The sequence below is a fragment of the Pseudomonas sp. Root562 genome (assembly GCF_001427125.1).
Classification (GTDB): Bacteria; Pseudomonadota; Gammaproteobacteria; order Pseudomonadales; family Pseudomonadaceae; genus Aquipseudomonas.
The window spans coordinates 114416-170631 of record NZ_LMGK01000023.1 but is presented as its reverse complement, the minus strand read 5'-3'; the positions used below and the strand labels follow the sequence as shown (position 1 = coordinate 170631).

Genomic DNA, 56216 nt, shown 5'->3' with positions numbered 1-56216 from the left:
ATTCCCTCACTCATTAGTTCTTGAATTCGATCTTCTAAATCATTTGTATCGATTAAGCAAAAGTCAGAGCTTCCATATCTCGATTTAAGTAACTCGGACAGGTCGTGGAAGTCTTCAGCCCCGCCTTGATGTATCATTTCGGCTACGTAGTGAGCTTTAGCGCCTTGAAGGACAACTCCGTCGGTAGACTCAGTAATATAATGCCAAACATGAGATGGATCATTATGTCCGAGCATCCATTGCAGAGTGTCTAAAGTTCCGAAGCTGCCGCAGTAGAAAAATAGCATAGCGAAAAAGCGTCTAAGTTGGTGTTGTCGAACGTAGTAGCGTTGGTTTAAGTCGTTAATCGGGGTTTCAAAATAGTCACAGAAAAAATTAAGGTTGCGGTTATACGTTGTTTTGTCTGACTCAACGAACTCTGGTAAACCTTTAAGGTGAGGTGATGCGAACAGAGTCATGGTTTTGTTTAAGTATCCTATCCGTACGAGTATTTTCTGCATTCGGATAAGATTCTTAATCATGTCGACGGTTATAGGTTCTATTGGCCTGGCAATTCTTCTACGAATTCCAAATAGGTTGCGTGTGCTTTTTGCATTAGAAAATATAAGCCATTGTTCAGTATCATCCAGGCAAGTATCCGCCATGATGTTGCAGAGTTCCGTAACTCTTCGTGCCATCATTATCCCTACAGCGAATTGGACAGAGCCGATATAAATTCGAAGTAGCTCTGTAAGTCCTCTATTGTTTCGTAGCCAGTTGTAATAGCGTGCTTTCTCACCTTTGTTTAGTCTCCGTTTTCCAGCGACGACATGAGCGGATAATCCGTATTCGCGAACTCCTAAGTTGTACAGCTTTTCCCCTATGATTTTTACAAGTTCTTCTTCTTGCAGGTTCGCTGCAGAAATGCTGTGTTTCCTGCAGTGCAAGACAAGCCGGCAGAATCCATTGACGATCTCTGTCCCAATGCTTAAATGAAATTCAATTGCTTGTCTGAGGCACTTGAAAATCATCGGTGAAGGAAGTGTTCGATGCTTGCCTTGAGACGCTAGTTCTACTTCGTATTTTTCAGCCGCTATAAGATCCTCAATAGCAGGTGCAGGTAATCCAATTTCATGTAATACACCTAAGTTGTAAAGGGTCGTCCGAAAGTCGGTATACATATGAGGCGGTAAACGGCCTCTTTGGCCAGTTGTTACTCGAACTCCGTCATACTCACGATCGAAGGGGCTATACTCATCTCGGTAGCATAATATGCTGAATGTAGGTTTTGCCTGTACGCCTCCCCACAAGCACTCCGAATACACTATTTTTGAAATGGCGATGGAGTCAGGCGCCCAGCCATGATTTTGATTTCTAATGTACAGTTTATTTGCATAAAGCGCCGCCCTAATCCTAGGCGCAATAATCGGCGATACACCAAGCCCTTTCCCGTTCTCGTCGTCTTCATCATCGCCATAAGAATTAGTTGCGATCGCTGGGTTTGATGCCAATATAGAATCAACTAGCTGCGGGTCGGTTCGATTAAGCAAGTCCAAGCAAAATGAGCGTAATTTTGTAGGCCAATTATATATCGACTCAGACACAACGGTATCAGAGGCTACTGTTTCCAATATTTCTTTAAGGTTGCCCAGCGTTAGTCCGCCAAGCCCATACTTTGCGAGTTGATATCGGTCGGAGTTTAAGAGCAGGAGGTCAATCAATTGTCCGGCGATAGCGAAACGCTTGCGTTGTTGGCCTTGCATTGCATTCGTCTCGCTACTGTAGTCAGCCTGATTTCGCGTCGATACGATCAAAAAATATTTCAAACCATCTAATAAGCTTTTGTTGGCTGCAGAAGTTAGTAGAATGCCGTCTGAAAGTTTTACAGCCCAATCGATTTTCTTGGGTTTTTTAAAGTCGAGGCTGTACAACCACACCGATTCATCGAAATCAGAAAGCAGCCATCTTGCCTTTCTAAAAGCGTCTTTAGGATGTACCAAATAGGCATTCAAAAAAGAAATGTCAGGAGGCAGATTCATGGATAAGTTCTTCCATTCGAGTTGCATCGGCATGGAGTTGCGCTGTTGATAAATAGCTTTTTAAATCAGCGTCCCATCCTCTGTCTATTTCTTTAACTAAAACGCGAGTGAATTCTGACCAGTACAATGAAAGCCCATTTAATTCATTTGGACGTTTAGAGTTTTGTACCGCAATGCTGAGCGATAGCAGAGCTGTTAGAGTACCAATGTCAACCGAGATGAGAACGCTATCCTTCGTCAACGTAAATGCCTCCTGCGGAGCTTTGTGGTCTGTTGTATTGTCAGAAGACCCTAGGTGCTTAGGGATGTCACCAAGCGCATGGTTGCTCAGGAAATCATGCAGTTCGTCCATGGATGTGAAGTTGGCAGCTTTAAGTAGCATTGGGCTATCTTTCATCGCCCTACAGATAATTCCACGTTGGAATATTCGAACCCACCGGCTTTGAAAAAAAGCTAAAATTGGTTCTGGTAAATACCTGCTGAGCAATCCGGGATTATATGCGGAATGCCCCAATGCTTTCGCCATTGCTCGCTCACTTTGAGTTTTCAAGTAAATTTGAACTCCGCAGGTTGCCCTGAATGATGTGAGTGACACTGCACTAATTAACTCGGTAATCTCCTCTCTAGTTCTTGAAGTGTGTTGCGAAAATTGGTCTATTAACTTTTCTATATTTGGTGGCGAAATTCTATCCCATCTTGCCACGTTGTTAACGGCAGGGTAGGACAACGCTCTTGCACTATGTAGGAATAGGAATCGCCATTTATCGTCATTAGCTGCCCTTAACTCATCTCGTAGGGGCGCAGTTATCGCAATGATTTGACGAATTAAAACTGCCTGCCTTGGTGATAGATCGATTTTTTGTTCACTAAGATCCCCGCCTCTACGATCTTTGTAACCGATGAGTTGGTAATGCCCGTTTTCACCCATCAGAAAGCCGGATAATTTATAGTGTTTGTTGTATAGCTGAAAGTCCTCAAGAAAAGAATCAGTTATACGTGGGTCGGAGTGGATAAGAAGTAATTTAAATGGAAGAAGGTCGTTACGCCCAGGAAGGGCCAAGTGTGGGGCGATATCACTTCTTTTAATTCTAAGGCAAGAACCGCGGTCGGTTAGTCTTTCTCTAATGTGTTTCAGCCCTAATTGGTGCAACGTCGCACAGATATCGTGCTCTCTTAACGTTCTGAGTTTTCTAGCCGCGGCGACGTCGGAAATTGCTGTCCCGCTTTTGGCTAGTTGATCCCTCTTTATTTGCGCTTTTCTTGTTGTGTAAGTTTGTTTCTTTGCAAATTTTATTACTAAATCAATATCACTTTTCAGTTGTTTGAAAATAAATTTTATTGCTTCTGAGTCTGTTATTTCTAATGGTATGTGAGTGATTAGCTTTGTTTTTATAAAAACCCCAGATTCACATTTTTGTATGTGTGTTTCAATGCCGATGCTGTCTGGCGACGAAGGTGCGGGAATACCTCCAAATGGTTTCGCCCAAATGCCACTTTGTATGAATGCTTGATCCATAGTAAATATAAATTTCGCATATAGGCGAGTCTGTGTAGCTACGCCCAGTCCTTTTTGGGATACGCTGAGAAAATAATCGATCATAAAATCAAGGAAACACTGCTTTATTTTGATCGGATTTTGAAAGGTAGAAGAAGGCCAGTCGGATTTTTTTTTGCTTAAAAATGTAAGAAATGAGTTAAATACTGTAACGTCAGGGCGCGCATATTTTTCAATATGGGGCTTGTATGTATTGAATATTGTTTCTGCGAATTCTTCACCATGTGAATGCCATATGAGAGGTATTGCTGTGTATAGCCTCTGTCCTTTGGTGGACTCTACATGCCAACCGTTCCAGTAATGAACGCTATTTTCTTTGATTCGTACTTTTAGACGTTCCCATATGGGATAACAGTCTTTTGCTCTTGTTTTTATTTTGTCAAAGCTAGGCAATAGTGGGATTTTTTCACTCACCGCGTTCATCATATCAACGAAGGCTCCGACCATTCGTACTCTACCCGCAGTGTTGTAGTACAGCAGGCAATCATGATGAAGGGCGCCAATAAAGCCCATTGCGACTTCTACAAATTCAGGGGTCGATAACGTGAAATAGCTGATCTTCACATCAATCAGATGGCAGTAGGCATTGAACGCCTTCAGCATCGGACGGTTGATGGACCTGGCGAGATCCAGGTTGAAGCATCCTTCCATCAGCTCTCGGACGTTAGCGTCGAGAGCCTCGAAAGGATAAAAACGCGAAAATGAGGAATTTTTGATGATTGTCAAATCAGTTTCTCCCGTTCGGGGTAGCTGAAATGCGCGCTACACCGTCATCCCGAGCTATCTGACAAGATAGTGTAGATGGGAAAATCGGTGAACGCAGTCTCGATGCCGACCTGGCGCTGGCCCTGAGCCTCAATGGCCGGGAATTGTTCCGTGACGATCAGCCGCTGAAAATCCTCTTGATGTCGGCAACCCTCGAGGGCGAGCGCCTTGCCGGGTTGCTCGAGGATGCACCGATCCTGCGCAGCGAAGGGCGCATGTACCCGGTGGCAATGCGCTGGGGGCGACCGTTCCAGGCCGGTGAATTCATCGAGCCGCGACTGGTGCAGACCATTCTCGAAGCCTTGAACGACGAAACCGGCAGCGTCCTGGTGTTCCTGCCGGGGCAGGCGGAGATTCGGCGTGTGCATCAGCAACTGGCCGACGCGCTGGGTGACAACCCACAGGTTTTGCTTTGCCCGTTGCATGGTGAACTGGATCTGGCCGCGCAACGTGCGGCGATCGATCCGGCGCCACCGGGCAAACGCAAGGTGGTGCTGGCCACCAACATCGCTGAAACCAGCCTGACCATCGACGGCGTGCGCGTGGTGATCGACGCCGGGCTGGCGCGGGTGCCGCGTTTCGATCCCGGCAGCGGCATGACTCGTCTCGACACCCAGCGCATCTCCAGGGCCAGCGCTACGCAGCGCGCCGGTCGGGCCGGGCGACTGGAACCGGGTGTGTGTTATCGCTTGTGGTCGCAGGATCAGCACGAACAACTGGCGGCCTATGGCAGTGCGGAAATTCTCTCGGCGGATCTGGCGGGGCTGGCCTTGCAACTCGGCAGCTGGGGCGTGACGCCTGGGCAATTGGTGTGGCTCGATGTACCGCCTGCCGCCGCGTATGCACAGGCGCAGGATTTGCTCGAACGTCTGGGGGCACTGGAAGGCGAAACGCTGACCCGTCACGGCCAGGCCATGGCCGAATTGCCGGCGCACCCGCGCATCGCCCATCTACTGTTGCGCGCTCAGGCGCTGGGATTGGCGGACATGGCTTGCGATGTCGCGGCGTTGCTTGGCGAACGCGATATCTTGCGCGGTGCCGGGGCGGATCTGCACAGTCGACTGGTGTTGTTGTCGGGTGAAGAACGAGCTGCCCGCGGCGCTCAGGGTGGCGTGCAGCGAGCCCGGCAACTGGCGCGGCAGTATCGCGGTTATCTGCGTGGCAAGGCGTCGGAACCGGTCGCCGACCCCGATCATCCGCGCTGGCTCGGCGCGTTGCTGGCGCTGGCCTATCCCGATCGCGTCGCCCAACAACGCCGTGCGGGCGGCGCCGAATATCGTTTGGCCAACGGTCGCGCTGCGTTGTTCGCCGAAGCGGACAGCCTGATGAAACAACCGTGGCTGGTGATCGCCGATCTGGGCAGTCGTCAGGGCCAGCGCGAGGAGCGGATTTATCTGGCGGCGGATTTCGACCCGGCGTTGTTCGATTCGGTGCTGGCCGAACAGGTGCGCTGCGTTGATCAACTGGACTGGGATGAGCGCGAAGGTGTGCTGCGCGCCGAGCGCCAGCGCAAAGTCGGTGAGCTGATCCTCAGCCGCGAACCGTTGACCGGTCTCGATGAAACGGCTCGCAGTCAGGCACTGGTCAATCTGGTGCGACGCAAAGGGCTGGAGCTGTTGCCGTGGACCCCGGAACTACGTCAGTGGCAAGCGCGGGTGGCGTTATTGCGCCAACTGGATCTGGCCGGCAAGGGCGACAGCGAATGGCCGGATGTCAGCGACGCGGCGTTACTCAAAAGCCTCGAACACTGGTTGATGCCCTATCTGGGCAAGGTCTCGCGGCTCAGTCACTTCGCCAATCTCGACCTGTCGAGCATTGTCCACAACCTGTTGCCATGGCCGCTGCCGCAACGACTTGATGAATTGGCACCGCATCACTTGAGCGTGCCGTCGGGCTCATCGATTCGTCTGGATTACAGCGAACAGCCGCCGATTCTCGCGGTGCGTTTGCAGGAGCTGTTCGGCCTGGCCGAAACCCCGCGCATTGCCGGTGGTCGGCAAGTGGTCAAGCTGCACTTGCTGTCGCCGGCGCGGCGGCCGGTGCAGGTGACCCAGGATCTGGCGAACTTCTGGCGCAGTACCTATGCCGAAGTGAAGAAGGATTTGAAGGGCCGCTACCCGAAACACTATTGGCCGGACGATCCCTTGGTGGCCGAGGCCACGGCACGGATCAAACCGCGCAAGAGCTGAGCTGATCGTGGGCCAGACCAGTTTTTTCCTAGCCCAAAGCCACAAAAAACCTGCTTTCTCCCTTTCCAGTGCATGAACAGAATGCAATGGCGCGTGCATTGGAATTTTAAGGAGTGAGTCATGACGTTTTCGATTATCGGACGCTGCCCGGAAACCGGGCAGCTCGGTATTGCCATCAGCTCTTCAAGCATTGCGGTCGGTGCACGTTGCCCCTGGGCGCGGGCGGGGGTCGGTGCGGTCTCGACGCAGAACATTACGTTGCCGGCTCTTGGGCCGCAGATCCTCGACCTGCTGGAGCATCAGCATCTGCAACCTGACGCGGCGCTGGACAAGGCGCTGACGTCCAACGGCTGGAGCCAGTACCGTCAAGTCACGGTGATCGATGCGTCGGGCAGGATTGCGCTGTTCAGCGGCAAGGAATCGCTGGGGGTGCATAACGCAGTGAAGGGCGAGCAGTGCGTCGCGGCGGGCAATCTGCTCAGCGACGTGCGAGTCATCGAAGCCATGGTCGGGGCATTCGAGGCCGAACCGGGTCAATTGGCGGACCGTTTGCTGGCGGCCATGCACGCGGCCATGGCGGCCGGTGGCGAGGCCGGGCCGGTGCATTCCGCCGCGCTGAAAGTGGTGGGTGACCATACGTGGCCGATCATCGACTTGCGGGTCGACTGGGCCGAGGAAGATCCCATCGGTCAGCTTGACGGTCTCTGGCAGGCTTATCGACCGCAAATGCAGGACTACCTGACGCGCGCACTCAACCCGACGACGGCACCGAGCTACGGAGTGCCCGGGGATGAGTGAGGCGTCCAGTCGCGACGTGTTGGAACGTCTGATTGGCTTCGCCACTGTCAGCCGCGATTCCAACCTCGAATTGATTCGTTTCATCGAGGCGTACCTGGCCGGGCACGGCGTTCAGAGCGAACTCTTCTTCAATGAAGAACGGACCAAGGCGAATCTGTTCGCGACCATCGGCCCGCTCACGTCCGGTGGCGTAGTGCTTTCCGGTCACACCGATGTGGTACCGGTAGACGGGCAGGCGTGGACGGTCGATCCGTTCCATCTGACGGAAAAGGATGGACGCCTGTACGGCCGTGGCACGGCGGACATGAAAGGGTTCATCGCCTCGGTCCTTGCGGCGGTGCCGACCTTCGTCCAGCGTACGCTTCTGAAGCCGGTGCACCTGGCGTTTTCCTATGATGAAGAAATCGGCTGCCTGGGTGTCAGGCCGATGCTCGCCGAGCTGGAGAAGCGGCCATTCAAGCCCTGCCTCTGCCTGATCGGCGAACCGACAGAACTCAAGCCTGTGCTCGGTCACAAGGGCAAACTGGCGATGCGTTGCGAAGTGCGCGGTGCAGCGTGCCATTCGGCGTATGCGCCTTATGGGGTCAACGCGATCGAGTACGCCGCGCAGCTTATTGGTCGGCTGGGCGTGATCGGTGAACAGCTCGCGCATCCCGACAACCACGATCAGCGTTTTGATCCGCCGTTTTCGACGGTGCAGACGGGAGTGATCAAAGGTGGCCGCGCGCTCAACATCGTTCCCGCCGAATGTGAGTTCGATTTCGAGGTCAGGGCGCTGCCGGACTTCGATGCACAGGGTGTGGCGGACCAGCTGCACGCGTTCGCCCAGGAACAACTGTTGCCGAAGATGCGTGCGGTGCAAGCGGACACCGACATCCGCTTGCGCCCGCTGAGCGCCTATCCCGGGTTGGCGACACCGCCCGAGAGTGAAGCGGCGCGGCTGCTGGCGCTGTTGAGCAATTCTTCAGCGTTTGGCACGGTCGCGTTTGGCACCGAGGGCGGGTTGTTTGATCAGGCTGGCATTCCCACGGTGGTTTGCGGACCTGGCAGCATGGATCAGGGGCACAAGCCTGACGAATTCATCGCACTGGAGCAGTTGAACGGTTGCGATGCGATGTTGGTTCGGTTGGCTGATTACCTGTGTGGCGACATCTCACTTTAGGAGCCGGCTTGCTCCTACAGGGGGGCTGCGACTTTCTGGCTCAGTTGTTCGCGGCAAAAATCCACGAACAACTGTGCGGGCTTGGTCAGTTGGCTGCGTTTCAAATGGGCCGACGCCAGGCCGGACAGGGTGACCGGCTCCTTGATGTTGACCGATATCACCTTCTTGCCATCGTAGGTGCACTCCGAGTGCGGGCGGGTGACCAGGATCGAGAAGCCGAATCCCTGGCCAACCATGCCCCGCACCATCTCGATAGAGGGTGAGCTGAAGACGATGTTGGGTGTCAGTTCCAGTTCGTGGAACAGGCTGACGAAGTAGGTCCGGCTCGGCTGCACATCGAGAAGAATCATCGGCTCGCTGCACAGGTCGCGCAGCGACACTTCTTTCTGGTCGGCAAAACGGTGGCCTTCAGGCAGCAGCACGTAGGGCTTTTGTGGCGGCATCAGTGGCGTGGTCTGGATGGTGCCGTCCAGATCGTGATCGTAGAGGAAGGCCACGTCGAACGTGCCGGCGGTCAAGCCTTGCACCAGCTCTTGTTGCTCGCCGTCGCGAATGCGGATGTCCACGCCCGGGTAAAGCTTGCGAAAGCCGGCGATCAATTGCGGCAGGTACAGCGGGGCTACCGTCTCGAAGCAGCCGATGTCGATTTGTCCCGACACCGTATCGTTATCGGCCAGCGCATTCTGTTCAAACTCCCTGGCCATCCGCAAAAGCTCTTGCGCCTTGTGATAGAAGCGCGTGCCGGTGGGGGTCAGGGACACACCCTGGGCGTGGTGGCGGATGAATAACTGGACGTTGAACGACTCTTCCAGGCTTTTGATCGCCGTGGACACCGAGGGCTGCGCGATGTACAGCTGCCGCGAGGCTTCAGCGACACTGCCGGCTTCTACCGTTGTGACGAAATACTTGAGTTGCCGCAATGTATAGGAAGCCACACGCACCTCGTTTTGCTTTGTTTTGCGGTGAAGGCCCGGATGACCGTCGCACGGATTGTGGACTGAACCTTACCCTATGAGCGTTCCAGGCTGGGTAAGCGCTTGCCAAGTTTTTTCTTATACCCCGAGCACATTTTTAATAATTTTCCTCTTCGCACGGTTGCCGCACTATCTCTACAACCTCTGATAACAACCCCGACCACCCTGGCGGTCGTAAAGGGAGCGTAGCGTGTTCGACCTCGACTATTGGCAGCAACGAGCTGCCCGGCAAACCTTCTCTGACAAAGCCTTGATCGATGGCCGGCAGGTCGCTGCGTCTTCAGGCGCAACTTTCGATTCGATCAACCCGGCGACCCGTCAGTTGCTTGCCCGTGTCGCCGCGTGTGGCGAAGTGGAAGTGGAACTTGCCGTGCGCAGTGCGCGTCGCGCGTTCAACGAAGGCCCGTGGGCGCGGATGGCACCGGTCGAGCGCAAGCGCGTGATGCTGCGTCTGTCCGAGCTGGTGCTGGCCCATCGCGAAGAGCTTGCCTTGCTCGACTCGCTGAACATGGGTAAACCGGTGATGGATGCCTACAACATCGACGTCCCGGGCGCGGCCCATGTGTTTGCCTGGTACGGCGAGTCGCTGGACAAACTCTACGATCAGGTCGCGCCGACCGCGTCATCGGCGCTGGCGACCATCACCCGCGAAGCGCTGGGTGTGGTCGCCGCCGTGGTGCCTTGGAACTTCCCGCTCGACATGGCCGCGTGGAAACTGGCACCGGCCCTGGCGGCCGGCAATAGCGTGGTGCTCAAACCCGCGGAGCAATCGCCGTTCTCGGCGTTGCGTCTGGCCGAACTGGCGCTGGAAGCCGGTTTGCCGCCGGGCGTGCTGAATGTGCTGCCGGGGCTCGGCGAGTCCGCCGGCAAGGCCTTGGGCCTGCATCCGGATGTCGATTGCCTGGTGTTCACCGGCTCGACTCAGGTGGGCAAATACTTCATGCAGTACGCGGCGCAATCGAACCTCAAGCAGGTCTGGCTCGAATGCGGCGGCAAGAGCCCGAGCCTGGTGTTCGACGATTGCCGTGATCTCGATCTGGCGGCGGAGAAGGCGGCATTCGGCATCTTCTTCAATCAGGGCGAGGTGTGTTCAGCCAATTCGCGGCTGTATGTGCAGGACACGGTCAAGGATGAGTTTATCGAGCGTCTTCTGGAAAAAGCCAAAGCCTGGATGCCCGGCGATCCATTGAATCCTGCCAGTGCTGCTGGCGCCATTGTCGATTCGGCCCAGGCGTCGCGGGTAATGAGTGTTATCGAGCGCGCTCACGAAGACGGCGCCCGATTGCTCACCGGCGGGCGTCGCTTGAATTTCAACGGTTCCGACAACTTTATCGAGCCGACCATTTTTGCCGATGTCGATCATCAATCGCACCTGTCGCGTGAAGAGGTGTTCGGGCCGGTACTGGCGATCTCTACGTTCGACACGGAAGAGCAAGCGGTGCGGTTGGCTAACGACAGCATCTACGGGCTGGCTGCCTCGGTATGGAGCGATGACCTGAACCGCGCGCACCGCGTTGCACGGGCGTTGAAGGCCGGCACTGTTTCGGTGAACACCGTGGATGCCCTCGATGTCAGCGTGCCGTTCGGTGGCGGCAAGCAATCGGGGTTTGGCCGGGATCTGTCGTTGCATTCGTTCGATAAGTACACCCAGTTGAAAACCACCTGGTTTCAATTGCGTTAAACATCTACTGAACAATTAACCGCACGCTGATTGTGTGCGGCTTGAAGAATAAAAAAATGTCACCGCACGGAGAGTCTTCCGTGTACTTGCGGCTGCGTGGCCGTGACTGCCTCAGTAACTAACCACAATTAAAAAGTGAGGGAGCTTTCATGTTCAGATATTCGTCTTCGAGCGTTAAATCAGCGGCTGCTTTAACCGCGCTTCTGGGATTTACGGTGCCGCTTGTTGCGCACGCCGAAAGTCTCACGGTTATTTCATTCGGCGGTGCCACCAAGGCGGCGCAGGAGGGTGCTTACTTCAAACCCTTTGAACAAAGTGGTGCCGGGAAAGTAGTGGTCGGCGAGTACAGCGGCGAACTTTCCAAAGTCAAAGCCATGGTCGATGTCGGCCAGGTCAGTTGGGACGTGGTCGAAGTCGAAAGCCCTGAACTCTTGCGTGGATGTGAAGAGGGATTGTTCGAGCGGCTGGACCCGGCGCTGATCGGCGATGCAAAAAACTATTTGCCGGGCGCGGTCAGCGAATGCGGCGTGGCGAGTTACGTGTGGTCGATGGTGCTTGCCTACAACTCGAACAAGGTGGCGGCGGCACCGACGTCCTGGGCGGACATGTGGAACCTGCAGCAATTTCCTGGCAAGCGCGGCCTGCGCAAGGGCGCCAAGTACACGCTGGAAGTGGCGCTGCTCGCCGATGGGGTCCAACAGGATGACCTGTACAAAGTGCTGGGGACCAAGGAAGGCGTGGACCGGGCGTTTCACAAGCTCGACCAGATCAAGCCGTCGATCCAGTGGTGGGAAGCCGGAGCGCAACCGCCGCAATGGCTGGCAGCGGGTGACGTGGTGATGTCGGCGGCCTATAACGGGCGGATTGCCGTGGCGCAGAAGGAAGGTTCGAAGCTGGCGATCTCCTGGAACGGCCACCTCTACGATCCTGATCACTGGGCGATTGTTCGCGGCAGCCCGAACAAGTCGCTGGCCGAACGCTTCATCGTGTTTGCCAGCCAGGCGAGCGGCCAGAAATCTTTCTCCAGCCAGATCCCCTACGGCCCGATCCGCAAGGATGTGCTGGCGCAGCTGCCGGCCGACACACTTGCCCAATTGCCCACCGCTCAAGCCAACCTGTCTGAAGGCCAACTGGTCGATGCCACGTTCTGGGTCGATCACGGCGAAGAACTCGAGGAACGCTTCAACGCCTGGGCGGCCCGCTAAGCCATCGCTGTCGCTTGTCGCCATTCAAGGATGAGTGGCGATGTTTATCCCTGCCTTCCGCGCGGAGGCGATCAACAACAAGAAAACACGGGGAGTTTTGTCATGAGTTCAAGTACAACCGCGTCCGTCCAGGCGCAGTCTGGCGGTTTGCGCCGGGTTCTGGGGCTGGGTTCATTACTTGCCGTTGCGGTGGGCGTCGTAGTATCGCAGGGCGTCATGGTGCTGATGCTGCAAGGTGCGGGCATCGCCGGTTTCGGTTTCATCATTCCGCTGGCCATCGCTTATGTGTTGGCAATCACCTATGCCTGGTCGTTCTCCGAACTGGCCTTGATGATCCCGCGGGCGGGAAGCCTCAGCAGTTACACCGAAGTGGCGATCGGGCATTTCCCGGCCATTCTCGCGACCTTCTCGGGGTACATGGTGGTGGCGATGTTTGCGCTGTCGGCCGAACTGCTGTTGCTGGACCTGGTGATCAGCAAGGTCTATCCGGATGTCATTCCACACATGGTAGTGGCCTACGGCGTGCTGGGGCTGTTCACCGTTTTGAATCTGTTCGGCATCGATGTCTTCGCCAAGCTGCAGAACGTGCTGGCGCTGGTGATGGTGGTGATCCTCGTTGCCATGGGCCTGGCTTCTCTGAGTAACGGCCAGGCCAGTTTGCAGCTGCCGCTCGATCAGGGTTGGAACCCGTTGGAGTTCGGTGCAATTACCCTGGCGGCGATGGCGGTATGGGGTTTTGTCGGGGCCGAATTCGTCTGCCCGCTGGTGGAAGAAACCCGCAATCCCGAGCGCAATATTCCACGTTCGATGACCATTGGTTTGACGGTGATCTTCGGCGTGATCGCGTTGTATTGCTTTGGCGCTTTGCTGTGCATTCCACGCGAGCAACTGGCCAGTGACGCACTGCCGCATTACCTGGTGGCGACCACTGTGTTCGGTGAAGCCGGCAAGCTGTTTCTGGTCATCGCCGCCATCACTGCGACTTGCAGCACCGTGAATTCTTCGCTGGCAGCGTTGCCGCGCATGCTCTACGGCATGGCGCAAAACGGCCAGGCTTTCCCGCAGTTCAAGATGCTCACGGCACGTGGCCGAACGCCTTGGGTGGCGGTGTTGTTCGTTGCCGCGATCACCGGCCTGCCGATCCTCATTCTGGGGCACGACGCGGCCGCGATCAGCTTGTTGCTGTTGGCTGCCGCGCTCGCCTGGCTGCTGGCGTACATCATCGTACACATCGATGTGATCGCCTTGCGCCGGCGCTATCCCCATCTGGCGCGTCCATTTCGCTCACCGTTTTATCCATGGCCGCAAGTGGTTGGCATCCTCGGCATGTTGTTTGCGATCTACCACGTGTCGCCAACACCGGAAATGACCGCCAGCATTTTTGCTTGCGCTGGCGTGGTACTGGGCGTGATATCGGTGATTGCCGTGGTGTGGGTCAAATTCGTGATGCGCAAACCGCTGTTCACGCCAGAACCCCTGATCCAAAACGAATCGCAGGACAACGGTGTGCCTGCCGTGGCACCGCTGACTACTGTGTCCGGGAACTGAACCTTTATTCAATTCAGGAGAATAAAAAATGACAACCGATTACAAACCACAGCGTGAAACCAAGGACTACCAAGCGGCCGATGCCGCCCACCACATTCATGCCTTCCTCGATCAGAAGGCGTTGAACGAAGAGGGGCCGCGCGTGATCGTCGGTGGCGAGCGGTTACACCTGTGGGACAACGACGGCAATCGCTACCTCGATGGCATGTCCGGTTTGTGGTGCACCAACCTCGGCTACGGTCGCAAGGATCTGGCCGCGGCAGCGACTCGGCAATTGGAGCAGTTGCCGTACTACAACATGTTCTTCCACACCACTCACCCGGCGGTAGTCGAGCTGTCCGAGCTGCTGTTCAGCCTGTTGCCCAAGCACTACAGCCACGCGATCTACACCAACTCCGGCTCTGAAGCCAATGAGGTGTTGATCCGTACCGTGCGCCGTTACTGGCAGGTACTCGGCAAGCCGCAGAAGAAGATCATGATTGGCCGCTGGAACGGTTACCACGGCTCTACCCTGGCCGCCAGCGCGATGGGCGGCATGAAGTTCATGCATGAAATGGGCGGAGTGATTCCGGATGTCGCGCACATCGACGAACCTTACTGGTTTGCGCACGAAGGTGACCTGACGCCTGCCGAATTCGGCCTGCGCGCGGCCCGGCAACTGGAAACCAAGATTCTCGAACTGGGCGCGGAAAACGTCGCTGCGTTTATCGCCGAACCGTTCCAGGGCGCGGGCGGCATGATCTTCCCGCCAGAGAGCTACTGGCCGGAAATCCAGCGAATCTGTCGCAAGTACGATGTGCTGCTGTGTGCTGACGAAGTGATCGGTGGTTTCGGCCGTACCGGTGAATGGTTCGCCCACCAACACTTTGATTTCGAGCCGGACACCCTGTCGATCGCCAAGGGCCTGACCTCGGGCTACATCCCGATGGGTGGCTTGATTCTGAGTCGGCGCATGGCCGAAGTGCTGGTCGAGCAGGGCGGCGTATTTGCCCACGGCCTGACTTATTCCGGTCACCCGGTAGCGGCCGCCGTGGCAATTGCCAACCTCACGGCGTTGCGCGATGAGGGCGTCGTCAGCCAAGTGAAAAGCGACACCGGTCCGTATCTGCAGCAGTGTCTGCGTGAGGTGTTCGGCAATCATCCGCTGGTGGGTGAAATCCAGGGTGTCGGCCTGGTCGCCGCGTTGCAGTTTGCCGAGGACAAGGCGACTCGCAAACGCTTCGCCAACGAAGGCGATATCGCCTGGCGTTGCCGCACGATCGGCTTTGAGGAAGGCCTGATTATTCGCTCGACGCTGGGCCGCATGATCATGGCCCCGGCATTGATCGCAACGCGTGCTGAAATCGACGAACTGGTTGCCAAGACCAAGATAGCGGTTGATAGAACTGCCAAAGAAATTGGTGTGCTCTAAATAAATACCGGCTCGCCTCCATTAACTGTGGGGGCGAGCAGGCTCGCTCCCACAGTTAATGCATTTATCAATGTAGTTGTTAGTTAGTTTTTTCATGGGCAACAACGACAAAAATCATAATTTCGCTATTGGCATTCGCTAAGCACAATAAAACTACCCCGCCAGCAAAGTTATCGACGCGGAATTAATTATTAAAACAGCTGAACGGTCGCGACTTGTCGCGCCTTAGTTGCCTCTCTGAAGGACGCAAGCATGAATGATAAAAAGATAGAAATAGATACGCTTGTTGTCGGTGCCGGCCAGGCTGGCGTCGCCATGAGCGAGCACCTGAGCAAACTCGGTGTGCCGCACCTCGTCCTGGAGCGTAACCGCATCGCTGAAGCGTGGCGCACCGGGCGTTGGGATTCGCTGGTGGCTAACGGCCCGGTTTGGCATGACCGCTTCCCCGGCCTGGCTTTTGAAGATCTGGAGCCCGACGCCTTCGCTTCAAAGGATCGCGTGGCCGCGTACTTCGAAGCCTATGCCGAGAAATTCGAAGCGCCGATTCGTACTGGCGTCGAAGTGAAAAAAGTGGTGCGCAACAGTGACCGTCCAGGCTTCACCATCGAAACCTCCGAAGGCGTGATCCAGGCCAATCGCGTGGTGGCGGCGACCGGTCCTTTCCAGCGGCCGGTCATCCCGCCGATTGCGCCGAAAGACAGCACGGTCACGCAGATTCACTCGGCCGAGTATTTCAACCCACAGCAGCTATCCGAGGGCGGTGTGCTGGTGGTCGGTGCAGGCTCTTCCGGTGTGCAGATTGCCGATGAGCTGCAGCGCGCCGGTAAACAGGTCTATCTGTCGGTCGGCCAGCATGATCGTCCGCCTCGCAGCTATCGCAACCGTGATTTTTGCTGGTGGTTGGGGGTTCTGGGGTTGTGGGATCTTGAAACCATGGAGCCGGGTCGCGAGCACGTGACCATCGCGGTGAGCGGTGCGCGGGGTGGCCACACCGTCGATTTCCGCGGTCTAGCCAAACAAGGCGTCACGCTGGTGGGGCTGACCCGATCGTTCAACGACGGCGTGGTGACGTTCCAGCCGGATCTGGCGCGCAACATCGCTGCGGGCGACGAGAATTACCTGTCGCTGCTGGACGCGGCGGATGCCTACATTGCCCGCAACGGACTCGACCTTCCGGAAGAACCCGAAGCCCGCTTCATGCTGCCCGACCCGGAGTGCGTCACTCGCCCGATTCTCGAACTCGATCTGGCCGAGGCGGGCATTACCTCGATCATCTGGGCAACCGGCTACGCCGTCGATTACAGCTGGCTGCAGGTCGACACCTTCGACGAGAAGGGCAAGCCACGGCATCAGCGCGGTGTCTCGAACGAGCCGGGTGTCTATTTTGTAGGCCTGCCATGGCTGTCGCGTCGCGGTTCGAGCTTTATCTGGGGTGTCTGGCACGACGCCAAACATGTCGCCGGGCACATTGCCACGCAGCGCCAGTACCTCGAATACCGCGACCCTTCACAGCGGTGACAGTCGACCGCGGGAATGACCCTTTTCAATCACGTTTCAGGGACTCAGTTGATGCCTACTCACACGCGAATTCGCATGTTCAATACCAAAGACACTTATCCCAACCAGTCACTGGACAATGATCTTTGCCAGGCTGTGCGCGCGGGCAACACGGTGTATGTCCGCGGCCAGATCGGCACTGATTTCGAGGGCAACCTGGTAGGCCTTGGCGACCCGGCCGCCCAGGCCGAACAGGCGATGAAAAACGTCAAGCAGCTGCTGGAAGAGGCGGGGAGTGATCTGTCGCACATCGTCAAAACCACCACCTACATCATTGACCCGCGTTACCGCGAACCGGTGTATCAAGTGGTGGGCAAGTGGTTGAAAGGCGTGTTCCCGATCTCGACCGGGTTGGTGATTTCCGGGCTTGGTCAACCGCAGTGGCTGATGGAAATCGACGTGATCGCGGTCATCCCGGACGACTGGCAGGCAACGCAAACCCTGTAGGCGCCGAGCTTGCTCGCGAAGGCGGTGTGTCGGTCACCTCTCTCTTGAATGTGCCGGCGTCATCGCGAGCAAGCTTTGCTCACAGGATCATGGTGTCGCCGGCAGCAGGAACCGCGCAATCACCGGCAAATGATCGGAAATGCGCAACGTATCGTCTTGCCTCACCGTTGCCTCGACGCGTTTGATGCGCGGGCTGTAGAACAGGTAGTCGACGGTGCGGTCGGGGCCACTCAGGTTCGGATCGTTCGGGTAATGGGTCAGCCAGCGCGCACGATCGATGCCGCTGGCTTCGTTGTTGTTGGGGATCATCGGGTATTTGTCCCACAACACGTGCAGGGCGCTGTCGGCGGAGTAGGGCGAGCGTTGTTCGGCGGGCAGGCGCTGGTATTGCCCCAACGGCAACAGATTGAAGTCGCCGCCGATCAGCCATGGCGTCCCGCGGCTTTCGAGCTTATCGAGGGCTTTGGCCACGGCCGATACCTGCGCCAGCAGCGTTTCGTCGGGTTGCGTGGCGCGTTCCAGATGAGTATTGAGCAGCGCCAATTGACTGCCGTCGCTCAAAGGCAGATAAGCCACCAGCAAGGCGTTTTTTGGCTGGAACTGGCGACTGATCAGGTTGGCCGACGCGACCGGCAATTGCAGGCGCTGGGCATGGTCGATCTGGTAGCGGCTCAAGGTTGCCAGTTGCCGGCCAACGCTGCCGAAGATGTGTGGATCAGGAACAAACTCAGCCTTCCAGTCGAATGCGCTGGTACTGCACGGGTACAGGTCGGCGAGCCGTTCCTGCAGCAGTTTGAGCTGGTGCTGGTAATCGCTGGCCTTGGCCCCGTCATCGAGTTCCTGCAACAGCACCACGTCCGGTTGCTCGTCACGAATCACACGCGCCACTTCATCGAGGCTGAAGGCCATGTCTTGCGGCGTGGGATTCTCATCGGTGCCGTCGGCCAGGTCATTCCAGAACACGTACCGCTTGCCCGCCAGGTACTGAACGTTCCAGGTCATCACCTTCAGCGCCTGGCCGGGAACCAGAGTCGGTGCCCCGGTGCTGCAGCTGACTGGCAGCACTTCGCGGGCTTCGGGGCGCCAGGTCAGGCTATACACCATCACACCGGTCAGGCCGATGACGATCAACAATCCCAGCAAGGTGTAGCGCAGCAGTCGGGTCATGGCTCGGCTTATAGCGTTACGGAAGTTGACCCCGAGCATACCCGAGTGACGGGCGGTCGCCCAAGGTCAGAGTGGCCCGTCGATTTTTTTCGGCTCTTCGCCGATCAGCATGAACAGACGGAACAGCACCACGCTGGTGAACAGTTGCAGGAAGCTGTGGGCACTGTCGATCAGCAGCGAGATCACCGGGTTTTGCGGCTCTGGATACGCCGCCAGCGTCGCGCCCTTGAGCAGCCACAATGGCCCCATCACGCACAGGATGCACACCAGGATGCGCAGGAAATGACCACGGGTCAGGCGCAGGCTTTCCTTCATCGCTTGCAGTGGTGCCAGGCCGCGCAGCACCAGCAGGTACTCGCCGAACGCCAGGGTCACCATCAACCAGATGCCCGGCAGGAAATACAGCGACAGGCCCAGCAGAATCAGCAGCGTGTTGAGTGCCGTCAGCAGGGCGAAACGCGGCCACAGATAAGCAGATCTCGACAGCAGTTCGCGGTTGCTTGGCGATTCGCCACGGCTGCGGGCATCGAGGAACAGAATGAGCGCGGCGGTGTACAGCGGGTAAACCAGCAGGCCGACGATCACGCTGATGCCGGGGAAACTGTCCGGCTCGGTGGAGCGGTCGACGACTTGTTGCAACAGCGCCTCGATAATCACCAGCGGCAGGCACAGCTGCACAATCTGGCCCAGATTGCGCTTGAAGAAATACAGGGAGTCTCGCAGTACATCTAACGGATTCATCAGTCGGTATCGCAGGTTGAAAGCAGTGGCCCACTTTAACCGATCAAGCCCTTGGGGACGCAAACGTAAACGTTCGGTAAAGGGCATTGAAACATCTTGTTTCAGCCTCCATTAAGGTCGAGTGCCTTATCTTCAGTGGAGAAGGGCAACGATTTCCCCGGCAATCTACGAGGTCGCCATGAACAGCGAAGAACAAACCCTGATCGATGGACTGTTTTCCCGGCTGCAACAGGCCGAAACGGACTCAGCCCCGCGCGACGCCCAGGCCGAGGCGCGGATCAAGGAACACCTGACGCGCCAACCGGCGGCAGGTTATTTCATGACCCAGGCGATTCTGGTGCAAGAGGCGGCCATCAAAAGCCTCGACGAGCAGAACAAACAGCTGAGTGCGCAAGTCCAGACATTGCAGGCCGAGCTGCAACAGGCCAAGGCGCAGACGGCTGCACCGGCGCCGAGCAGCGGTGGATTTCTGTCGAGCATCTTTGGTGGCGGACACCGTGATCCTCAGCCTGTGCCCGCGCAACATCCGCCGGTGTCGAGTGGGGGCGGCTGGCGCGAGCCGGCGCGTCCTTCCTTCAACTCGCAACCGCCACAGCAAGGCTTTCCACAACAGGGCTATGCACCGCAGCAACAAGCGCCCGCAGCGGCCGGCGGCAGTTTTCTCGGTGGCGCGCTGAAAACCGCGGCCGGTGTCGCCGGTGGTGTAATGCTGGCGCAAGGCATCAGCAGCCTGTTCCAGCATAACCAGCAACCGCAGGAAATCGTCGAAGTGATCAAGGAAGAACCGGCCCAGGTCAACGACCAGGGCAACAACGGCTGGGGCGACGACCAGCGCATGGCCGGCAACGATTCCTACGACAACGACCAGGGCGGTTTCAGCGACGCTGACTACAGCGATGACAGTTCATCTTTGTTCGGCGGCGACGACGACTCCTTCGTCTGATAAATCTGTGGCGAGGGAGCAAGCTCCCTCGCCACATAGCCGATTATTCGCGGAACCTTCCTTTTGGCTGGCATACTGGGCAACTTTTCGGGCCTGGTGCCTGATCCTGTCTGCGCCCAAGGGGATGTGCGGTGAAAAAGATCGCTGTGTTCGCCGATGTCCAGAACCTCTACTACACCGTGCGTCAGGCCTATGGTTGTCACTTCAACTACGCCGCGCTGTGGGCTGATGTCAGCAAACAGGGCGAGATTGTCGAAGCCTATGCCTACGCCATCGACCGTGGCGACAGCAAACAGCAGCAGTTCCAGCAGATCCTGCGCAACCTCGGTTTCACCGTGAAGCTCAAGCCTTACATCCAGCGCAGCGACGGCTCGGCCAAAGGTGACTGGGACGTGGGCATCACCCTTGACATCATGGACGCCGCCGACCACGTCGACGAAATCGTGCTGGCCTCCGGTGACGGCGATTTCGATATGTTGCTCGAACGCATCATCAGCAAGCACGGGGTGCAAGCGGTGGCTTATGGCGTGCCGGGCTTGACCGCCAACTCGCTGATCCGCGCTGCCAGCCGCTACGTGCCGATCGAAGGCGCCCTGCTGCTCAAGAATTGATTTTTTACGGAGTTGAAACAGGTTTGGAACGCATTGCAGTCATCGACTTTGAAACCACCGGGATCTCCCCGAGCAGCAGTTGCCGGGCCACGGAAATTGCCGTGGTGATCCTTGAACAGGGGCGCATCGTCGAGCGTTACCAAAGCCTGATGAATGCCGGCGTGCGTGTCCCGGCCTTCATCGAACAGCTCACCGGCATCAGCAACGCCATGCTGCGCACTGCGCCATCGGCGGAGCAGGTGATGAACGAGGTCAATGAATTCGTCGGCATCACACCGTTGCTGGCGCACAACGCCGCGTTCGACCAGAAGTTCTGGGACTTCGAACTGGGGCGAATCAAACGTACGCGGTTGCAGAACTTCGCCTGTTCGCTGCTGCTGGCCCGCCGACTGATGCCCGCCGCGCCGAACCACAAACTCGGCACCCTCACCACGTTCGCCAACCTGCCGCACACCGGCAAGGCTCACCGGGCGATGGCTGATGCGGAAATGGCCGCCAACCTGACTGCGCATCTGGCTGAAGAGTTGCGGCACAAGCACGGGCTGCGGGAGTTGTCCCATGATTTGCTGTGCAAGTTGCAGAAAGTCCCGGCGGCGAAGGTCAACGAGCATCTCAAACGCCATCGCGGGTTCTAAATTCAACGTCACTGATCGTTCCCACGCTCCGCGTGGGGATGCAGCCCGGGACGCTCCGCGTCCCAAAGCGGACGCAGAGCGTCCATTGAGGCATTCCCACGCAGAGCGTGGGAACGATCTGATCAGGGTTTTCCTTCCAACTGCCCCAACGGCACGCGCTTTTCGATGGCGCTCGACAGCACAATCGAGGTCTTGCTGAACCCGAACGTGGCGATCCGGTTGATCAGCTCTTCCAGCTCCGGCATCGAGCCCACCGCCGCTTGCATGATCACGCACGGGTCACCGGTTACGCGGTGGCACTCGGTCAATTGCGGGATTTTGATCAGGTCGTCGTAGGCCTTTTGATTGCCGTGCTGGTTCAGGCGCAGTTCGATCACGCACTGGATCGGCAAGCCAAGCTTGGCCATGTCGACTTTCGCCTGATAACCAGTGATCACGCCGCTGGCCTCGAGTTTGGCCACGCGCTCGGCCACGGCCGGGGGGGACAGGTTGACCTTGCGCGCCAGGTCCGCGTAGGACGCACGGCCGTTTTCCAGCAGGGCGCTGAGCAGCATGCGGTCGTACTTATCCATCGGGGCGACTCCTGGAAAAAAAAGGCCGACTTTCGAAAACACGGTTTATAGCGCTCAACTCCGTGTTTTGAAAAGTGTACCGGCGCTTTAAACAAGTTTTGTAACTTATTTTTCGTCGTCGGCCTTTCTAGAATAGCCGTTCACTTGTCTTGCCTGTGAGTCGTCCCATGCCTGGCCTACGTCGTTTCCCTTTACCGCTGATCGCAGCCTTTTTCGCGTTGTACGTGATTTGGGGGTCGACCTATCTTGTGATTCGCATTGGCGTGGAGTACTGGCCGCCGTTGCTGCTCGCCGGGATTCGCTTCGTTATTGCCGGGACCTTGATGTACGCCTATTTACGCTGGCGCGGCGCACCGGCACCGACCTGGGCGCAATGGAAAGCTGCCGGGATCATCGGGATTTTGCTGCTGGCCTGTGGCAACGGTGCGGTCACTGTGGCGGAACACACCGGCGTTGCTTCCGGCGTCGCAGCGCTGGCGGTGGCGACGGTGCCGCTGTTTACCTTGCTCTGCGGATATTTCTGGGGCGCACGTAATACCCGTCTCGAATGGGCCGGGATTGTGCTCGGGATAATTGGCATCGCCATGCTCAACCTGGGGTCCAACCTGCAGTCGAGCCCATTGGGTGCGGCGCTGCTGATTTTTGCAGCGGCCACCTGGGCCTTCGGTTCGGTGTGGAGCAAGCACTTGCCGCTGCCTCAAGGCGCAATGGCCAGCGCCGTGGAAATGCTGGTGGGCGGTGTCGTGTTGCTGATCGCCAGCGCCGTCAGCGGGGAACACCTGGAAAAGCTGCCGCCGATTGAAGGTTGGGCTGCGTTGGCCTACTTGACCGTGTTCGGTTCGATCATCGCCTTCAACGCCTACATGTACCTGTTGAAGCATGTGCGTCCGGCAGCGGCCACCAGTTATGCCTACGTCAACCCGGCAGTGGCAGTGTTGCTGGGGATTGTCTTCGTCGGCGAGACCATCGGTATCGAGGAAGCGCTGGCAATGGCGGTGATCATCAGCGCCGTGGTGCTGATTGGCCTGCCGCAGTGGCGCCGTACGCCAGAGCGGCCGGTGGTGGTGACGGCAGTACCGACAGAATCCCGTGTGAATTAGGGTAAACTGCGCGGCATTGCATCATGCTTTGCACACTTGCTTTGAACAACCCGCGCTGAATTTTCCTACGGTATTCCCATGACTTTCGCCACCCTTGGCCTGATCGAACCCTTGCTGCGCTCCCTTGAGACGCTCGGCTACCAGACTCCGACGCCGGTTCAGGCGCAAGCCATTCCGGCGGTGCTGGCCGGTCGCGACCTGATGGCCGCTGCCCAGACCGGCACCGGCAAGACCGCCGGTTTCGCGCTGCCGCTGTTGCAACTGCTGGCGATGGAAGGGCCGAAAGTCACTGCCAATTCGGTCCGCGCGCTGATCCTGGTGCCGACCCGCGAGCTGGCCGAGCAGGTGCACGAAGCCGTGCGCCAGTACGCCGAAAACCTGCCGTTGCGCACCTACGCGGTATACGGCGGCGTCAGCATCAACCCACAAATGATGAAGCTGCGCAGCGGCGTCGACCTGCTGGTGGCGACCCCGGGCCGCTTGCTCGACCTGTTTCGCCAGAACGCGCTGAAGTTCAACCAGCTGCAAACCCTGGTACTGGACGAAGCCGACCGCATGCTCGATCTAGGCTTTTCCGAAGAGCTGGCGAACATTTACCGCGCGCTGCCGAAGAAACGTCAGACGCTGTTGTTCTCCGCGACCTTCTCCGATGACATTCGCCTGCTGGCCGGGCAGATGCTCAACGACCCGCTGAGCATCGAAGTCAGCCCGCGCAACGTCGCAGCCAACACTGTTAAGCAGTGGATCGTGACGGTGGACAAAAAGCGCAAGCCGGAACTGTTCGTGCACCTGATGCGCAAGGGCAAGTGGAAGCAAGTGCTGGTGTTCGCCAAGACCCGCAACGGCGTGGACGCGCTGGTGGAAAAACTTCAGGGTCTGGGCATCAACGCCGACGGCATCCACGGTGACAAACCCCAGGCGACTCGTCAGCGTGCACTGGATCGTTTCAAGGCGAGTGAAGTGCAGATCCTGGTCGCGACAGACGTCGCAGCCCGTGGCCTGGACATCGAAGACTTGCCGTTGGTGGTCAACTTCGACTTGCCGATTGTCGCTGAGGACTACATCCACCGCATCGGCCGTACCGGCCGCGCGGGCTCGACCGGCGAGGCGATTTCCCTGGTGTGTGCCGATGAGGTGAATCTGCTGTCGGCCATCGAGATGTTGACCCGTCAGACCTTGAAGCGTCAGAACGAACCGGACTTCGAACCCGAGCACCGCGTGCCGGACACCGATGCCAGTGGCCAGGTGATCAAAAAGCCGAAGAAACCGAAGAAGCCAAAGGCTTCGGGTGGTGGCGGCAAGCGCAATCTTGGCAAGTGGGTGGACAGCGGGGAAGTTGCTCCAGCGGAACCTTCGATCAAGCCTGTGCGAAAAGTCCCGGTGTTCAATACCGGGCCGCGCAAGCGTAAGCCTTGACCCTGTAATGATCGTTCCCACGCTCTGCGTGGGAATGCCTCTACGGACGCTCCGCGTTCGGCTTGAAAAGGGACGCAGAGCGTCCCAGGCTGCATTCCCACGCAGAGCGTGGGAACGATCAAGGAACGATCAAGGAACGATCAAGGAACGATCAAGGAACGATCAAGGAACGATCAAGGAACGATCAAGGAACGATCAAGGAACGATCAAGAAGATGCTTAACCCTTGCGCCGCAACCACTCCACCATCCCGATCCCCGCCGCCCGTCCACTGGCGAAACACGCGGTGAGCAGATAGCCGCCCGTCGGCGCTTCCCAGTCCAGCATCTCTCCGGCGCAAAACACCCCAGGCATTTGCTTGAGCATCAAGCGCTCATCCATCGCTTGGAACAACACACCACCGGCACTGCTGATGGCTTCGTCCAATGGCCGCGTTTTCACCAGTGTCAGCGGCAATGCCTTGATGGCGTTGGCCAGCAGGGCTGGATTGGCGAAGGTTTCGGCGGTGGTCAATTCTCGCAATAGCGCCGCTTTCACCCCGTCGATGCCCAACTGACTGTGCAGATGCTTGGCCATCGACCGCGAGCCACGGGGTTTGCTCAGGGCTGCCTGAACTTTATCCACAGGCCGGCCGGGCAACAGATCGATGTGGATGGTTGCCGAACCGTGCAGGTTGATCGCCTCGCGAATCGGCGCCGACAGGGCGTAGATCAAGCTGCCCTCGATGCCGGTGGCGGTAATCACACATTCGCCGAGCCGTGGCACGTCGTCGTTGAGGCCGATAGCGATGTTTTTCAGCGGGGTGCCGGCGAATTTGCTGACCATCAACGCGCTCCAGGCCTGCACCTCGAAGCCGCAATTGCTCGGTTGTAAGGGCGCCAGTCCGACACCGTGCTGCTCCAGCGCCAGCATCCACGCGCCATCCGAACCGAGGCGCGACCAACTGCCGCCGCCGAGGGCGAGCAGGGTCGCATCGGGTGTCAGGCTTTTATCGCCATCGGGGCTGGAAACGTTCAGGCTGCCGTCGGCATTCCAGCCGAGCCAGCGGTGACGGGTGTGGATAACTACACCACTGTCGCGCAGGCGTTTGAGCCAGGCGCGCAACAGCGGCGCGGCTTTCATGTCGGTGGGAAATACCCGGCCGGAGCTGCCGACGAAGGTGTCGATGCCCAGTTCATGAATCCACTGGCATAGCTGATCGGCGCCAAAGCCACGCAGCAACGGCGCCATGTGCGGTGCGCGTTCGGCATAGCGCGAGAGGAACGCCGGGTAGGCTTCGGAGTGAGTGATGTTCATGCCACCGACACCGGCCAGCAGAAATTTCCTGCCTACCGAGGGCATGCCGTCGTACAGGTCGACCTTGACCCCGGCCTGGCTCAACACTTCGGCCGCCATCAGCCCGGCAGGGCCGCCGCCGATGATGGCGACTTGGTAAGAGGAAGAGGTCGAGGATCGAGTCATGGAGAGCGCTGCGGTCTGACGGAATGAAGGCGGGCATTCTAGCAGCCCCGCCCCCTGTAGGAGCGAGCCTGCTCGCGATGGCGATCTGTCAGTTGACGAAGATGTTGAAAGTGCCGGCCTTATCGCGAGCAGGCTCGCTCCTACAGGGATTGTGGCGTTCCTCAAAAAGAGGTGGTCAAAAAGTGATCAGTGGTCTGTAGCCCATGCCCAGCATGGCCTGTAGTCCCTTTCACTCAGGTTATCCACAGGCGGTTCCACAGGCATTGTGGGTAAAGCATCCACAGGTCAGTGACAACCTGATGACTGCCAGACGCGTTGCGCACTGTGATGGAGTATGCCGTGACGTCGGGCCAGGGCGTGCCGGTCCTTGCTGTAGCCGCCGCCGATCACGCCGACCACCGGAATATCCCGGCCCAGGCAATGGCGCATCACGCTTTCATCGCGGGCGGCGACGCCTTCATCCGTCAGTTTCAGATAACCGAGGGCGTCATCCTTGTGCACATCGACCCCGGCGTCGTACAGCACCAGGTCGGGTTGATACAGCGGCAACAGGTAGTTGAGTGCATCGTCCACCACCTTCAGGTAATCGGCATCGCCCATGCCATTGGGCAGCGGAATGTCCCAATCGCTTTCAGCCTTGCGTGCAGGAAAATTCTTCTCGCAGTGCAGGGAAACGGTGATCGCCTCTGGAGTGTTGTGCAGAATCCGAGCAGTCCCATCGCCCTGATGCACGTCGCAATCGAAAATCAGCACCCGATTCACACGCCCGCTCTCCAGCAGGTAGTGGCTGATCACCGCCAGGTCGTTGAAGATGCAGAAACCCGCCGGGTAATCGTAATGCGCGTGGTGAGTGCCGCCGGCGAGGTGGCAGGCCAGCCCATGTTCCAGCGCTTGCTCGGCCGCCAGCAGCGAACCGCCGACCGCCCGCACCGTGCGCCGCGCCAGCGCTTCGCTCCAGGGAAGGCCAAGGCGCCGTTGATCTTCACGGGACAACTCGCCACTCATGTAGCGTTCGATATACGAAGGGTCATGGGCGAGGGCGAGAATCTCTGGCGGGCACAGTTGTGGGCGCAGCAGATCGGCGTCGCGGGTCAGGCCGCTGTCCACCAGGTGATCGCGCAACAGGCGAAACTTGTCCATCGGGAAGCGGTGATCCGCCGGAAACTCGGGGCTGTAGTCTTCGTGGTAGATCAACGGCAACGGCATGATGATTTCAATCGGGAATGAGAGACGGATCCTACCAGCGTTGTAGACTGGCGGCATGGAAATGGGGGGAGGGCACGATGGAGCCGATACTTGAACTGGCAAGCGCGCGATTGCTGATGCGCCAATGGCGTGATGACGATTTGCCGGAATTTGCCGCGATGTGCGTCGATCCTCAGGTCATGCGTTATTTTCCCGCACCCTTGAGCCGACTGGAAAGTGCTGAATTGATCGGGCGAGTCCGTGGCCATTTCGCCGAGCACGGTTTTGGCCTGTGGGCACTGGAGCGCAAGGATACCGGGCAATTCATCGGTTTCACCGGGCTGGGCGTGGTCGGTTTCGAGGCACCTTTTACCCCGGCCATCGAAATCGGTTGGCGCCTGGCTCGCGGGCACTGGGGCCTTGGCTACGCCAGCGAAGCGGCGTGGACCGCTCTGCGCTGCGGGTTTGACCGCTTGCTGCTGAGCGAAGTCGTGTCCTTTACCGCTGACAGTAATCTGCCGTCGCAAAAAGTCATGCAGGCGATTGGCATGCATCACGATCCGGCCGATGACTTCGATCACCCCAAGCTTGCCGTCGATCATCCCCTGCGTCATCACGTGTTGTACCGCATCAGCCGTGAACAATGGCTGCAAACCTTGCATGGATAACCTGACACGGACGTTTACAATGGACCCCATGTTGGCCCGGGCCAGAAACTGAATCGACCGCTGCAGCCAAGACTGCGCGGTATTGCGTTGTGTGAGGAGAGTCTGAATGAGCCAAGTGTTGGAAGATCTGGTCGACCTGCTGACGCTGGAACCGATCGAGGAAAACCTGTTCCGTGGCCGCAGCCAGGACCTCGGGTTTCGTCAGTTGTTCGGTGGCCAGGTGCTCGGGCAGTCGCTGTCGGCGGCCAGTCAGACTGTGGAAGAGGCGCGTCATGTGCATTCGATGCACGGTTATTTCCTGCGTCCGGGCGACGCGGGTTTGCCAGTGGTTTACCAGGTTGACCGGGTGCGTGACGGCGGCAGTTTCAGCACGCGGCGTGTGACGGCCATCCAGAAGGGCCACCCGATCTTCACGTGCAGCGCTTCGTTCCAGTACGACGAAGAAGGCTTTCAGCACCAGAGTGAAATGCCACAAGTGGTCGGCCCGGAGAATCTGCCGTCGGAGCTGGAGTTGACCCAGCAACGCGCGCACCTGATCCCCGAGAAAATGCGCGAAAAGCTGCTGTGCCCGAAGCCGATCGAATTCCGCCCGGTGACCGAGAAAGATCCCTACAACCCATTGCCATCGGACCCGATCAAATACGTCTGGTTTCGCGCCGACGGTGCCTTGATCGATTCCCCGGCACTGCATAAATACTTGCTGGCCTACGCTTCGGATTTCGGCCTGCTCGTGACGTCGATGCAGCCTCACGGCAAATCGGTCTGGCACAAGGACATGCAGGTCGCCAGCCTCGACCATGCGTTGTGGTTCCACGCCAACCTGCGCGCCGATGACTGGTTGCTTTACGCGATGGACAGTCCGTGGGCCGGCAATTCCCGCGGGTTTTCCCGTGGCAGCGTATTCAACCGCGCCGGACAACTGGTGGCCTCGGTCACGCAGGAAGGTTTGATCCGCCATCGCAAGGATTGGGCATGAGCCTGACCGACGTACGTCATTGGGTGTTCGACATGGACGGCACCCTGACGGTGGCCGTGCATGATTTCGCGGCGATTCGCGTGGCATTGGCGATCCCCGCGCAAGACGACATCCTGACCCACCTGGCCGCGCTGCCCGCCGAGGAAGCAGCGGCCAAACACGCCTGGTTGCTGGAACATGAACGGGATCTGGCGCTGGGTTCGAAACCGGCGCCGGGCGCGGTAGAACTGGTGCGTGAGTTGGCCGGACGTGGTTATCGCCTGGGGATTCTGACGCGCAATGCCCGTGAGTTGGCGCACGTTACGCTTGAGGCGATCGGCCTGGCCGACTGCTTTGCAGTCGAGGATGTGCTCGGTCGCGATGAGGCCCCACCAAAGCCGCATCCCGGTGGTTTGCTCAAGCTGGCCGAGGCCTGGAGTGTGTCGACCAGCCAGATGGTGATGGTCGGTGACTACCGTTTTGATCTGGACTGCGGACGGGCAGCGGGGGCGCGTACGGTATTGGTGAATCTGCCGGATAATCCGTGGCCGGAATTGACCGACTGGCATGCGGTGGATTGTGTCGAGTTGCGGCAGATGCTTTCGGCTTGAACGCCTCATCGTGAGCAGGCTCGCCCTACAGTTGATCGCATTTCATTGTAGGAGTAAGCCTGCTCGCGATGGCGTCAAATCAGACAACAAGACTCATCGCCCGAATAACGCCTTCTGCCCCTCAGGCGACGTAAACATCCCGTCCCCGTTATGCCCGACCCCGGGGACTTCAATCAGCTGCTGATCCAGCCCTCGCGGCTTCAGCCGCTTCAGATAATTAAAGTAAAAACGCCCTCGGGCCAGTCGATTCGGGCCCTGGGCCTTGGCTTCGCAGCTTTTATCCAGCGCCGGGTGGTTCGGGTCGATGTCCTGCTGCCCCAGCAAATAAACAACTTCACGCTTGAGGTATTTTTCCTGCAATTGCGCGGCGGTTTGTCCGTCGGCGTAGGCTGGTAGATCTGACAGGCCATACTTCCAGCGATTGAAGTCCGGGCACTTGGCATGGTTGAACGCTACCGGCCGGCGTTCATCGAAATAGGCATAGGAAGATGGGTTGGCGACCACGTAACGCAGCTTTACCCCGGCGCCTTCCAGTGCCGACTGATCGCGGCCCAGCAAAGCATAGTGCTGCACCACCTGTGCGCCGCCGGAGTGACCGGCGATCACGATTTCCTTCACATCCGCGAACTGCCGACGATCACTCAGCCGGGCGATGATTTCGTCCAGCGCCTCAAAGGAACTCATTCGAAACGGTGCCGTGGATTCACCGCCGGCCATCCATTCATTGCCTTGCCAGCGCAGGACGGTGTCAGCCACTGGGTGCTTTGCGACATCGGTTTCATCAAGGAACTGCGGGGCGATCACCAGGGTGGTTTCGCTTTGTCCGGCCAGTTCGGCAGCGCGCAGGCCGCTCTGCAAGTAGGTTTGCGCATTGCGCAACCGGCCATGGACGATGATCAATACGCGCTCTATTTTTGCCGGTGCCCGGCTGATGCCCACCGCCATTTCACCTGACTTCAACAGCAGGCGCCCGGGACTGAGCTCTTTGACCCCTTGCTCTTGAGCCTGGGACGTTGCACATGTGAACAGTAATACCAACAACCACTTCTTCATTTACAGATTTTTCGCCGCAAAGGTATCGCACTGGCCCACCTGGCCCTGAGCGAATCCGGTTTTGAACCAGCGCACCCGTTGCGCTGACGTACCATGGGTAAATGAGTCCGGCACGACACGGCCCTGACCCTGTTGCTGCAAACGATCGTCGCCAATGGCATTGGCAGCGTTCAATGCTTCTTCGATATCGCCCGGTTCCAGCCAGTTCAACCGTTGCTGCGCATGGTTGGCCCAGACACCGGCCAGGCAGTCAGCCTGGAGTTCCTGGCGTACCAGCAAACCGCCGTCGCCTTCCATTTGCCGACCCTGCTGGCGGGCTGTCTGAATTTTCGCGGAAACGCCGAGCAAGGTCTGCACGTGGTGTCCGACTTCGTGAGCGATCACGTAGGCTTGGGCGAAATCGCCAGCTGCGGAAAAGCGCTGTGACATCTCCTGGAAGAACGCCATGTCCAGATAGACCTTCTGGTCTGCAGGGCAATAGAACGGACCGGTCGCCGATGTCGCCATCCCGCAGGCCGAGTTCACCCGGTTGCTGAACAGTACCAGGGTCGGGTCCTTATATTGCCGCCCACCCTGCTGGAAAATCTGCTGCCAGGTGTCTTCGGTGTCGCCAAGGATCGAGCGCACGAATTCGGCGCCTTCATCCGTGGTCGGTGGGGCTTTGCGGGGCTGGGTGGTGGCGGGCGCCGATGTGTCGCCCATCTGGCCGGCCAGTTGTCCGAGAATCTGCATCGGGTCCTGGCCGGTGATCCAGCCGATTCCGACAATCAATACGATCGCGGTCAGGCTTAAGCCCTTGCCGCCACCAAAGCGCATCCCGCCACCGCCGGCACCCTCACTACGGGCATCGACCACGTTGTCGCTGCGTCGGCCTTTTTTCCATAGCATGTGGGAATCCTCTGATAATCCGTGCGATGAGTGTTGCTGCCAAGTGAGAGCGGCGCCAGTCCGGTCGTCCGGCTTTTCCTGCGCACGTCGGTGTTTCCGGCACTCCGTAACGGCTGCCGAGAACTGTTCAGGCTTGTATTGAACGCGGATAACCCATCGAATTCCGTTCTGCGATGGGTTTTTATCCAGAGGGTGATCGCCGGTCCCGCAAGTTATTCGTCGAACGCGTCCCACACGGGCGCAAAGTCCGGGCTGACCTGTCGCTGGCGTTTGGACAGGCTGGCGATCAAGGCACGGTCCTGATCATCCAGATTGATCATGAATGCCGCCAGGTTCGCCAGCTGATTGGCCTCGCTGCTGGCCTTGGGAATGGCCGCGACGTTCGATTGATCCAGCAACCATTTGAGCGCGACCTGGGTTGGCAGTGCTCCGTGTTTGGCGGCGATCTGCTGGATGGCAGGGATATCCGACACCTTGTTCCGTGCCAGCGGTGTGTAGGCCGTCAACGCCATGTCGTGTTGGCGAGCGTAGTCGAGCAGTGCGTTTTGTCCGAGCAACACGTGGTATTCGACCTGAATGGCTGACAGCGGCGCGCCCAGTTCTTCGATGACTTTGCGCAACAGCGGTAGAGGAAAATTCGCCACGCCGATGTTGCGTGCCAGCCCCTGTTCCTTGAGCGCCACCAGGGTTTCAATGGTGCGTGGCAAATCCCAATCGGTACTGGGCCAGTGGATCATGAACAAGTCGACGTAATCGGAACGCAGGGCCTTGAGGCTGCGGTCCATGGAATGACGCATCGCATCGGGTTGCAGTTGGTCCCACCAGACCTTGGTGGTGATGTGGATCTGGTGGCGAGGTGTCGGACTGTTCGCCACTGCCTGCCCGACAGCGTCCTCGTTGTTGTAGCCGGCTGCCGTGTCGATATGCCGGTATCCGAGCGCCAGGGCCTGCTCCACGGCGCGGGTGCACTCATCTGCAAGCATTGGCCAGGTGCCGAGGCCCAGTTTCGGCATGTTCAGACCTTGTCTGTTAACGATGTGCTGCATGATCGATCTCCTTTTCAAAAGCAGTGACGCCTGCGATGTGGCGTGCGGCGATGTAACCGAAGGTCAGCGCCGGGCCGATGTTGATGCCGCCGGCGGGGTAATGGCCACCCATGATGCTCGCCATGTCGCCGCCCGCCGCGTAGAGCCCTTCAATGGCCTGACCGGCGTGGTCCAGAACCTGCGCATGCGGGTTGACCTTGAGTCCTGCGAAAGTGCCAAAGCTTCCGGGCTGGACCTTCACGGCATAAAACGGCCCCTGTTCGATAGGCGCGACACAGGGGTTGGGGTGTTGCGACGCATCACCTTGTTTGCGGTTGTAAGGCGTCGAGCCACGGCCGAACTGCGGGTCTTCGCCATTGCGTGCGTGACGGTTGTAGTCCGACACCGTGGCGCACAAGCCGCTCGGATCAATGCCGCAGGCCGACGCCAATTCCTCCAGGGTGTTACCGGTTTTCAGATAGCCACTGCGGATGAAGGATGTCAGCGGCACAGGAAATGGCCGTGAAATCCCCAAGCCATAACGCCGCTGAAAACGATGATTGCAAATCAGCCAGGAGGCGACTTCTTCGCCTTGCGGCGCGGCGGCGACCATGGCCTTCACATAGTCGTAGTAACCGTTGGCTTCATTGACGAAGCGCTGGCCGTTGCTCAGTACGCCGATGATTCCGGGCTTGCCGCGCTCGATGATGTGCGGGAAATGACCAAGGCTGCCGTCGCCGTGCGGCACTTGCGACACCGGTGCCCAGGCCACGGGAGAGGCCATGTCGGCATTGATTTGTGCACCGACACTTTCGCCCAGTCGCAGGCCGTCACCGGACACACCGAGCGGTGGCAAGGCCAAATGTTCATGGCCGGTCGGCGTGCGCGGAAACAGCGCTTTGCGCCGTTCGATGTCATTGGCGAAGCCGCCGGCCGCCAGCACCACGCCCTTGCGCGCCCGGATGCGCACCAAGCCTTTGCCTGTGCTGACGATCGCCCCGTGCACCTGATTGTTCTCACACAACAATTGGGTGACCGGCGCCGATTCCCAGAGCAGTACACCGAGGTCTTCGGCAGACTTTGCCAGACGCGCCACCAAGGCCACGCCGTTGACCAGTTGCATGGCACGACCATGCACGGCGAGATCGAACAAATGCCGGGTGAAGCGTCGGGTGACGTGCCACGCCGCTGACAGCGAGCGGGTCAGGTTGAGGAACGCCGTGAGGTCCGCGCCGGCCATGATCGGCATGCCCATGAAAGACGTTTCGCGCATTGTTTTACGTAAACGCTTGAGCAGTTTGCCGACATTTCTGGCATCAAACGGCGCTGCGATAACCGAGCGCCCCCCGGTCCCGGCACCAGGTGTGTCGCCGTGGATGTCGGCAATGGCATTGCCGTCGGCAAACTGCAACGAGGTGTGCTGTTCAAAGAACGCGACCATTCGCGGAGCGGCTTGAAGGAACGCGTCAATCATTGCCGGATCGTACTGGTCGCCCAATTCATGTTGCAGATAGGTGCGCGGTTGCTCAATGTCTTCGACGATGCCGGCACGCCGCGCCAATGGATTGCATGGCACCCAGGCCCAGCCTCCTGACCAGGCCGTGGCGCCGCCGAATACCGGGTCCTTCTCTACCACGATCACCTTCAGCCCGTGCCAGGCCGCAGTGACGGCTGCGGACAGGCCCGCCGCACCTGAGCCGACGATCAGCACATCGCAGTCGATGTCGGGAAAAATGTGCGAATCGGCAGGCATGGTGAGCACTCCGGTGTTGTTATTTTGGAATTTGATTCCAGAAAATATAAGAGTCTTCCTAAGGCGAGCAAGTGAAGGCTGCGTAAAGGGGGCGGTTATCGGACATACAGTTCCAGATTTCCCGTTCCGCGGGTTGTCTTCTAGAATCGAGCAAATTTTGCGTGGAAACTCCCATGGCCGGCAGTCAGATCGAACGTGTTTTCAGTGTGCTCGAAAGCCTCACCAGCGACCCTCGCGGTCTGCCAATGCAGACCTTGGCGGAGCAATTGGACATTCCCAAAAGCGCGACTCACCGCTTGCTCGCCGAGCTGATTCGGCTGGGTTACGTGCGGCAGAATCCGGAAAACTTGCGTTATCACTTGTCGACCAAACTGGTGGCTATGGGATTCCGATACCTGTCGAGCAGCGGCGCCGACATTGTGCAGCCGGTGCTGGACCGGTTGGCACAGGAAACCGGTGAACTGGTGCGACTGGGGGTGATCGAGGGCGAGCGCCAGACCTGGATCGCCAAGTCCCAGGGGGCTCGCTCGGGCTTGCGTTATGACCCTGACATGGGCCGTGATGCGCCCTTGTTTTATACCGCCTCGGGGCATGCGTGGCTGGCGTGCATGAGCGATGCCGAGGCCTTGTCGCTGGTGGAGCGCCAGGCGGCGGATCGGCCGCTGGAACCGGGGCCGAATGCGCCGCGTTCCAACATCGAATTGCTTGAGCGTTTGCGTCTGGCGCGGGAGCAGGGCTACGCCTGTGTCGAGGAAAGTTCGGCCGTAGGCACCTCAGCGATTGCCGCGGTGGTTCGCCATCCGGGGGACGGGCGGGTGATCGGCGTGCTCAGCATCGCCGGGCCCAGTGCACGGATGCCGGGCGCACGGTTGCATGAATTGGCGCCGTTGTTGTTGGCGTTTACCGAAGAGTTGTCGGCGGCGAGTCTGGCGTCGGAACTGTTCAGCTAAAACCGCCAATCGAGAAGCTGTGCGCTGTTCGAACACTTTCTGTACCGATCTGTGTAAGATTGTGGAACTCGGTTCTAAATTAATGGAATTCATTTTTCCAACAAGAACCACAAGAGGACCGCATCTTGAATTCGCCCCTTCGAATCGCGTTGATCGGCGCCGGCAACATGGGCCAGCAGCACTACCAGCATTTGAACTCCCTGAGTGAAGCGATCCTGTGCGCCGTCGCTGATCCCGGGCCGCAAGCGGCCGCTCTCGCGGCGCAATGGGGAGTCGGTTATTTCGCCGATCACCGTCAGATGCTGGAGCAGGCGAAGCCAGACGCGGTCATCATCGCCAACCCCAACACGTTGCATGTCAGTACTGCGCTCGACTGTCTGGCGGCGAACGTGCCGGTGCTGCTGGAAAAACCGGTGGGTGTGCACCTCGATGAAGCCCGGACGTTGGTGGCCGCTTCGAAAGCGAGCGGCGTTCCGGTGCTGGTGGGCCATCACCGGCGTCACAATCCGTTGATCGTCCGTGCCCATGAACTTATCCACAGCGGCGCGCTGGGCCGATTGACCACGGTCACGGCGCTCTGGCAATTGCGCAAGCCCGACAGTTACTTCGAAACACCTTGGCGCCGCGAGGCGGGTGCAGGAATGCTGTTGACCAATCTGATCCACGACCTCGATCTGCTGCGGCATTTGTGTGGCGAGGTGCGCCAGGTGCAGGCCATTACCAGCAACGCAATACGCGGGTTTGCCAACGAGGATTGCGCGGCGGTGCTGCTGCAATTCGACAACGGCGCGTTGGGTAGCCTGACCGGTTCCGATGCGGTGGCCGCGCCCTGGAGTTGGGAGTTGGGTTCGGGGGAGAACCCGGTGTATCCACGTCAGGCCGACCAGCCGTGTTATTTATTGGCCGGGACCGGCGGCGCGTTGAGCATTGCGCAACTCAAGCGTTGGCATTACAACGAAGTCGATGGCGGTTGGCACCAACCGTTGCTCGAAGCTCAGGAAGATGTCGTTGCCGATGAAGCCCTGCGTCTACAGTTGCAGCACTTCGTGCGGGTTGTGCGCCGAGAGGTCGAGCCGCTGGTGAGCGCCGCGGATGCCGCCCGCACGCTGGCATTGATCGAAGCCATTCGCGAGGCCGCCGAAACCGGTCGTGCCTGCGCACCGTCGCTGATCGAGGGCTGACCATGAGCGAACGAATCTTTTCCCTGGCCAGTCTGACGGTGCTGGAGCTTTCACCGCCGCAGATGGTCGAAGTCGCGGCGCGGGCCGGTTACAGCCACGTCGGTTTGCGCCTGGTGCCGGCGACGCCGGAGGAACATCATTTTGCCTTGGTGGCCGATGGCGATTTACGCCGCCAGACCTTGACCCGTCTGCGCGATACCGGCGTTCGTGTGCTGGATGTTGAAATCCTGCGTTTGAAACCGGACACCGTCGTCGCCGACTTCGAGAAAGTTCTGGCGGTCGGTGCCGAATTCGGCGCCAGTGAGTTGCTGGTCGCCGGTAACGATTCTGACGAGCAACGGCTGACAGAAAACTTCGCGCGGCTGTGTGATCTTGCAAAGCCCTACGGCCTGCATCCGCATCTGGAATTCATGCCCTGGACCGATGCGCGCAATCTGCAACAAGCCGTGCGTATCGTCGAGAATGCCGGGCGTGAAAACGGTGCGGTGCTGGTGGATGCATTTCACTTCGATCGTTCGGCATCGCAACTGGAAGATCTGGCCAGCGTTGCGCCTTCACGGTTACGGTATGCACAGTTGTGCGATGTTGCCGGGCCGCGACCGACCGACATGGCCGAGATTTTGCGTCAGGCGCGTAACGAGCGACGTTTTCCGGGGGATGGCGATTGTGATCTGCCGGGATTGTTGCGCTGTTTGCCGGCTAACATTCCACTGAGCCTGGAGATTCCCACTGTGCAGTTGCTGGAGCAGGGCGTGAGTGGGCTGGATCGGGCGCAGATGGCTTTGGATAAAACCCGGGAATTGCTGGCGCGGATTTGACTTGCTTTTGTGATGAGGGAGCTTGCTCCCGTTCGAGCGCGGAGCGGTCGCCGATGCTGTTTTGGGACTGCTGCGCAGTCCAGCGGGAGCCAGCTCCCTCGCCACATACCCATTTCACTAAGAGGCCTTCATGACCGTCAGCACCCCGCTCTCCGGCGTCAATCAGCCCTTCAAGGGGATCCTGCTGATCGTTGTCGCAACCTTCCTGTTTTCCAGTCACGACGCATTCTCGAAGTACCTCTCCGGTTTCTATCCGATTGTGATGGTGGTATGGGCGCGCTACGTGGTTCACACGTTGCTGATGGCCGGGATTTTCCTGCCGCAATCGGGGCTGCGGGTTCTGCGTACCAAGCGACCGCTGCTGCAATTGATTCGCGCACTGTGCCTGTTGGGCACCAGCCTGTTTTTCACCACCGGGTTGATGTACATCCCGCTGGCCGAGGCGACGTCGGTCAACTTCCTGGCACCGGTGCTGGTCACCGCATTGTCGGTGCCGTTGTTGGGCGAGCGGGTCACTCGCGGGCAATGGCTGGCGGTGATCTTCGGCTTCATCGGTGTATTGATCATCGTTCATCCCGGCGGTGATTTGTTTACCCCGGCAGTGTTGTTGCCATTCTGTTCGGCATTGTTTTTCTGCTTCTACCAATTGCTGACGCGCAAGCTCAGCGAGATCGACAGCCCGACCACCAGCAACTTCTTCGCCGGCCTGTGCAACACTTTGGTGATGAGCGCGCTGGTGCCGTTCTTCTGGCAGACGCCGAGCCTGGCGCACGGCGCGATGATGCTGGCGCTGGGTGCCTGCGGGATGACAGCGCACCTGTTCCTGACCCAGGCTTTCCGGCTTGCTGCGCCGGCATTGCTGGCACCGTTCAGTTACTGCCAGATCATCTTCGCCGGTCTGCTGGGCTGGTGGCTGTTTTCCCACACGCCGACCCTGACCACCGTGATCGGCATCGCCATTATTTGCTGCAGTGGCCTGGCAGCGGCCTGGCAGCAAAGTCGTCGCTGATAGCCCCTGAACAGCAGGCAAAAAAAAGCGCAGGCCCGATAGCGGGCCTGCGCCGAGGGAACATCAGTCTTCTACTGTCGGAATCTTGCGCGGTGCCATGAAGTACATCCAGGTCAGTGCAATGAAGTACATCGCCGGGATCAGGGTGAACAGCACGGTGTAGTTGTTGTTGGTGACCGTCAGGATGTGGCCGACCAACTGGGTCATGAACATCCCGCCAATGGCCGCACACATGCCGCCGAAACCGAACACCGTACTCATCATGTGCTTGGGCGTGTAGTCCATCACCAGACTCCAGATGTTGGCGGTCCAGGCCTGGTGCGCGCCGATGGCCAGAGAGATGGCGAACACTGCGACCCACAGGTTGCTGGAACCCGCCGCCATGACCACGCCGATGATGCAGCAGGCGAACAGGAACATCGACATCAGTCGCGCCTTGATCGGGTTGACACCGCGGCCGATCAGGAACGAAGAGAGGATGCCTCCGCCCACGCTGCCGAAGTCGGCAGTGAGGTAGATGATGATCAGCGGGATGCCCATCTGGGTCACGTTGATGCCCAGGTTGTATTGCTGATTGAGGAACGGTGGCAGCCAGTACAGGTAGAACCAGAACACCGGCGCGGTGATCGAGTAGGCGAGGGCAAAGGCCCAGGTGCCGCGCATGCGCAGGATTCGCGAGAACGGTACGCGGGTCTGTTCCGGTTCGACTTCATTCTGGATGTAGTCCAGTTCGGACTGTTTGACGCTCGGGTGATCTTCCGGGTTGAAGTACTTCAGGCCCCAGAACAGCAACCAGATACCGCCCAGTGCGGCCATGCACAGGAACGCGGCTTGCCAGCCCCAGACGTGCAGGATCAGCGGCAGCAGCATCGGCGTGAACATCGCACCGACGTTGGTACCGGCGTTGAAAATACCGGTGGCCACCGCACGTTCACCGGCCGGGAACCACAGGCGCGTGGTTTTCACGCAGGCCGGGTAGTTGGCGGCTTCAGTGAGGCCGAGAATGAAACGGCAGACCATGAAGCCGACAGCCGAAGTGGCCAGGCCGTGGGCACCGGTCGCCAGGCTCCAGAGCAGCACGGCGCAGAAGAACACGCGCTTGACGCCGACCCGGTCGATCAATCGGCCTTGCAGCACGAAGCCGATGGCGTAGCCGACCTGGAACCAGAAGTTGATGTTGGCGTAGTCCATCGCCGTCCAGCTCATTTCCTTGGCAAGGATCGGCTGCATGACGCCGAGGGCGGCGCGGTCGATGTAGTTCAGGGTGGTGGCGAAAAACACCAGCGCCAGCATGCCCCAGCGGGTTTTGCCGACCGCCATGGCACCACGGATTTTATCGCCGATGCCACCAGTGGCAGCGCTCATGGCCGGAGCCATGCGGGAGCTTTGAGTAGGAATCATGTGTACCACCCGTTTTTGAATTTGTTATGAGTGTTCTGGGTCGTCGAACAGTTTTTTGAACACGGCGACCGGTGGTTGGTTACCCGGCCTCAATGTGGGATTGATGTTGCGCAGTGAACAAAAAATCGTCAATTCGCCAACGGCCATTGTGTTCGATAATCGCACGCAAAACTAACCGGGTAGTACACTTTGAATTGATCAATGCACCGGCCCGCTCAATAATTCGCTCACTCTATTAAAAGCGGCGCAAATTCCCTGTAGCCGAAGCCTCCACCAGGAGTCGAAAACATGCAGCGTTCCATTGCCACCGTGTCCTTGAGCGGTACCCTGCCGGAAAAACTCGAAGCCATTGCCGCTGCCGGTTTTGACGGTGTCGAGATTTTCGAGAACGACCTTCTCTACTACGACGGCAGCCCTCGGGAAATTAAACAGATGTGCGCCGATCTCGGGATCGCCATCACCCTGTTCCAACCGTTCCGGGATTTCGAAGGCTGCCGCCGTGACCGCTTGTCGCGCAATCTGGAAAGGGCCGAGCGCAAGTTCGACCTGATGCAGGAACTGGGCACCGACCTGGTGCTGGTGTGCAGCAACGCCTCGGTTGACTCTGTGGGTGACGAACAGATTCTGGTCGATGACTTGCGCTTGCTGGCCGAGCGCGCCGGCGCACGAGGCCTGCGCATCGGTTACGAAGCGCTGGCCTGGGGCCGGCATGTGAACACCTGGCAGCAGGTGTGGAACATTGTCCGCCAAGCGGATCATCCAAGCCTCGGGGTGTTGCTCGACAGCTTCCATACGCTGTCGCTCAAGGGCGACCCGAGCGCCATCGCCGAGATTCCCGGCGACAAGATTTTCTTCGTGCAAATGGCCGACGCGCCGATCCTGGCCATGGATGTGCTGGAGTGGAGCCGACATTTCCGGTGCTTCCCGGGCCAGGGTGAGTTCGATCTGCCGGGCTTCCTCGCGCCGATCATCAAGAGTGGCTACACCGGCCCGCTGTCGCTGGAGATCTTCAACGACGGTTTCCGTGCCGCGCCGCCGCGGGCCAATGCTGCCGACGGTTTGCGCTCGTTGCTTTACCTTGAAGAGAAAACCCGCCAGCGCCTGGAACAGCAAGCCAAGCCATCGAGCAACCTCGACATTCTGTTCGAAACACCGAAGGCCAGCGAATACAACGGCATCGAGTTTCTCGAATTTGCCGTGGACGAAAGCCTCGGCGCCAAGCTATCCCATTGGCTGGAGCGTTTGGGTTTCGTCAAGGCAGGCCAGCATCGCTCCAAGAGCGTCAGCCTGCTGCGCCAGGGCGACATCAACCTGATCCTCAACTCCGAGCCGTACTCGTTCGGCCACAGTTTCTTCGAGGCGCACGGGCCGTCACTGTGCGCCACCGCCGTGCGGGTCAAGGACAGCGCCAGTGCGCTGGCCCGGGCCGTGGCTTACAAAGGCCAGCCCTATCGCGGGCTGGTCGGGCCGAACGAACTGGAGCTGGCCGCCGTGCGGGCGCCGGACGGCAGCCTGATTTACCTGGTCGACCAGCAGGCCGACGTCTACGGCACTGACTTCAATCTGTTCCCGGATGCGCAGACCGCTGGCGGCCTCAAGCGCATCGACCACATGGCCATGGCGCTGCCGGCCGACAGCCTCGACAGTTGGGTGTTGTTCTACAAGAGCCTGCTGGACTTCGAAGCCGATGACGAAGTGGTGCTGCCCGATCCCTACGGCCTGGTGAAAAGCCGTGCACTGCGCAGCCGCGACAGTTCGATTCGCCTGCCGCTGAACATTTCCGAAAACCGCAACACGGCCATCTCACATGCGCTGTCGAGTTATCGCGGCTCCGGCGTGCATCACATTGCGTTTGATTGCGACGATATCTTCGCCCAGGTCAGCCGCGCCAAAGAGGCAGGCGTGCCGCTGCTGGATATCCCGCTCAACTACTACGATGACCTGGCAGCCCGTTTCGATTTCGACGACGAGTTTCTCAGCGAGTTGGCCTATTACAACGTGCTGTACGACCGCGATGCCCAGGGTGGCGAGCTGTTTCACGTCTACACCGAGCCGTTCGAAGGACGCTTCTTCTTCGAAATCATCCAGCGCAAGAACGGTTATGCCGGTTACGGCGCGGCCAACGTAGCAGTGCGTTTGGCCGCCATGGCCAAATCCCGAAGCGGCGCCGTACGCCAGGCAAAGTTGTAGGAAAATAGTAAACACGCCGACAAACCGCTGCCGCACGGCTTCCTTCGCTGTGCGGCGCGGCTCATAATCGCCAGCCTGTGCAGTGATGGCCGTGAGCCCGCAATGACAATAACCTCAGAACTCTCCGCAGCGCCCGAGCAACCCCTGGCCGAGCCGCGCAAGAGTCGCAAGAACAACCCGGAAAAAACCCGCGAGAACATCCTTCAGGAAGCGATTGTCGAGTTCGTTCAACAAGGCCTGTCCGGGGCTCGCGTCGATGCTATCGCCGAGCGCATCCACACCTCCAAGCGCATGATCTATTACTACTTCGGCAGTAAGGAACAGCTCTACGTCGAAGTGCTGGAAAAGCTCTACGGCGATATCCGCAACACCGAAAACCGCCTGCACCTGACTGAGCTGGCGCCGGTAGAGGCGATTCGACGCCTGGTGGAATTCACCTTCGATCACCATGATCGCAACGTCGATTTCGTGCGCATTGTCAGTATCGAGAACATTCACAACGCCGAGTATGTGAAGCGCTCCGATGCCATCAAGGCGATGAACAACACCATCCTCGATTCACTGGGCGAGATTCTGCGTCGCGGCGCCGAGCAAGGGCTGTTCCGCACGGGGCTTGATCCGTTGGATGTGCATTTGCTGATCAGTTCGTTCTGCTTCTATCGCGTGTCGAACCGTCATACCTTTGGCGAAATCTTTCAGATCGACCTGCCGGATGAACGCATCAAGCAGCGCCATCGCGAGATGATTTGCGAGTCGGTCCTGCGGTATCTGCAGGCCTGATGCGGGCGAGGGGGCTAACCCCCTCGCCAGATCCGATCAACCATTCATGCTCTGAAAATGCGCCAGCATTCGCTGCGCATCCGGCACCACGCCGCTGAACAACTCAAATGCCTTCACCGCCTGGAACACTGCCATGTTGCCGCCATCGAGTGTCCGGCAACCCAGCGCGCGGGCGTTGCGCAGCAGTTCGGTTTCCAGCGGGAAATACACAATTTCCGCCACCCACAATTCAGCACGCAGCAACTCCACCGGCACCGGCATCCCCGGCAGCTTTTTCATGCCCATCGGCGTGGTATTCACCAGGCCGTTGGCCTCGCCCAAAGCCAGCGCCAGGTCATGACCGGCCACTGCGCGACCGCTGCCAAAATGTTGATTGAGATTGTCAGCCAGGCTCTGGGCGCGGCTGATTTCCACATCGAAAATACTCAGCTGTTGTACGCCTTCACTCAATAGCGCGTGGGCCACCGCCGCACCCGCACCACCGGCGCCCATCTGCACCACGCGCTCGACGGCTACACCTTGCAAGCCTCGGCGAAATCCCTCGGCAAAACCCAGGCAATCGGTGTTGTGGCCGATGCGTTTGCCATCCTTGAACACCACAGTGTTTACCGCGCCGATGCCGCGGGCTTCCGGCGACAATTCGTCGAGCAGCGGGATGATCGCCTGCTTGCACGGGAACGTGATATTCAGCCCGGTGAAATTCATGCGTTCGGCAGCCAGCAACAGGTCGGGCAGGGCATTGCTGTCGAGTTGCAACTGATCGAGGTCGATCAGGCGATAGAGATAACGCAAGCCTTGGGCGTCGCCTTCATGCTCGTGCAATGTCGGGGTGCGCGAAGCCTGGATGCCGGCGCCGATCAGTCCGGCCAATACCGCTTTGTTCTGGCTCACGATGCTCACCCTTTCAAACGTTGACTGAAGTGTTCAAGCGCCAGGCGATAGCCATGGCTGCCAAAACCCGCCATCACCGCCGTGGCAATGGCTGACACAAAGGAGTGGTGGCGGAAGGCTTCACGGGCGTGGACGTTGGACAGGTGGACTTCAATCACCGGCAACTCGCTGGCGACCAACGCGTCGCGAATCGCTACCGACGTGTGAGTCCAGGCAGCCGGGTTGATCACGATCCCGGCGCAGCGGCCGCGGGCGGCGTGAATCCAGTCGAGCAATTCGCCTTCATGGTTGGTCTGGCGAAACTCCACCTTCAGGCCGAATTCTTCGCCGGCCCGACCGCACAAAGCAGAAATATCAGCCAGGGTTTCGTGGCCGTAGGTGGCCGGTTCGCGAGTGCCGAGCAGGTTCAGATTCGGGCCGTTGAGCACCAGAATGATGGGGGCCATCAAAATATCTCCACTTATTATTTTTGGCTTTGGCCGTAGGTTTCGACCTGTGGAGATAAATTGTACTAGATGGTTAATTCGGTCAATTGAAGCGACAGCTCCCTGGCTTAATGTGTGCGGTGATCGGACGCTTTCGCGATCAGCGGGGCAAATGCTCTACCAGAAAGTCGATAAATGCCCGTAACCGCAGTGGCACATGTCGGCTTTGCGGATACAGCAACGTAAACGGTCGCGAGCGTCCTCCGTATGGCTTGAGCACTTCTACCAAGGAGCCTTCGGCCAATTCTTTTTCGACGATGAAGCGATAGGTCTGGAACAGACCGGCGCCATGTTTTGCCAGGGTCACGCCGCCCAGTACATCATCGGAGCAAACGAAATTGCCCTCCGCCAGAATCTCGCGTTGATCACCGTTGTCATTGAACAGCCAGGCAATGCGCCGACCACTGCTGGGCAGTTCGTATTGGATGCATTCGTGCTGCTGCAAATCGTCGAGGGTTTGGGGCGTGCCGGCGTGCTTGAGGTACTCGGGGCTGGCAATCATCACCAGCTCGGCGTCCTCTAACGGCCGGGCGATCAAACCGGAATCCGGAATCGCCCGCACTCGAATGGCCAGGTCGTAGCCCTCGCCAACGAAGTCGATATTGCGATTGCTGATGTGCGACTCGACCTTCACCGCCGGAAAACGCGCACGAAAGGCCGGCATCAGCGGCAGGATCCGATGGTGGGCGTAAGTGGTCGGGATGCTGATACGCAGCGTGCCGGACGGCACTTGCTGTTGGCCCATGACTTCGCGCTGGGCTTCTACCAACTGGGCCAGTGCCTGTCGGCATTCCTCGTAGTAGCGTCGGCCGCTGTCGGTCAGTTTGACGCTGCGGGTGGTGCGCGCAAACAGTCGCACGGCCAGACGCTCTTCCATGCGCGACACCGAGCGGCTCACCGCAGCCGGCGTGACGCCCGCCACCAGCGCCGCAGCCGTGAAGCTGCCGGCCTCGGCGGCCAGACAAAACAGCTCGATGCTGCCCAACTGTAGATCGTCGAATTGTCGCTGCATGATTGGTTACACCGGGGATCAGATAAAGTATTTTGCAAACTGTTTAGCAGGCTCGATTGTACAAATAAAGTGATAAGCCTTCGTTAATCAACGATCAGGAGCAGCGCCATGCCTTTCGTCAGCGTGCGTATCACCCGTGAGGGCGTTACCTCGGAGCAAAAAGCCCAGGTTATCGCGGAAATCACCGAAACCCTGCAGCGGGTTCTCGGCAAGCCTCCAGAATGGACTCACATCGTCATCGAGGAAGTCGACACCGATAATTGGGGACATGCCGGACTCACGGTGACCGAACAACGTAAGCAGCCAGGCTGATTGATCTCGCTTACAAAACAAGCCGTCATCAAGGCGGCTTTTGTGGGTGCATGGAAAGGAATGCTTACGATTCTCCAGCTCTACCCATCAAGTCTGAAGTGGATCTGCGCACTAGTCTCTGAGATGCATTGCCAATTCGATGCTCAGCGCCAGCGGTCGGATTTTCAGGGAAAGTCGAGTCTTCGGATTCATTAACCTAACGGATGGGTTAGCATGAGATTGTTCAGCTACAAAGGGTTGTCAATGGTGATCATGTTGCGCGATGAACATTGCCCACCGCATGCACATGTGGATGCAGGAACCTGGAGTGCGCGCTTCAAATTCAGCTTCTGGCACAACAGTGTCGAGCTGTGGGACGTGAATCCTCATTCACGCAGGCCACCGGTGTCGGTACTGGAAGGCTTGCGTCATGCGCTCGAACAACCCGCTCATATGCGCCGCGCTCGGTGTATCTGGTGGGAAAAGTTGCACACGGTGTGCCTCGATCATCAGATCTGGGACTGGCAAACCAGCGAAGTCGTGTTGGTAAAAAGGATCGCGAGTACGACAGGGATGATTGGCTCGGCTTGCTACGAGCCTGAGACGAATAAGACCCTGCTGGCGCTGATTGGCGTTCCAGAGGGCGTGGAGATTCAGCTATGAAAACGATACGGGCAGGAACGCTGGCTGATCGGTCCGTAACCGATGCGGTGCTGGATGAAGCCATCCAGCGTGGGCAAGTGCGCCACAAAAACGGTTTGCGGGCGACTTCGGTGACTTATGTAGAACCTTGTCTGGCGGTCAGTTTCATAGATGGAAGTGGCGTGCTGTTACCCGTACAGCACTATCCGGAATTCGATGAGTTTGACGTCGAGGATTTCGCGGATCTGAAAGTCGGCTTTTCCGGGACTGCTCTCTGCCATGAAGGCAAGGATCTACACGTTTCCATCGCCGGAATGATTAGCGCAAGCAAGCCGTTGATGGACATGGCCGCCTCGGTCATTGCCTCGCGGAATGGCCGCCAGAGCAGCGCCGCCAAAGCCGAGGCTGCGCGGGCGAATGGCCGTAAGGGCGGGCGTCCGCGCAAGGCAGATGTCACCGATTGAGCACGCACAAAAAAGCCGTCGTACTGACGGCTGTTTTGTATCACTGCAGCACTCACCGCCGGGTCAACAACACTCCGGATTCCATGTGATGGGTCCACGGGAACTGGTCGAACATCGCGCATTGGGTGATGCGATGCGTATCGTGCAGTTGGGCGATGTTGGCCGCCAGGGTTTGCGGGTTGCAGGAGATGTAGAGGATGTTGTCGAAGCGCCGGGTCAGCTCGCAGGTGTCCGGGTCCATGCCGGCGCGGGGCGGGTCGACGAACACGCTGCCGAATTCGTAGCTCTTGAGGTCGATGCCGTGCAGGCGGCGGAACGGCCGCACTTCGTTGAGGGCTTCGGTCAGCTCTTCGGCGGACAGTCGCACCAGAGTGACGTTATCCACAGCGTTTTCGCTGAGATTGCTCAAAGCAGCGTTCACTGAAGTCTTGCTGATTTCGGTGGCCAGCACTTTGCGTACGCGGGTCGCGAGCGGCAGGGTGAAATTGCCATTGCCGCAATACAGCTCGAGCAAATCGTCCGGGCGATCGCCCAGCGCATCGTATGCCCAGTTGAGCATCTTCTGGTTCACCGTGCCGTTGGGCTGAGTGAACGCGCCTTCAGGCTGGCGATAGCTGAACGTGCGGCTGCCGACTTCCAGCTTCTCGACCACGTAATCGTGGCCGATGACTTCACGCTTGCCCTTGGAGCGACCGATGATGCTGACGTTCAGGTCGGCCGCGAGCTTCGAAGCCGCTGCATGCCAGTGTTCGTCCAGTGGACGGTGATAGCACAGGGTGATCATCGCATCGCCGGCCAGGGTGGTCAGGAACTCCACCTGGAACAGCTTGTGGCTCAGTGCCGCACTGGCCTGCCACGCAGCCTTGAGCTGCGGCATCAACTGGTTGATGCGCAGGCTGGCAATCGGGAATTCTTCGATCAGGATCGGCGTGCGTTTGTCTTCCTGGGAAAACATCGCGTAGTGACGCTCACCGGCTTCACGCCACAGGCGGAATTCGGCACGCAGACGGAAGTTCTGCAGCGGCGAGTCGAAAACGCTCGGCTGTGGCGCATCGAACGGGGCCAGCAGGTCACGCAAGCGCGTGACCTTGTCTTCGAGCTGAACGGCGTAGGCCTGGGAATCAAAAGTCATGCGTTGAACCAACCCAGCTTGATCACGAACAGAATCGACAGGATCACCAGCGCCGGGTTCAGCTCACGGCCGCGACCGGACATCAGCTTGATGGCGGTCCAGGCAATGAAACCGAAGGCGATGCCATTGGCGATGGAATAAGTGAACGGCATGGCCAGCGCGGTGATCACCACTGGCGCGGCGACGGTAATGTCGTCCCAGTCTATTTCGGCCAGGCCGGAAGTCATCAGCACGGCGACGAACAGCAGGGCCGGTGCGGTGGCGAATGCCGGAACGCTGGCAGCCAGCGGCGAGAAGAACAGCGCCAGCAGGAACAGGATGGCCACGACGATGGCGGTCAGGCCAGTGCGGCCACCGGCACTCACGCCCGCGGCGGATTCGATGTAGCTGGTGGTGGTCGAGGTGCCCAGCAGCGAGCCGGCCATCGCGGCCGTACTGTCGGCGATCAGCGCACGGCCCATTTTCGGCATGTGGCCGTCCTTGCCCATCAGGCCGGCGCGCTTGGCGACGCCGATCAGAGTACCGGAGTTATCGAACAGGTCGACGAACAGGAAGGCGAAAATCACGCTGACCAGACCGATGTCCAGCGCGCCCTTGATGTCCAGTTGCAGGAAGGTCGGAGCAAGCGACGGAGGCATCGACATCACGCCGCCGAACGGGGTGAAGCCCATGACGATGGAAACGATGGTCACCACCAGAATGCCGATCAGCACTGCGCCACGCACGGCAAGCGCCTCAAGGGCGACGATCAGGGCGAAGCCGATGGTGGCGAGGATCGGAGCCGGTTGCTTGAGGTCACCGAGGCCGACCATGGTCGCCGGATTGCTGACCACGATGCCGGCGTTGTGCAGGGCGATCAACGCCAGGAACAGGCCGATACCGGCGGCGATCGCCGAGCGCAGCGGCAGCGGGATGCTGTTGATGATCCATTCCCGGATGCGGAAGATCGACAGCAGGAAGAAGCACACCGCCGAGATGAACACCGCGCCCAGCGCCACTTGCCAGGTGTGGCCCATGTGCAGGACCACGGTGTAGGTGAAGAAGGCGTTCAGACCCATGCCCGGTGCAAGGGCGATCGGGTAGTTGGCGATCAGGCCCATGGTCGTCGAGCCGATGGCGGCAGCCAGGCAAGTCGCGACGAACACCGCGCCCTTGTCCATGCCGGTCTCGCCGAGAATGCTCGGGTTGACGAACAGAATGTAGGCCATGGCCAGGAAGGTCGTAACGCCCGCCAGGATCTCGGTGCGTACGTTGGTGTTATGTGCCTTGAGTTGAAACAGCCTTTCCAGCATGCCTGCTCCCCGTGGCGCGCCCGGCGCCGTGAATGTATCGACTTCAACAGCAAAGCACAGACCGCTGCAAGCGCCTGGGATTTTTCTGTGGGTCGGAAAAAGCCGCGCATCATACCAGTAGCACAGCGTTATGGCTGCTTATGGCGGTGATCGTCGTCGATGTTTTGCGTTTCACCCAAACCAGCCATACTGCTCGCTGGTTTATTGAGGTGGCTATTGGATGAAAAAGTGTCTGTCGATCTTGTCCGCTATCGGGATGGCGTTGCTGTTGGCGGCACAAAGCGCCTCGGCGGCCTCGGCACCGCCGTTGACCGAAGTGAAGGTGCTCAAGGTCGAGTCGCCTCAATGTGGTTTTGAAACCATTGAGCAGGGACAGATCCAGACCCGCTGCAATCACAGTGGCCCGAACATCAGGATTTACGTGCTGGAAGTGGGCTACGGTCGCAGCCAGCCCCATGCTGCTCTGGATGGCTTCGAGGTGAATGGCACCCGCACGCCAGTCTGCGCCTATGAAAACGGCAACCTGACGGATTGTTCGCAACGCACGAAAATCGTTGGCAATTTGTACATCTTCAGCCTGGCGGGCAAGCAGGAAGGTACCTTTACGTACAGCAACACGTCGATCAACGCGCCGGGCAACACGATGTCGACACAGCTTTACATCAAGTAACGGCAAGCCTCGAACAAGGGTAGGGAAAGCTGACTACGCTTTAAGAACCCTCCTGTGGATTGTTCCCATGACCTTTCGAGCCTTGATTACCCTCGCCGAGGGCACCGATGACCTGCAGACCGTCACCTTGATCGATGTACTGCGCCGCGCCAAGGTGGAAGTGGTGGTCGCCAGCATCGAAGGCCGGCGCATGCTGACCTGCGCGCGCGGTACACGCCTGACCGCTGATGCCATGCTGGTGGATTTGCTCGCCCAGCCTTTCGATCTGATCGTGCTGCCAGGCGGTGCCGTGGGCACGCAACACCTGGCTGGCCATCAGCCACTGCAACAGTTGATCAAAGACCAGGCTACGGCCGGTCGGCTATTTGCAGGTATCGCCGAAGCGCCCGCGGTTGCCCTGCAAACTTTCGGAGTGCTGCGTCAGCGGCGCATGACGTGCCTGCCCTCCGTCAGCCATCAACTGTCAGGTTGCAATTTCGTCGATCAACCGGTGGTGGTCGACGGCAATTGCATCACCGCCCAAGGTTCGGGCGCAGCGTTGGCGTTTGCTCTGACACTGGTGGAACAGCTTTGCGGCAAAGCCACGCGAACGGCTGTGGCGGGGGAGTTGCTGGTTTAGACAGCATCAGCGTGAATGCCGATGGGTTTGATGAGCGGTTGCTCACGATGCTCAGCCTGCCAGAGATCGTAGTCGGTCTGAACCCCTAGCCATGTCCGCGCCTTACCAATCCCCGCCCGCTCCAGGCGTACAGCGAGGTCCGGACTGATCGGCGCATGCCCATGCAATACTCGCGACAAATGTGGGCGTGCGAACCCGAGGTGCCGGGCTAACTGCGCGACGCTGATTCCCAACTCGGGCAATACATCCATCAAAAGTGTTTCACCAGGGTGCGGCGGGTTGTGCATGGGCATGTCCTGCCTCCTGTCAGTGGTAATCCAGATAATCGACCAGTTCGATATCTGTGCCGATAAATCGAAAAACGACTCGCCAGTTCCCTGAGACACTCAGGGACCAGTACTCGGCCAATCCTTCCTTCAGCGGATGCAATCGCCATCCCGGTAGGTTGAGGTCGTCAGGGACCATGGCGCGATCCATGAACTGCAGGATGCGAGCCAGACGCTTTGCATGATCGGCTCGAATTCCGCGAGTCGAACCCGTTTCATAGAAGACACGAAGGCCTTTGTGCTGGAAGGATTTGATCATGGAAAAAAGTGTAAGGCGATACATTACACTTTATGCGGTATCTATGTATTGCACATGGTCGGCAAAACTGTGATGGATGACTGCTTCAGACTTTCACCTCTTCCTTTGGCACATGCATGCGGTCACGATTGGCCAGGGTCGGGAATAGTTTGATCCAGGTCCCGGTGACCAGCAGCGTGCCTATTCCCCCCATGACCACCGCCGGAACCGTACCGAACCAATGGGCGGTCAGGCCCGACTCGAATTCGCCCAACTGGTTTGAGGCCCCGATGAACAGCCCGTTCACCGCACTGACCCGGCCGCGCATTTCGTCCGGGGTTTCCAGTTGAACGAACGAGGCGCGGATCACCATGCTGATCATGTCGGCCGCGCCCAATACCACCAGCACGGCGAGGGAAAACCAGAACGAGGTCGACAGGCCGAAGGCAATGGTTGCCACGCCAAATACGCCCACGGCTGTAAACATCACCCGCCCGACGTTGCGCTCCACGGCAAACCGCGCCAGGAACAGCGACATCAGCAGCGCACCCACCGCCGGAGCTGAGCGCAGCAGGCCCAGGCCCCACGGGCCGGTCAGCAGAATGTCCTTGGCGAACACCGGCAACAGCGCTGTCGCACCGCCCAGCAGCACAGCGAACAGGTCCAGGGAAATGGCCCCGAGGATATCCGGGCGACTGCGAATGAAGCGGATCCCCGCCAGCAACGAATCCAGCGTCGCCTTACCCTTGTTCAGCGGTGTTTGCCGAGCGGGCAAATTGAGCATCAATGCGCAAGCGATGATGTACAGGACCACCGTCGGGCCATACACCCACACGCTGCCAAAGGCATAGAGCAGACCGCCGAGGGCCGGGGCGACGATGGTTGCCGATTGCTGGGCCGATTGCGCGGCGGCTACCGCCCGGGGAAACAAGGCGCTGGGCACAATGCTCGGGAGCAGGGCCTGGGTGGTCGGCATCTCAAAGGAGCGGGCGGCTCCCAGCAGGAAGGCGAGGATGAAGATCATCTCCCGGGTGACATGATCCGTCGCGCTGCCAATGGCCAGCGACAGGGCGATCAGCGCCTGGAGCGATTGGCAGATGGCGGCGACTTTGCGTCGGTCGTAGCGGTCTGCGACATGCCCGGTGTGCAGCATGAACAGTACGCGAGGTGCGAATTCCACCAGCCCCACCAGTCCCAGATCGAGCACGTTGCCGGTCAACTGGTACAGGTTCCAGCCAATGGCCACGGTAAGCATTTGGAAACCGCTGGCGGTAAACACCCGGGCCAGCCAGAACGCGAGGAAAGGGCGATGGTGACGTAACAGCAAGGGCGCTTGGCTGGGCATCTGCGGGCAAATCTTGGAATAGGGGAAGGGCGAGGTTATCACCAACCTGTAACAGGAAGTTGCCACGCCTGAAAATTTCATTAGCCAGACATCGATTTTGCTGAGGCAGCCGATCTCGAACGCCATGAGGCAACTTGTCACGCGGCAAACGGCCACGCAGTTCATCGCCGAAATTGGGACTACTCTTTCAACGTTGCTTGATCCAGATCAACGCCCTGCGAAGGGAATTGATTGGCCAGAATCCCTGCGTTGCGATGCCTGTAAAAAAAAGAACGAATTTGAATTCGCCGCACTCCATACCCGTGGGACCCGTGGATGCAGGCTTCCAGCCAGCAGCCGTAATACCTGACAGAGGAAGACTTATGTTCGGTTTAGAGGCACTTGATCTCGCCCGAATTCAGTTCGCGTTCACCATTTCGTTTCACATCCTTTTTCCGGCCATCACCATTGGCCTGGCGAGTTACCTGGCTGTACTCGAAGGCTTGTGGCTCAAAACCAACAACGACACCTATCGGGACCTCTACCATTTCTGGTCGAAGATCTTTGCGGTCAACTTCGGCATGGGGGTGGTCTCCGGGCTGGTGATGGCTTATCAGTTCGGCACCAACTGGAGCCGTTTTTCGGATTTCGCCGGGTCGGTCACCGGACCGTTGCTGACGTACGAAGTGCTCACGGCGTTCTTCCTGGAAGCCGGGTTCCTCGGGGTCATGCTGTTCGGCTGGAACAAGGTCGGGCGCGGCTTGCACTTCTTCTCGACGGTCATGGTCGCCATCGGCACACTGATTTCGACGTTCTGGATTCTTGCGTCCAACAGCTGGATGCAAACACCGCAGGGCTTTGAAATCATCAACGGCCAGGTGATTCCAACCGACTGGCTGGCGGTGATCTTCAACCCTTCGTTCCCTTATCGCCTGATGCACATGGCGACGGCGGCCTTCGTTGCCACGGCGTTCTTCGTCGGCTCTTCGGCGGCCTGGCATTTGCTGCGCGGCAAGGACAACCCGGCGATCCGTACCATGCTTTCGATGGCGATGTGGATGGCGCTGATCGTGGCGCCGATCCAGGCGGTCATTGGCGATTTCCACGGCCTCAACACGCTGGAACATCAGCCCGCGAAAATTGCCGCGATCGAAGGCCACTGGGAAAACAAAGGCGACGAGGCAACGCCGCTGATTCTGTTCGGCTGGCCGGACATGAAAGAAGAGAGGACCAAGTTTGCGGTCGAGATCCCGTACCTGGGCAGCTTGATCCTGACCCACTCGCTGGATAAACAAGTGCCGGCGCTCAAGGATTTCCCGCCCGAAGACCGGCCGAATTCGACCATCGTGTTCTGGTCGTTCCGGATCATGGTAGGCCTGGGCATGCTGATGATCTTCACCGGTTTGTGGAGCCTGTGGCTGCGCAAGCGCGACAAACTCTATACCTCGCGACCGTTCCTGTACCTGGCGTTGTGGATGGGGCCGTCCGGGCTGATCGCAATCCTCGCCGGTTGGTTCACTACTGAAATCGGTCGCCAGCCGTGGGTGGTCTACGGGCTGATGCGCACGGCGGACGCGTCCTCCAATCACAGCTTCATGCAGATGAGCATCACCCTGATCCTGTTCGTCGTGGTGTATTTCGCGCTGTTTGGCGCGGGCCTGGGCTACATGATGCGCCTGGTGCGCAAAGGGCCGAAGATCGATGAAGGCAAGGAAACCAACGACGGTGGTCCTGGCCAGAAACGCACCCCGGCGCGGCCGCTGTCCGCAGCCGACGATGAGCATTCCGATGCCGACCGCACCGTGACCAAGGAGATTTGAATCATGGGTATTGATCTTCCGCTGATCTGGTCCGTGATCATCATCTTCGGCATCATGATGTACGTGGTCATGGATGGCTTCGATCTGGGGATCGGCATTCTTTTCCCGTTCATTCCCGGCAAGACCGACCGTGACGTGATGATGAACACCGTCGCGCCCGTCTGGGACGGCAACGAAACCTGGCTGGTGCTGGGCGGTGCGGCGTTGTTCGGCGCCTTCCCGCTGGCCTATTCGGTGGTGCTCTCGGCGTTGTATCTGCCGCTGATCTTCATGCTCGTCGGGTTGATTTTCCGTGGTGTGGCGTTCGAGTTCCGCTTCAAGGCCAAGGACGACAAACGTCACTTGTGGGACAAGGCCTTCATCGGCGGTTCGATTGCCGCGACGTTCTTCCAGGGCGTGGCATTGGGGGCGTTCATCGATGGCTTGCCAGTGGTCAATCGGCAATTCGCCGGTGGCTCACTGGACTGGCTGACACCATTCACCCTGTTCTGCGGCGCAGCGTTGGTGGTGGCTTATGCGTTGCTCGGTTGTACCTGGCTGATCATGAAGACCGAAGGGAAATTGCAGGAACAGATGCATGACCTGGCGCGGCCCTTGGCGTTCGTGTTGTTGGCGGTAATCGGTATCGTCAGTATCTGGACGCCGCTGGCCCATGCCGAGATCGCAGCCCGCTGGTTCACCCTGCCGAACCTGTTCTGGTTCCTGCCGGTGCCGATCCTGGTGCTGGTGACCTTGTACGGCCTGATTCGCGCGGTGGCGCGCAATGCGCACTACACGCCGTTCCTGCTGACGCTGGTGCTGATCTTTCTCGGTTACAGCGGCTTGGGCATCAGTCTGTGGCCGAACATCGTACCGCCGTCGATCTCGATCTGGGACGCGGCTGCACCACCGCAGAGCCAGGGCTTCATGCTGGTGGGTACGCTGTTCATCATTCCGTTCATTCTGGGTTATACCTTCTGGAGCTACTACGTGTTCCGCGGCAAGGTCACCCATGAGGACGGTTATCACTAGGGCGCAGTGCGAAAAATTGTAAGAGCGAGCCTGCTCGCGATGGCGTCATCACAGACGCCATCCACCCTTACTGGAGAAATTGAATCATGTCCGGCAAACATTCCCTGCACGACATCGAAGAAGCCGAAAAAAAACCGCTGTGGCAGCGGCTCGGCTGGTTGGCCATGATCTGGGCCGGCAGCGTCGGTGCGCTGTTCATCGTCGCCAGCCTGATGCGGATGTTCATGAACGCCGCCGGTCTGAGCACTCACTGATATCCGCACCCGGAAGCTTTTTGGGGTTACTTGCGCGCCTTGAGGATCACGAACTTCGGCGTGGCCGCCACTTGCTCCACACCTCGGAACAGACGCGCAAGTTTGCTGTGATAACCCAGGTGACGATTGCCGACAATGTACAGCGCCCCCCCGACGACCAGCGCCTCCCGGGCTTGCTGGAACATTCGCCAGGCGAGGAAGTCGCCCACCACTTGTTGCTGGTGAAACGGCGGATTACACAGCACCACGTCCAGCGACTGAGGTTCCTGTCCGGCCAACCCGTCGCCGGCACGCACGATGACATCGCGCTCGCCCAATGCTGCCTGCCAGTTCTCGGCAGCCGATTGCACCGCCATGAACGACTCGTCCACCAAGGTGTAATGGGCGTCAGGGTTTTGCAGAGCACTGGCAATCGCCAGCACACCGTTTCCGCAACCGAGGTCGGCCACGCGCGCCGTACCGAGGTTCTTCGGCAAGTGCGGCAGAAATGCCCGCGTGCCGATGTCCAGCCCTTCGCGACAGAACACGTTCGCGTGGTTGAGCAATTCAATGGCCGGTTCGTCAAGCCGATAGCGCGTCGGGTAGGGCGATGTTGCAGGTGCCATTGCTTGAGCAGTGGCAATCAGTAGCCGGGCTTTTTTAACCGCCAACGAAGCTTGCACAGGGCCAATGTAGCGTTCGAGCAAGTCGCCGGCCGCACGCGGCAGGTGTTTGATCATGGCTGCGGCGATCACTTGGGCACCGGGCGCGAGTTGGCCCTGCAGGCGGATCAACTGCTCCTCCAGCAATGCCAGTGTCTTCGGTACCCGGATCAACACCCGGTCGAATGGCCCTGCAACGATTTCACTGGCCGGCACATGTGGCACTGCGTCAAATGCCTGACCATTGCGGGCCAGATTCTTTTCCAACCCTTGCAAAGCCAGGAACGAATCACCGCTGCTGACCACGTTGACCTTGCCCGCCAGACTGGCTGCCAACGCGCCGAAACTATCGTTCAACACCAGCACCCGTGTATCGATCGAGGGCTGCTGCTCAGCCAGATGGTTGAGCAGGTATTCGTCGGCTGCATCGAAGGCTTGCAGCGGTTCATTCTGCTGTTCGGGCTGACGAATCAGGTCAAGGCTGGCAAAAGGTGTTTCGAGCAAAGGCATGGGGCGGGGCTCTGGGTAATCAACGGGTATCCCGCGGCCCTTGGTCAACTTGGCGGCGGGCCGGCCGAGTGGCCTGCGTTGTGGAAAAATCACACGGCAAAACACTCGGGAGGGACCGCGAATGGTACGGTTTTTTGTATCCGATTACTCGCAGGTTTTCGCTTCAGCGAAT

Annotated in this window: 54 protein-coding genes and 1 pseudogene (2 of these 55 running past the window's edge); 32 read left to right on the top strand and 23 right to left on the bottom strand. The window is 58.8% G+C overall.

Features of this window, described 5'->3' with window-relative positions:
* A protein-coding gene (locus tag ASD60_RS20345; RefSeq protein WP_056855737.1) for a hypothetical protein crosses the window boundary here: on the bottom strand, positions 1–2018 show its 5' portion. 85 nt of this gene lie to the left of the window's left edge; 2018 of the gene's 2103 nt are visible here — the first part of the coding sequence; it begins with the start codon at positions 2016–2018; its stop codon lies off the left edge, out of view.
* Positions 2002–4299, bottom strand: coding sequence for a hypothetical protein (locus ASD60_RS20340; protein ID WP_056855736.1), 2298 nt, complete (start codon positions 4297–4299; stop codon positions 2002–2004). Before ASD60_RS20340 ends, ASD60_RS20345 begins: the two co-directional genes overlap by 17 nt.
* An 89-nt stretch (positions 4300–4388) precedes the next feature.
* On the opposite strand from ASD60_RS20340, the pseudogene hrpB reads away from it, so the two are divergent.
* From hrpB to argE, 3 genes and pseudogenes are all read left to right on the top strand, one after another.
* Positions 4389–6527 (top strand): annotated as a pseudogene (gene hrpB, locus ASD60_RS20335) (ATP-dependent helicase HrpB); the annotation flags it as partial.
* 120 nt (positions 6528–6647) lie between these two features.
* On the top strand, positions 6648–7325 hold the full coding sequence (locus tag ASD60_RS20330; RefSeq protein WP_056855735.1) for a DUF1028 domain-containing protein: 678 nt from the start codon (positions 6648–6650) through the stop codon (positions 7323–7325).
* Entirely contained in the window at positions 7318–8487 is a 1170-nt protein-coding gene (gene argE, locus ASD60_RS20325) for an acetylornithine deacetylase (protein WP_056855734.1), read from the top strand. Before ASD60_RS20330 ends, argE begins: the two co-directional genes overlap by 8 nt.
* 14 nt (positions 8488–8501) lie before the next feature.
* Here the strand turns inward: argE and ASD60_RS20320 are convergent, their stop codons facing one another.
* Entirely contained in the window at positions 8502–9422 is a 921-nt protein-coding gene (locus ASD60_RS20320) for a LysR family transcriptional regulator (RefSeq protein WP_056855733.1), read from the bottom strand.
* Positions 9423–9651: 229 nt separating this feature from the next.
* On the opposite strand from ASD60_RS20320, the gene ASD60_RS20315 reads away from it, so the two are divergent.
* The 6 genes from ASD60_RS20315 to ASD60_RS20290 all read left to right on the top strand — a co-directional run bounded on the left by ASD60_RS20315 (position 9652) and on the right by ASD60_RS20290 (position 17310).
* A complete protein-coding gene (locus ASD60_RS20315; protein ID WP_056855732.1) occupies positions 9652–11142 on the top strand; it encodes an aldehyde dehydrogenase in 1491 nt (496 codons plus the stop codon).
* A gap of 215 nt (positions 11143–11357) precedes the next feature.
* Positions 11358–12347 carry an ABC transporter substrate-binding protein gene (locus ASD60_RS20310; RefSeq protein WP_330219578.1) on the top strand — a complete coding sequence of 330 codons (990 nt, stop codon included), beginning with the start codon at positions 11358–11360 and terminating at the stop codon, positions 12345–12347.
* 102 nt (positions 12348–12449) lie between these two features.
* Positions 12450–13895 carry an APC family permease gene (locus tag ASD60_RS20305; RefSeq protein ID WP_056855731.1) on the top strand — a complete coding sequence of 482 codons (1446 nt, stop codon included), beginning with the start codon at positions 12450–12452 and terminating at the stop codon, positions 13893–13895.
* Between the two features lie 28 nt (positions 13896–13923).
* Positions 13924–15306 carry an aspartate aminotransferase family protein gene (locus ASD60_RS20300; protein ID WP_056855730.1) on the top strand — a complete coding sequence of 461 codons (1383 nt, stop codon included), beginning with the start codon at positions 13924–13926 and terminating at the stop codon, positions 15304–15306.
* Between the two features lie 252 nt (positions 15307–15558).
* On the top strand, positions 15559–16824 hold the full coding sequence (locus ASD60_RS20295) for a flavin-containing monooxygenase (RefSeq protein WP_056855729.1): 1266 nt from the start codon (positions 15559–15561) through the stop codon (positions 16822–16824).
* Positions 16825–16875: 51 nt separating this feature from the next.
* Complete coding sequence (locus ASD60_RS20290; protein ID WP_056855728.1) at positions 16876–17310, top strand: RidA family protein; 435 nt, start codon at positions 16876–16878, stop codon at positions 17308–17310.
* An 87-nt stretch (positions 17311–17397) separates the two neighbouring features.
* Here the strand turns inward: ASD60_RS20290 and ASD60_RS20285 are convergent, their stop codons facing one another.
* Together ASD60_RS20285 and ASD60_RS20280 are read right to left on the bottom strand one after the other, a co-directional pair.
* Positions 17398–18477 carry an endonuclease/exonuclease/phosphatase family protein gene (locus ASD60_RS20285; protein ID WP_056855727.1) on the bottom strand — a complete coding sequence of 360 codons (1080 nt, stop codon included), beginning with the start codon at positions 18475–18477 and terminating at the stop codon, positions 17398–17400.
* A gap of 66 nt (positions 18478–18543) precedes the next feature.
* A complete protein-coding gene (locus tag ASD60_RS20280) occupies positions 18544–19218 on the bottom strand; it encodes a YciC family protein (RefSeq protein WP_056855894.1) in 675 nt (224 codons plus the stop codon).
* A gap of 178 nt (positions 19219–19396) precedes the next feature.
* On the opposite strand from ASD60_RS20280, the gene ASD60_RS20275 reads away from it, so the two are divergent.
* From ASD60_RS20275 to ASD60_RS20265, 3 genes are all read left to right on the top strand, one after another.
* Positions 19397–20161: a DUF2076 domain-containing protein gene (locus tag ASD60_RS20275; protein WP_056855726.1), complete on the top strand. Its 765-nt coding sequence runs from the start codon at positions 19397–19399 to the stop codon at positions 20159–20161.
* A 131-nt stretch (positions 20162–20292) separates the two neighbouring features.
* Positions 20293–20772 carry a LabA-like NYN domain-containing protein gene (locus ASD60_RS20270; RefSeq protein WP_008022614.1) on the top strand — a complete coding sequence of 160 codons (480 nt, stop codon included), beginning with the start codon at positions 20293–20295 and terminating at the stop codon, positions 20770–20772.
* 23 nt (positions 20773–20795) lie between these two features.
* Entirely contained in the window at positions 20796–21407 is a 612-nt protein-coding gene (locus tag ASD60_RS20265) for a 3'-5' exonuclease (protein ID WP_056855725.1), read from the top strand.
* A 122-nt stretch (positions 21408–21529) separates the two neighbouring features.
* Here the strand turns inward: ASD60_RS20265 and ASD60_RS20260 are convergent, their stop codons facing one another.
* Positions 21530–21979 (bottom strand): Lrp/AsnC family transcriptional regulator, encoded by a 450-nt coding sequence (locus tag ASD60_RS20260; protein ID WP_056855724.1) that lies wholly within the window; start codon positions 21977–21979, stop codon positions 21530–21532.
* A 167-nt stretch (positions 21980–22146) separates the two neighbouring features.
* Between ASD60_RS20260 and yedA the strand changes: the two genes are divergently transcribed.
* Together yedA and ASD60_RS20250 are read left to right on the top strand one after the other, a co-directional pair.
* Positions 22147–23079: a drug/metabolite exporter YedA gene (gene yedA / locus ASD60_RS20255; RefSeq protein WP_056855723.1), complete on the top strand. Its 933-nt coding sequence runs from the start codon at positions 22147–22149 to the stop codon at positions 23077–23079.
* 78 nt (positions 23080–23157) lie between these two features.
* Entirely contained in the window at positions 23158–24495 is a 1338-nt protein-coding gene (locus tag ASD60_RS20250) for a DEAD/DEAH box helicase (RefSeq protein WP_056855722.1), read from the top strand.
* Between the two features lie 218 nt (positions 24496–24713).
* Here the strand turns inward: ASD60_RS20250 and ASD60_RS20245 are convergent, their stop codons facing one another.
* Together ASD60_RS20245 and ASD60_RS20240 are read right to left on the bottom strand one after the other, a co-directional pair.
* Entirely contained in the window at positions 24714–25955 is a 1242-nt protein-coding gene (locus tag ASD60_RS20245; RefSeq protein ID WP_056855721.1) for a TIGR03862 family flavoprotein, read from the bottom strand.
* Positions 25956–26240: 285 nt separating this feature from the next.
* Positions 26241–27161 (bottom strand): histone deacetylase family protein, encoded by a 921-nt coding sequence (locus ASD60_RS20240; protein WP_056855720.1) that lies wholly within the window; start codon positions 27159–27161, stop codon positions 26241–26243.
* 77 nt (positions 27162–27238) lie between these two features.
* Here ASD60_RS20240 and ASD60_RS20235 point away from each other — a divergent pair, with 77 nt between their 5' ends.
* From ASD60_RS20235 to ASD60_RS20225, 3 genes are all read left to right on the top strand, one after another.
* A complete protein-coding gene (locus ASD60_RS20235; RefSeq protein WP_056855719.1) occupies positions 27239–27808 on the top strand; it encodes a GNAT family N-acetyltransferase in 570 nt (189 codons plus the stop codon).
* A gap of 106 nt (positions 27809–27914) precedes the next feature.
* Positions 27915–28784: an acyl-CoA thioesterase II gene (tesB, locus tag ASD60_RS20230; protein ID WP_056855718.1), complete on the top strand. Its 870-nt coding sequence runs from the start codon at positions 27915–27917 to the stop codon at positions 28782–28784.
* Positions 28781–29374 carry an HAD family hydrolase gene (locus tag ASD60_RS20225; protein ID WP_056855717.1) on the top strand — a complete coding sequence of 198 codons (594 nt, stop codon included), beginning with the start codon at positions 28781–28783 and terminating at the stop codon, positions 29372–29374. The genes tesB and ASD60_RS20225 overlap by 4 nt, the downstream gene beginning before the upstream one ends.
* Before the next feature lie 93 nt (positions 29375–29467).
* Here the strand turns inward: ASD60_RS20225 and ASD60_RS20220 are convergent, their stop codons facing one another.
* From ASD60_RS20220 to ASD60_RS20205, 4 genes are all read right to left on the bottom strand, one after another.
* On the bottom strand, positions 29468–30427 hold the full coding sequence (locus ASD60_RS20220; RefSeq protein ID WP_056855716.1) for an alpha/beta hydrolase: 960 nt from the start codon (positions 30425–30427) through the stop codon (positions 29468–29470).
* The gene (gene ypfJ / locus ASD60_RS20215) at positions 30428–31315 is read right to left on the bottom strand and encodes a KPN_02809 family neutral zinc metallopeptidase (RefSeq protein WP_056855715.1); all 888 of its coding nucleotides are present in this window, start codon (positions 31313–31315) and stop codon (positions 30428–30430) included.
* A gap of 212 nt (positions 31316–31527) precedes the next feature.
* Positions 31528–32361: an aldo/keto reductase gene (locus tag ASD60_RS20210; protein WP_056855714.1), complete on the bottom strand. Its 834-nt coding sequence runs from the start codon at positions 32359–32361 to the stop codon at positions 31528–31530.
* On the bottom strand, positions 32345–34093 hold the full coding sequence (locus tag ASD60_RS20205) for an FAD-dependent oxidoreductase (protein ID WP_056855713.1): 1749 nt from the start codon (positions 34091–34093) through the stop codon (positions 32345–32347). Before ASD60_RS20205 ends, ASD60_RS20210 begins: the two co-directional genes overlap by 17 nt.
* A gap of 173 nt (positions 34094–34266) precedes the next feature.
* On the opposite strand from ASD60_RS20205, the gene ASD60_RS20200 reads away from it, so the two are divergent.
* The 4 genes from ASD60_RS20200 to ASD60_RS20185 all read left to right on the top strand — a co-directional run bounded on the left by ASD60_RS20200 (position 34267) and on the right by ASD60_RS20185 (position 38051).
* On the top strand, positions 34267–35043 hold the full coding sequence (locus tag ASD60_RS20200; protein WP_056855712.1) for an IclR family transcriptional regulator: 777 nt from the start codon (positions 34267–34269) through the stop codon (positions 35041–35043).
* Between the two features lie 125 nt (positions 35044–35168).
* Positions 35169–36224, top strand: a complete 1056-nt coding sequence (locus tag ASD60_RS20195) for a Gfo/Idh/MocA family protein (RefSeq protein WP_056855711.1) — start codon at positions 35169–35171, stop codon at positions 36222–36224.
* 2 nt (positions 36225–36226) lie between these two features.
* Positions 36227–37042 (top strand): sugar phosphate isomerase/epimerase family protein, encoded by an 816-nt coding sequence (locus tag ASD60_RS20190; RefSeq protein ID WP_056855710.1) that lies wholly within the window; start codon positions 36227–36229, stop codon positions 37040–37042.
* Between the two features lie 130 nt (positions 37043–37172).
* A complete protein-coding gene (locus ASD60_RS20185; RefSeq protein ID WP_056855709.1) occupies positions 37173–38051 on the top strand; it encodes a DMT family transporter in 879 nt (292 codons plus the stop codon).
* Positions 38052–38114: 63 nt separating this feature from the next.
* Here ASD60_RS20185 and ASD60_RS20180 read toward each other — a convergent pair whose 3' ends face one another.
* Complete coding sequence (locus tag ASD60_RS20180; RefSeq protein WP_056855708.1) at positions 38115–39452, bottom strand: MFS transporter; 1338 nt, start codon at positions 39450–39452, stop codon at positions 38115–38117.
* Between the two features lie 288 nt (positions 39453–39740).
* Between ASD60_RS20180 and quiC the strand changes: the two genes are divergently transcribed.
* Both quiC and ASD60_RS20170 read left to right on the top strand, forming a co-directional pair.
* Positions 39741–41642 carry a 3-dehydroshikimate dehydratase QuiC gene (gene quiC, locus ASD60_RS20175; RefSeq protein ID WP_056855707.1) on the top strand — a complete coding sequence of 634 codons (1902 nt, stop codon included), beginning with the start codon at positions 39741–39743 and terminating at the stop codon, positions 41640–41642.
* Between the two features lie 102 nt (positions 41643–41744).
* Positions 41745–42422: a TetR/AcrR family transcriptional regulator gene (locus tag ASD60_RS20170; protein ID WP_056855706.1), complete on the top strand. Its 678-nt coding sequence runs from the start codon at positions 41745–41747 to the stop codon at positions 42420–42422.
* A 36-nt stretch (positions 42423–42458) separates the two neighbouring features.
* On the opposite strand, the gene ASD60_RS20165 is transcribed toward ASD60_RS20170, so the two are convergent.
* The 3 genes from ASD60_RS20165 to ASD60_RS20155 all read right to left on the bottom strand — a co-directional run bounded on the left by ASD60_RS20165 (position 42459) and on the right by ASD60_RS20155 (position 44810).
* Positions 42459–43313 (bottom strand): shikimate dehydrogenase, encoded by an 855-nt coding sequence (locus tag ASD60_RS20165; RefSeq protein WP_056855893.1) that lies wholly within the window; start codon positions 43311–43313, stop codon positions 42459–42461.
* Positions 43314–43318: 5 nt separating this feature from the next.
* A complete protein-coding gene (gene aroQ / locus ASD60_RS20160) occupies positions 43319–43759 on the bottom strand; it encodes a type II 3-dehydroquinate dehydratase (RefSeq protein ID WP_056855705.1) in 441 nt (146 codons plus the stop codon).
* Between the two features lie 139 nt (positions 43760–43898).
* Positions 43899–44810, bottom strand: coding sequence for a LysR family transcriptional regulator (locus ASD60_RS20155; protein WP_056855704.1), 912 nt, complete (start codon positions 44808–44810; stop codon positions 43899–43901).
* 108 nt (positions 44811–44918) lie between these two features.
* Here ASD60_RS20155 and ASD60_RS20150 point away from each other — a divergent pair, with 108 nt between their 5' ends.
* The 3 genes from ASD60_RS20150 (at position 44919) to ASD60_RS20140 (ending at position 46207) form a co-directional block, all read left to right on the top strand.
* Positions 44919–45122: a tautomerase family protein gene (locus ASD60_RS20150; protein ID WP_056855703.1), complete on the top strand. Its 204-nt coding sequence runs from the start codon at positions 44919–44921 to the stop codon at positions 45120–45122.
* Between the two features lie 213 nt (positions 45123–45335).
* Entirely contained in the window at positions 45336–45764 is a 429-nt protein-coding gene (locus ASD60_RS20145; protein ID WP_056855702.1) for a hypothetical protein, read from the top strand.
* Complete coding sequence (locus ASD60_RS20140) at positions 45761–46207, top strand: DUF2442 domain-containing protein (RefSeq protein ID WP_056855701.1); 447 nt, start codon at positions 45761–45763, stop codon at positions 46205–46207. The genes ASD60_RS20145 and ASD60_RS20140 overlap by 4 nt, the downstream gene beginning before the upstream one ends.
* 52 nt (positions 46208–46259) lie before the next feature.
* On the opposite strand, the gene trmA is transcribed toward ASD60_RS20140, so the two are convergent.
* Both trmA and ASD60_RS20130 read right to left on the bottom strand, forming a co-directional pair.
* Entirely contained in the window at positions 46260–47339 is a 1080-nt protein-coding gene (gene trmA / locus ASD60_RS20135) for a tRNA (uridine(54)-C5)-methyltransferase TrmA (RefSeq protein ID WP_056855700.1), read from the bottom strand.
* Complete coding sequence (locus tag ASD60_RS20130) at positions 47336–48631, bottom strand: NCS2 family permease (protein WP_056855699.1); 1296 nt, start codon at positions 48629–48631, stop codon at positions 47336–47338. The genes trmA and ASD60_RS20130 overlap by 4 nt, the downstream gene beginning before the upstream one ends.
* A 32-nt stretch (positions 48632–48663) precedes the next feature.
* Here ASD60_RS20130 and ASD60_RS28935 point away from each other — a divergent pair, with 32 nt between their 5' ends.
* The 3 genes from ASD60_RS28935 (at position 48664) to ASD60_RS20120 (ending at position 49920) form a co-directional block, all read left to right on the top strand.
* Positions 48664–48855, top strand: a complete 192-nt coding sequence (locus ASD60_RS28935; protein WP_156386285.1) for a hypothetical protein — start codon at positions 48664–48666, stop codon at positions 48853–48855.
* On the top strand, positions 48852–49301 hold the full coding sequence (locus tag ASD60_RS20125) for a DUF4879 domain-containing protein (protein ID WP_056855698.1): 450 nt from the start codon (positions 48852–48854) through the stop codon (positions 49299–49301). Before ASD60_RS28935 ends, ASD60_RS20125 begins: the two co-directional genes overlap by 4 nt.
* Positions 49302–49368: 67 nt before the next feature.
* Positions 49369–49920, top strand: a complete 552-nt coding sequence (locus tag ASD60_RS20120; RefSeq protein WP_056855697.1) for a DJ-1 family glyoxalase III — start codon at positions 49369–49371, stop codon at positions 49918–49920.
* Here ASD60_RS20120 and ASD60_RS20115 read toward each other — a convergent pair.
* The 3 genes from ASD60_RS20115 to ASD60_RS20105 all read right to left on the bottom strand — a co-directional run bounded on the left by ASD60_RS20115 (position 49917) and on the right by ASD60_RS20105 (position 51829).
* A complete protein-coding gene (locus ASD60_RS20115) occupies positions 49917–50213 on the bottom strand; it encodes a HigA family addiction module antitoxin (protein WP_056855696.1) in 297 nt (98 codons plus the stop codon). The genes ASD60_RS20120 and ASD60_RS20115 overlap by 4 nt on opposite strands.
* 13 nt (positions 50214–50226) lie before the next feature.
* Positions 50227–50505, bottom strand: a complete 279-nt coding sequence (locus tag ASD60_RS20110) for a type II toxin-antitoxin system RelE/ParE family toxin (RefSeq protein ID WP_056855695.1) — start codon at positions 50503–50505, stop codon at positions 50227–50229.
* An 85-nt stretch (positions 50506–50590) separates the two neighbouring features.
* Positions 50591–51829 carry an MFS transporter gene (locus ASD60_RS20105; RefSeq protein ID WP_056855892.1) on the bottom strand — a complete coding sequence of 413 codons (1239 nt, stop codon included), beginning with the start codon at positions 51827–51829 and terminating at the stop codon, positions 50591–50593.
* Positions 51830–52191: 362 nt separating this feature from the next.
* Here ASD60_RS20105 and ASD60_RS20100 point away from each other — a divergent pair, with 362 nt between their 5' ends.
* The 3 genes from ASD60_RS20100 to ASD60_RS28465 all read left to right on the top strand — a co-directional run bounded on the left by ASD60_RS20100 (position 52192) and on the right by ASD60_RS28465 (position 54893).
* The gene (locus ASD60_RS20100) at positions 52192–53628 is read left to right on the top strand and encodes a cytochrome ubiquinol oxidase subunit I (protein ID WP_056855694.1); all 1437 of its coding nucleotides are present in this window, start codon (positions 52192–52194) and stop codon (positions 53626–53628) included.
* A 3-nt stretch (positions 53629–53631) separates the two neighbouring features.
* Positions 53632–54639: a cytochrome d ubiquinol oxidase subunit II gene (gene cydB, locus ASD60_RS20095; RefSeq protein ID WP_056855693.1), complete on the top strand. Its 1008-nt coding sequence runs from the start codon at positions 53632–53634 to the stop codon at positions 54637–54639.
* Between the two features lie 86 nt (positions 54640–54725).
* Positions 54726–54893 carry a DUF2474 domain-containing protein gene (locus tag ASD60_RS28465; protein WP_081504875.1) on the top strand — a complete coding sequence of 56 codons (168 nt, stop codon included), beginning with the start codon at positions 54726–54728 and terminating at the stop codon, positions 54891–54893.
* Positions 54894–54919: 26 nt separating this feature from the next.
* Here the strand turns inward: ASD60_RS28465 and ASD60_RS20090 are convergent, their stop codons facing one another.
* Both ASD60_RS20090 and ASD60_RS20085 read right to left on the bottom strand, forming a co-directional pair.
* Positions 54920–56044, bottom strand: coding sequence for a methyltransferase (locus ASD60_RS20090; RefSeq protein ID WP_056855692.1), 1125 nt, complete (start codon positions 56042–56044; stop codon positions 54920–54922).
* A gap of 163 nt (positions 56045–56207) precedes the next feature.
* Positions 56208–56216, bottom strand: the final stretch of a protein-coding gene (locus ASD60_RS20085; protein ID WP_056855691.1) for a helix-turn-helix transcriptional regulator. 723 nt of this gene lie beyond the right edge of the window; only the last 9 of its 732 coding nucleotides appear in the window; the start codon falls outside the window, past its right edge — the gene reads right to left on this strand; its stop codon occupies positions 56208–56210.

Bases quoted from the DNA above. Each gene is read 5' to 3' on its own strand.
- ASD60_RS20330 (WP_056855735.1), top strand. From the start codon at position 6,648: ATGACGTTTTCGATTATCGGACGCTGCCCGGAAACCGGGCAGCTCGGT.
- argE (WP_056855734.1), top strand. From the start codon at position 7,318: ATGAGTGAGGCGTCCAGTCGCGACGTGTTGGAACGTCTGATTGGCTTC.
- ASD60_RS20305 (WP_056855731.1), top strand. From the start codon at position 12,450: ATGAGTTCAAGTACAACCGCGTCCGTCCAGGCGCAGTCTGGCGGTTTG.
- ASD60_RS20300 (WP_056855730.1), top strand. From the start codon at position 13,924: ATGACAACCGATTACAAACCACAGCGTGAAACCAAGGACTACCAAGCG.
- ASD60_RS20295 (WP_056855729.1), top strand. From the start codon at position 15,559: ATGAATGATAAAAAGATAGAAATAGATACGCTTGTTGTCGGTGCCGGC.
- ASD60_RS20290 (WP_056855728.1), top strand. From the start codon at position 16,876: ATGCCTACTCACACGCGAATTCGCATGTTCAATACCAAAGACACTTAT.
- ASD60_RS20285 (WP_056855727.1), bottom strand. From the start codon at position 18,477: ATGACCCGACTGCTGCGCTACACCTTGCTGGGATTGTTGATCGTCATC.
- ASD60_RS20280 (WP_056855894.1), bottom strand. From the start codon at position 19,218: ATGAATCCGTTAGATGTACTGCGAGACTCCCTGTATTTCTTCAAGCGC.
- ASD60_RS20275 (WP_056855726.1), top strand. From the start codon at position 19,397: ATGAACAGCGAAGAACAAACCCTGATCGATGGACTGTTTTCCCGGCTG.
- ASD60_RS20260 (WP_056855724.1), bottom strand. From the start codon at position 21,979: ATGGATAAGTACGACCGCATGCTGCTCAGCGCCCTGCTGGAAAACGGC.
- yedA (WP_056855723.1), top strand. From the start codon at position 22,147: ATGCCTGGCCTACGTCGTTTCCCTTTACCGCTGATCGCAGCCTTTTTC.
- ASD60_RS20250 (WP_056855722.1), top strand. From the start codon at position 23,158: ATGACTTTCGCCACCCTTGGCCTGATCGAACCCTTGCTGCGCTCCCTT.
- ASD60_RS20245 (WP_056855721.1), bottom strand. From the start codon at position 25,955: ATGACTCGATCCTCGACCTCTTCCTCTTACCAAGTCGCCATCATCGGC.
- ASD60_RS20240 (WP_056855720.1), bottom strand. From the start codon at position 27,161: ATGCCGTTGCCGTTGATCTACCACGAAGACTACAGCCCCGAGTTTCCG.
- ASD60_RS20235 (WP_056855719.1), top strand. From the start codon at position 27,239: ATGGAGCCGATACTTGAACTGGCAAGCGCGCGATTGCTGATGCGCCAA.
- tesB (WP_056855718.1), top strand. From the start codon at position 27,915: ATGAGCCAAGTGTTGGAAGATCTGGTCGACCTGCTGACGCTGGAACCG.
- ASD60_RS20225 (WP_056855717.1), top strand. From the start codon at position 28,781: ATGAGCCTGACCGACGTACGTCATTGGGTGTTCGACATGGACGGCACC.
- ASD60_RS20220 (WP_056855716.1), bottom strand. From the start codon at position 30,427: ATGAAGAAGTGGTTGTTGGTATTACTGTTCACATGTGCAACGTCCCAG.
- ypfJ (WP_056855715.1), bottom strand. From the start codon at position 31,315: ATGCTATGGAAAAAAGGCCGACGCAGCGACAACGTGGTCGATGCCCGT.
- ASD60_RS20210 (WP_056855714.1), bottom strand. From the start codon at position 32,361: ATGCAGCACATCGTTAACAGACAAGGTCTGAACATGCCGAAACTGGGC.
- ASD60_RS20205 (WP_056855713.1), bottom strand. From the start codon at position 34,093: ATGCCTGCCGATTCGCACATTTTTCCCGACATCGACTGCGATGTGCTG.
- ASD60_RS20200 (WP_056855712.1), top strand. From the start codon at position 34,267: ATGGCCGGCAGTCAGATCGAACGTGTTTTCAGTGTGCTCGAAAGCCTC.
- ASD60_RS20190 (WP_056855710.1), top strand. From the start codon at position 36,227: ATGAGCGAACGAATCTTTTCCCTGGCCAGTCTGACGGTGCTGGAGCTT.
- ASD60_RS20185 (WP_056855709.1), top strand. From the start codon at position 37,173: ATGACCGTCAGCACCCCGCTCTCCGGCGTCAATCAGCCCTTCAAGGGG.
- ASD60_RS20180 (WP_056855708.1), bottom strand. From the start codon at position 39,452: ATGATTCCTACTCAAAGCTCCCGCATGGCTCCGGCCATGAGCGCTGCC.
- quiC (WP_056855707.1), top strand. From the start codon at position 39,741: ATGCAGCGTTCCATTGCCACCGTGTCCTTGAGCGGTACCCTGCCGGAA.
- ASD60_RS20170 (WP_056855706.1), top strand. From the start codon at position 41,745: ATGACAATAACCTCAGAACTCTCCGCAGCGCCCGAGCAACCCCTGGCC.
- aroQ (WP_056855705.1), bottom strand. From the start codon at position 43,759: ATGGCCCCCATCATTCTGGTGCTCAACGGCCCGAATCTGAACCTGCTC.
- ASD60_RS20155 (WP_056855704.1), bottom strand. From the start codon at position 44,810: ATGCAGCGACAATTCGACGATCTACAGTTGGGCAGCATCGAGCTGTTT.
- ASD60_RS20150 (WP_056855703.1), top strand. From the start codon at position 44,919: ATGCCTTTCGTCAGCGTGCGTATCACCCGTGAGGGCGTTACCTCGGAG.
- ASD60_RS20145 (WP_056855702.1), top strand. From the start codon at position 45,336: ATGAGATTGTTCAGCTACAAAGGGTTGTCAATGGTGATCATGTTGCGC.
- ASD60_RS20140 (WP_056855701.1), top strand. From the start codon at position 45,761: ATGAAAACGATACGGGCAGGAACGCTGGCTGATCGGTCCGTAACCGAT.
- trmA (WP_056855700.1), bottom strand. From the start codon at position 47,339: ATGACTTTTGATTCCCAGGCCTACGCCGTTCAGCTCGAAGACAAGGTC.
- ASD60_RS20130 (WP_056855699.1), bottom strand. From the start codon at position 48,631: ATGCTGGAAAGGCTGTTTCAACTCAAGGCACATAACACCAACGTACGC.
- ASD60_RS28935 (WP_156386285.1), top strand. From the start codon at position 48,664: ATGTATCGACTTCAACAGCAAAGCACAGACCGCTGCAAGCGCCTGGGA.
- ASD60_RS20125 (WP_056855698.1), top strand. From the start codon at position 48,852: ATGAAAAAGTGTCTGTCGATCTTGTCCGCTATCGGGATGGCGTTGCTG.
- ASD60_RS20120 (WP_056855697.1), top strand. From the start codon at position 49,369: ATGACCTTTCGAGCCTTGATTACCCTCGCCGAGGGCACCGATGACCTG.
- ASD60_RS20115 (WP_056855696.1), bottom strand. From the start codon at position 50,213: ATGCCCATGCACAACCCGCCGCACCCTGGTGAAACACTTTTGATGGAT.
- ASD60_RS20110 (WP_056855695.1), bottom strand. From the start codon at position 50,505: ATGATCAAATCCTTCCAGCACAAAGGCCTTCGTGTCTTCTATGAAACG.
- ASD60_RS20105 (WP_056855892.1), bottom strand. From the start codon at position 51,829: ATGCCCAGCCAAGCGCCCTTGCTGTTACGTCACCATCGCCCTTTCCTC.
- ASD60_RS20100 (WP_056855694.1), top strand. From the start codon at position 52,192: ATGTTCGGTTTAGAGGCACTTGATCTCGCCCGAATTCAGTTCGCGTTC.
- cydB (WP_056855693.1), top strand. From the start codon at position 53,632: ATGGGTATTGATCTTCCGCTGATCTGGTCCGTGATCATCATCTTCGGC.
- ASD60_RS28465 (WP_081504875.1), top strand. From the start codon at position 54,726: ATGTCCGGCAAACATTCCCTGCACGACATCGAAGAAGCCGAAAAAAAA.
- ASD60_RS20090 (WP_056855692.1), bottom strand. From the start codon at position 56,044: ATGCCTTTGCTCGAAACACCTTTTGCCAGCCTTGACCTGATTCGTCAG.